Source organism: Sphingobium jiangsuense (genome assembly GCF_014196495.1).
GTDB lineage: Bacteria > Pseudomonadota > Alphaproteobacteria > Sphingomonadales > Sphingomonadaceae > Sphingobium > Sphingobium jiangsuense.
Map to the genome: position 1 here is coordinate 55,117 of NZ_JACIDT010000013.1, position 56,175 is coordinate 111,291.

Genomic DNA, 56,175 nt, shown 5'->3' on the forward strand with positions numbered 1-56,175 from the left:
GCTGATGCCCGGCATGTTCGTGCGCGTGGTGGCGCCGCAGTCGGTGGTGCCCAACGCGATCCTCGCCCCGCAACGCGGCGTCAGCCGCGACGCGAAAGGCGCCGCCACGGTGCTGGTCGTGACGAAGGACAACAAGGTCGAGCGCCGCACCATCACCGTGGAAAACGCCATCGGCGACAAATGGCTGGTCACCGAGGGGCTGAAGACGGGCGAGCGCATCATCGTGGAGGGCATCAACAAGGTCTCGGTCGGCGATACGGTGAAGCCGGTGCCGGTCGGCGCGGACAAATAGGCCGGATCGACCATGCTCAGCCGCTTTTTCATCGAACGCCCGATCTTCGCCTGGGTCATCGCGATCGGCATCATGATGGCCGGGGCCGCCTCGATCTTCAGCCTGCCCATCGCCCAATATCCGAACATCGCGCCACCATCGGTGCGCGTCACCGCCAATTATCCCGGCGCATCGTCCGAAGCGGTGGAAACCAGCGTGACGCAGGTGCTGGAACAGCAGCTGACCGGCATCGACGGCCTGCTTTATTTCTCCTCTTCCTCCAGCTCAAGCGGCCGGGCCAGCATCACCGTGACCTTCGAGAAGGGCACGGACCCCGACACCGCGCAGATGCAGACGCAGAACAAGGTGCAGCAGGCCCTGCGGCGCCTGCCCGCCGCCGTCCAGCAGCAGGGGCTGGTGGTGGAAAAGACCCAGGAAGACTTCCTGATGGTCGTCGCCCTCTACGACAAGACGGGCCGGTCCGCCCGCAACGATCTGGCCGACTATCTCATCAGCAATTTCCAGGACCCGATCTCCCGTCTGGAGGGGGTCGGATCGGTCAATGTGTTCGGCGCGCAATATGCGATGCGCGTCTGGCTCGACCCCTATAAGCTGGCGGCGGTCAAGCTGATGCCCTCGGACATCGAAAGCGCGATCCAGGCCCAGAATGTCGAGGTTTCCGCCGGGCAGATCGGCGATGCTCCGTCCGAAACCGGGCAGGAGATAAACGCCACCGTCACCGCGCGCTCGCGCCTCGAAACGCCGGAGCAGTTCCGCGCCATCATCGTCAAGACGGAGACGGACGGATCGATCGTCCGCCTGTCCGACGTCGCCCGCGTCGAGATGGGCGCGCAGGGCTACAGCGTATCGTCCTATTTCAACGGGCAGGCGTCCTCCGGCATCGCCGTCATGATGGCGCCGGGCGCCGACGCGCTCAAGACGGCGGACCTCGTCAAGGCGAAGACGCAGGAACTCTCCCGCGATCTGCCGGAAGGCTACACCATCCACTATATGCGCGACACCACGCCGTTCATCAAATTGTCGGTGCAGGAAGTGGCCGAGACGCTGGTGGAGGCGGTGATCCTCGTCATCATCGTGATGTTCGTGTTCCTGCAAAGCTGGCGCGCGACGCTCATTCCCGCCATCGCGGTGCCGGTGGTGCTGCTCGGCACGCTGGGCGTGCTGGAGGTGCTGGGCTATTCGATCAACACGCTGACCCTGTTCGGCATGGTGCTGTCCATCGGCCTGCTGGTCGACGACGCGATCGTCGTGGTCGAGAATGTCGAGCGCATCATGGAGGAGGAAGGGCTGTCGCCGCACGACGCCACCGTCAAGTCGATGGGGGAGATCAACAGCGCGCTGATCGGCATCGCCCTCGTGCTGTCGGCGGTGATGCTGCCCATGGCCTTTTTCGGCGGATCGACGGGCGTCATCTACCGACAGTTCTCGATCACCATCATCTCTTCCATGCTGCTGTCGGTGCTGGTCGCGCTGATCCTCTCGCCCGCGCTGTGCGCGACGCTGCTGCGGCCCAAGAACGCCGAAACGCATGAGAAGCGGGGCCTGCTCGCCCGCTTCAACCGCTGGTTCGCGCGCCTCAACGAGCGCTATGCGGAGCGCGTCGGCTTCGTGATGACGCGGCGCAAGCTGTTCTGGGGCAGCTTCTTCGTGCTGCTGCTGATCGTCTGGGGCCTGTTCGCGCGCCTGCCGACCAGCTTCCTGCCGACCGAGGACCAGGGGCAGATCATGGTGCAATATACGCTGCCCGCCGGCACCACCATGTCCCATACCGAAGCGGTGGCCGACAAGATGAAGGATTATTTCCTGAACGATGAGCGGGACAATGTCGATTATGTGATGTCGATCATCGGCTTCAGCTTTTCCGGGTCCGGCCAGAATGCCGGGCAGGCATTCATCAGCCTGAAGCCATGGTCCGAACGGAAAGGCAGCGTCAACGGCGCGGCCGCCATTTCCGACCGCGCCAGCAAGAAGCTCGCCGCGATCCGCGACGCCCGCATCTTCGCGACGACGCCGCCCGCCATTCAGGGCCTGGGGCAGACCACCGGCTTTTCCTTCAAGCTGCTGAACACCGGCGGCCTCAGCCGGGAACGCTTTCTGGAGCTGTACAACCAGCTGCTGCAAACCGCCGAAAAGGATCCGATGCTGGCCGCCGTGCGATCCGGCAGCCTCGACGACACGCCGCAGCTGAAGGTCGACATCGATTCCGAGAAGCTCGCCGTGCTGGGCCTGACGCAGGCGGATGCGGACGACGTCATCAGTTCCGCCTGGGGATCTGTCTATGTCAACGACTTCATCGATCGCGGCCGCGTGAAGCGCGTCTACATGCAGGCCGACGCCCCGTTCCGGGGCCTGCCGGAGGATCTCGACAACTGGCAGGTGCGCAACCGCTCCACCGGGGAGATGGTGCCCTTCTCCGCCTTCGCCTCGACCCATTGGGAACTGGGGCCGAGCAACCTCTCCCGCTTCAACGGCATGCCCGCCTATGAGGTGCAGGGGCAGGCCGCGCCCGGCGTCAGCTCCGGCGAGGCGATGGCCCGCATGGTCGAGCTGCAACAGCAGCTTCCCGCCGGCACCAGCTATGCATGGAGCGGCATGTCGTTCGAGGAGCAGCGCAGCAGCGGCCAGGCGCCCCTGCTCTACGGCCTGTCGATCCTCGTCGTGTTCCTGTGCCTCGCCGCGCTCTACGAAAGCTGGTCGATCCCGTTCGCGGTGCTGCTGGTCATTCCGGTCGGCATTTTCGGCGCGGTGCTGGCGGTGTCGCTGCGCGGGCTCGACAACAACATCTTCTTCCAGGTCGGCCTGCTCACCACCATGGGGCTGGCGGCGAAGAACGCGATCCTGATCGTGGAGTTCGCCGATCAGGCGCGGCGCAAGGGCAAGCCGACGTTCGACGCGGCGATCGAGGCGGCGCGGCTGCGCTTCCGCCCGATCCTGATGACGTCGCTGGCATTCGTCGCGGGCGCGATCCCGCTCGCCATCGCGACGGGCGCGGGCGCGCAGAGCCGCGTCGCGATCGGCACGGCGGTCGTCGGCGGGATGATCGCCGCGACGGTGCTGGCGATCTTCTACGTGCCACTGTTCTTCCTGACGATCCACCGCCTGTTCTCGCGCGAAAAGGGCCATCCCGCGCCCGGTAATGAAGAGGTAACCGCATGAAACGGCTTGTTGCCGCCCTGTCCGTCCTGCCACTTGCCGCCTGCAACATGGCCCCCCGCTATGAGCGGCCGGAGGCCCCGGTTCCCGCGCAATGGCCGCAAGGCGCCGCCTATCCCGCCACCGGCGAAGGCGCGCAGCAGCAGGCGGGCCTGCCGTGGAACCAGCTCGTCGCCGACGCGAAGCTGCGCACGCTCATCGAGCGCGCGCTGGGCGCCAATCGCGACCTGCGCGCGACGATGGCGAGCGTGATGGCCGCCCGCGCGCAATATCGCGTCCAGCGCTCCGCGTTGCTGCCGACGGTCAATGCCGAAGGCGCCGCCACGGCCGCGCGCGCCAATGGCCAGAACAGCGAGAATTACGCCGCCGAGCTGGGCATCAGCGCGTTCGAGATCGACCTGTTCGGCCGGGTGCGCAACGAAACCCGCGCGGCGCTGGAAAACTGGCTGGCGACGCAGGAAGGCGCGCGGGCGGCGCGCATCAGCCTCGTCGCGGAAACCGCCAATGCCTATGCGACCCTCGCCGCCGATCAGGAAAGGCTGGCGCTGGCGCGCAGCACGCTGGCCAGCGCAGAGCGTTCGCTGCAACTCACGGAATCGCTCAATGCGGCGGGCCTCGCCAGCGCACTCGACGTGCAACAGGCGCAGACGGTGGTGCAGCAGGCGCGTTCCGACGTCGCCTCCACCAGCACGCAGGCCGCGCAGGATCGCAACGCGCTCCAACTGCTGACCGCCGCCCCGGTCGAGGACGCGCTGCTGCCGCTGTCGCTGGAAGAGGTCGCGGCGGGCATCGCCGCCCCGCCCGCCGGGCTGTCGTCCGCCGTGCTGCTCGAACGGCCCGACATATTGCAGGCCGAGCATCTGCTGAAGGCCGCCAATGCCGATATCGGCGCGGCGCGCGCGGCGCTGTTTCCGACGATCAGCCTGACGGCGGCGATCGGCGTCGCCAGCTCGGCGCTATCCTCGCTGTTCGACAGCGGCCATTTCACCGCCTCCGCGACGCCCTCGGCGCGCTATTCGGTGTTCGGCGGCGGCAGGAGCGCCAATGTCGAGGTCAGCCGGGCGGAGCGGGACCGGGCGCTGGCGCAATATGAATATGCGATCCAGACCGCTTTCCGCGAGGTATCCGACGCCCTCGCCCGCGCGGGCACGATAGACGAGCAGCAGGCCGCCCAGCGCGCGCTGGTCGCCGCGAGCCGCAAATATCTCGACCTTGCCGACCAGCGCTATCGCGGCGGCATAGCGAGCTATCAGAACGCGCTCGACGCGCAGCGCACGCTCTATGCGGCGCAGCAGAGCGCGATCGCGACCGATCTGGCCGCGATCGGCAACCGCATCACGCTCTACCGGGTGATCGGCGCGGATTTCTGACGGCGGGCCGGACGCGCCCGGCCCACCTCTCTCCGATCAGCTCCCGATCAGCTCGACGCGCCAGAGCGGTGGCCGATTGGATTGAATCGGCCACCGCTCTGCCTTTATTTGCTTTCCGCATATTGCAAGCCATCGGCTGTTCCAGCCGACTTCACCAGACTCTGTCCTGTTCAGATTGAACCGGACAGAGTCTGGATATTCTTTGTTTCCCGCGTTTTCCGAGCCGTCAGATGTGCCATCTGACTTGAAAACGCTCTATGCTCTGTCCAGCTCCTGCCCGATATCGGCGATGATGTCGTCGATATGCTCCAGCCCGATGGACAGGCGCACATAGCCGGGCGACACGCCCGCCGCCGCCTGCTCCTCCGGCGAGAGCTGCGAATGGGTGGTGGACGCCGGATGGATCGCAAGGCTGCGCGCGTCGCCGATATTGGCGACATGATAGAGCAGCTTCAGCCCATCGATGAACCGGCGCCCGGCCTCCAGACCGCCTTTCAGTTCGAAGCCCAGCAGGCCGCCGAAACCGCCGGTCAGCACCTTCTCCGCGCGGGCGCGCTCCGCCCCGTCCTGCCGCGACGGATGGATGACGCGCACCACATCGGGACGCGACGCCAGATAGTCCACGACCTTGCCCGTATTCTCGCAATGGCGCGGCATGCGCAGCGGCAGCGTCTCCATGCCCTGCAATATCTGGAACGCGTTGAACGGCGAGAGCGCCGAGCCGAGATCGCGCAGCAATATCGTCCGCGCGCGCAATATATAGGCAATCGGGCCGAGCGGCTTCGCCGCCTCCGCCCACACCGCGCCATGATAACTGGGATCGGGCGTGTTGAGATTGGGCTGGCGATCCGGAAAGGCGGACCAGTCGAAATTGCCGCCATCGACGATCAGTCCGCCGATCGAGGTGCCGTGGCCGCCCAGATATTTGGTCGCGGAATAGACGACGATCGCCGCGCCCCGCTCCAGCGGCCGGGCGATCAGCGGCGCGGCGGTATTGTCCACGATCAGCGGAATGCCGAGCGGCCGCCCCGCCGCCGCGATCTCCGCCATGGGCGGGACGACGAGCTTCGGATTGGGCAGCGTCTCCACATACCAGGCGCGGGTGCGCTCGTCGCTGGCGCGCGCAAAGGCGCCCGCATCGGCGGGATCGACGAAGCGCACCTCTATCCCCATGTCGCGCAACGTGTTGGCGAAGAGATTATAGGTGCCGCCGTAGAGGTCCGTGCCGCTGACGATATTGTCGCCCGCCCGCGCCAGATTCTGCACCGCGAAGGCCGACGCCGCCTGCCCCGACGCCACGGCGAGCGCGGCCGCGCCGCCTTCCAGCGCGGCGATGCGGTCTTCGAGTATCGCGGTCGTCGGGTTGCCGAGCCGCGTGTAGATATTGCCCAGTTCCTCCAGCGCGAACAGGCGCGCGGCGTGGCCGCTGTCGTGGAACTGATAGGATGTCGTCTGGTAGATCGGCGGCGCCACCGATCCGGTGGCCGGGTCCGCGCGCCAGCCGGCATGCAGCGCCAGCGTTTCGGGGTGCAGCCTGCGTTCACTGCTCATCACTATCCTCCTTATCCTTACGGCAGGAGTTTCATCACCCTTTGCCGGCGATTGCAACGCTCAGTATGTTTAGGGAGCGGGCTTGGCCTGCGCCTGGGGCGGCGTACGGCGCGCCGTCACGATCTTGACCGGTGTGGCGAGCATCTGCCCCTGCATCCCGTTATCGGCGCCCAGCGTCGGGGAAATGGGCGCCTCCTTGATCTTCAGGATCACGTCCATGCCCTCCACCACATGGCCGAACGCCGCGAAGCCGCTATTGTCGCCGGGATTTTCGGGATGGGCGTCGAGGCTCGACATATCGCCCACGGTGATGAAGAAATCCGTGCGCGCGGAGCCTTCCTCCCTGCGCGCCATGGAAACGGTGCCGGTGCGGTGGGACAGGCCGGTTTTGGTGGTCGGCTCATGCGCGACCGGCGGGAACAGCTTCTGCCCCGGCTTCAACTGCGTGATGCCGCCCTGCACCAGGCCGAAATCCGGCGCGGTGTTGATCGCGCGATAGAAGGTCGCGCCGTCATAGAGCTTCGCGTCCACATAGCGCAGGAAATTCGCGGTGGTGACCGGCGCCCGCTCTTTCTCCAGCTCCAGCACGATCGGCCCTTCGGCGGTCTGGAGCGTCACCAGCACGGTGGCGGGCTTGGGCTGGTCCGGCGGCGACGATGCCTGCCCGGTGCTTTCGACGGGAGTGGCAGGCACATCCTGTGCCATCGCCGGACCATGGACGGCGCCGAGCATCAGCGCCGCGAAAATCAGAGCCTGCTTCCTCATTCGACCCCCATTTTTCCCGCGAGCGCGGGCTGGTCCGGCGCTGCGCCGGGGCGCCGCAGCGCGATGAAGATTTCCCATACCGCGAGGAACAGCGCGGCGATGACCGGACCGATGACGAACCCCGACAGGCCGAACAATTGAAGGCCGCCCAACGTGGAGATCAGCACCACATAGTCGGGCATGCGCGTGTCCCGGCCGACGAGGATCGGACGCAACACATTGTCCACCATGCCGATGACGAACAGCCCGCAAAAAACGAGGATGCCGGCCTTCACCATCGCCCCGGTCGCGAAAAGATAGATGGCGACCGGCACCCAGACGAGGCCGGTGCCCACCGCCGGCAGCAGCGAGAAAAAGGCCATCGACACGCCCCACAATACGGCGCCGCCGATGCCGAGGCCCCAGAAGATGAGGCCGCCCAGCCCGCCCTGCACGATGGCGACGATCATGTTGCCCTTGATCGTCGCCCGCACCACGGCGATGAATTTCTGCGCCAGCGCCCGCCGCTGCGCCGAATGGAGCGGGATCGCATCGACCACCAGCGCGGACAGATAGGGCCCGTCGCGCAGCAGGAAGAAGGTGAGGTACAGCATCACGCCCAGCGACACGAAGAAGGAAAAGGCCTGCTGCCCGATGTTGAGCGCCTGCGCGGCCAGCGTTTCGAAGCTGGCGGCAAGGCCGCTGCCGATGCGGTCGCGGATCGCCTCTATATTGGTCAGCCCCAGCCGGTCGAGCTGCTGCGTCGCCCAGTCGGGCAGCGCGCTCTGCACCTGATAGAAATAGGCCGCGAAATCGATCTGCCCCGACCGGATGCCGCCATAAAGCGCGGTGGCTTCCTGCAACAGCAGCCCGCCCAGGATGATCATCGGCACGATGACCACGGCAATCAGCGTCACCAGCGTGGCGGCGGCGGCAAGATTGGCGTGGCCCGGCCATTTCTTCAGCAGCGCCCGCTGCATCGGCGTGAACAGGATCGCGGCGACCACGGCCCACAATATCGCATTGTGGAAAGACAGGACCAGCCAGATGAAGGCCAGCGTCGCGGCCCCCACCAGCAGCAGGAACATCCTGTTTTCCAGCCGGCCTTGTTCCATTCCCTGCCCCTTACAGCTTCGGACCGATGCGGCGATAGGCGCCATCCAGATAGATCAGCGGATCGACCGTATCGGCGAGGCGCACCGACTGCACGTCGCCGATGAAGATGTCGTGCGATCCGTAGGAAATGCGCTGGCGCTGGTGACAGCTGATGACCGCCTGCGCGTCGGCCGCATAGGGCAGGCCGTGCTCGTCCGTTTCCCAATGGCCGGTGGCGAAGCGCTCCTCGCCCTTTGCCGCGCCGCCGCAGCAGCGGGCAATATCCTGCTGGTCGACGCCGAGGATATTGAGGCAGAAATTCGCGCCGCCTTCCAGTATCTTGTAGGAGGAAACGGTGCGATTGACGCAGATCAGCATCGAGGGCGGGTCCATACTGAGCGGTGTCACCGCCGTCGCGGCCATCGCATAGCGGACGCCCGCATCGTCTATGGTGGTGATGATGACGACCGACTGGGCAAAGCCGCGCATCGCCCCCTTCAGCTTCGCCGCCAGCTCTTCCGTTCCCGCCACCGCTTCAGTCTTCATCTTGTTCCCCCTTGGTATTCGGATGATTCAACTGATGGTGAAGGCAAAGGTTTCAGTCAATGAAGATCATCGCACGCGGAACGCGCCTTGCCCGAATTGTGGAAGAAATGGGCTGAAGATGAGCGATTTCCCTCGTCACGCCAGCACAGGCCGGCATCTCAGGAGGCGTTACGACTCCGGCCTCTCCCGCCGTCCAAACCCTGAACGAAAAAACCGGAGGCGCTTTCGCGCCCCCGGCTCTTTTCTTCACCTGGGTTGGCGAGGACTTAGAAGTCCATGCCGCCCATGCCACCCATGCCGCCCGGCATCGCGGGGGCCGCCTTGTCTTCCGGCAGCTCGGCGATGGTCGCTTCGGTGGTGATCAGCAGACCGGCGACCGAGGCCGCGTTCTGGAGCGCGGTGCGCACGACCTTGGTCGGGTCGATGACACCGGCGGAAACCAGATTTTCGTAGGTTTCGGTCGCGGCGTTGAAGCCGAAGGAGGTGTCGCCCTGATCGAGCAGCTTGCCCGAAACGACGGCGCCGTCATGGCCCGCATTGCTGGCGATCTGGCGCACCAGAGCGGTCAGCGACTTGCGGACGATATCGATGCCGCGGGTCTGGTCTTCGTTCGCGCCGTTCAGGCCCTCGATGGCCTTGGTCGCGTAGAGCAGCGCGGTGCCGCCACCGGGGACGATGCCTTCCTCGACCGCGGCGCGGGTCGCGTGCAGCGCGTCGTCGACGCGGTCCTTGCGCTCCTTCACCTCGACTTCGGTCGCACCGCCGACCTTGATCACCGCAACGCCGCCGGCGAGCTTCGCGAGACGCTCCTGGAGCTTCTCGCGGTCATAGTCGCTGGTGGTGATTTCGATCTGCTTGCGGATCGCCTCGACGCGGCCCTTGATCGCTTCGGCGTCACCGGCGCCATCGACGATGGTGGTGTTGTCCTTGTCGATCGTGACGCGCTTGGCGGTGCCAAGCATGCCGATGGTGACGTTTTCGAGCTTGATGCCGAGATCCTCGGAGATCAGCTCGCCCTTGGTCAGGATCGCGATGTCTTCCAGCATCGCCTTGCGGCGATCGCCGAAGCCCGGAGCCTTGACCGCCGCGACCTTCAGGCCGCCGCGCAGCTTGTTGACCACGAGGGTGGCGAGCGCTTCGCCTTCGATGTCTTCCGCGATGATGAGAAGCGGACGGCCCGACTGCACGACCGATTCCAGGATCGGCAGGATCGACTGAAGGTTCGACAGCTTCTTCTCATGGATCAGGATGTACGGATCCTGAAGCTCGACCTGCATCTTTTCCGGGTTGGTGATGAAGTAGGGCGAGAGATAGCCACGGTCGAACTGCATGCCTTCGACGACTTCGAGCTCGAATTCGAGGCCCTTGGCTTCCTCGACGGTGATCACGCCTTCCTTGCCGACCTTGTCCATGGCCTCGGCGATCTTCTCGCCGACTTCACGGTCGCCATTGGCGGAGATGATGCCGACCTGCGCGACTTCGTTCGAACCGGCGACCGGCTTGGAGCGCGACTTGATGTCCTCGACCACCTTGGCGACGGCGAGATCGATGCCGCGCTTCAGGTCCATCGGGTTCATGCCGGCGGCGACCGACTTCATGCCTTCGCGCACGATCGCCTGGGCGAGAACGGTCGCGGTGGTGGTGCCGTCACCGGCGATGTCGTTGGTCTTCGAAGCGACTTCGCGAACCATCTGGGCGCCCATATTCTCGAACTTGTCCTTCAGTTCGATTTCCTTGGCGACCGAAACGCCGTCCTTGGTGATGCGGGGGGCGCCGAAGCTCTTGTCGATGACGACGTTGCGGCCCTTGGGCCCCAGCGTCACCTTCACCGCGTCGGCGAGGATGTCAACGCCGCGCAGGATGCGCTCACGAGCGTCGCGGGAAAATTTTACCTCTTTTGCAGCCATGGTATCTACCTCTGCTTTCTGGATTGCTTGAAAATCGTGGAACTGGATCGGATCGATATGGTCGGCCTTAGCCGACGATGCCCAAGCCCGTTGGCTTTAGCCAACAATACCAAGGATGTCCGATTCCTTCATGATGAGCAGGTCTTCACCATCGACCTTGACTTCGGTGCCGGACCATTTGCCGAACAGCACACGATCGCCGGCCTTCACGTCCAGCGGGGTGACCTTGCCGTCTTCGCTCTTCGCACCGCTGCCGACGGCGACGATCTCGCCTTCCTGCGGCTTTTCCTTGGCGGTGTCGGGGATGATGATGCCACCGGCGGTCTTTTCCTCGGCCTCTACGCGGCGAACGAGGACGCGGTCATGCAAAGGACGAAATCCCATAAATGTGCCTTTCCTTATTAATGACGGAGAAACCCCGGCTTCCGGTCGTTTCGGCTGTCGCCGCCCCTTGTCCGGCCGCAAGGATCACCCCTGACAATCCATCCTTAGCACTCTCGCCCGGAGAGTGCCAGCGACGTGCATATGGGACGCCCTTTCGACCGATCAAGAGGAGGGCGAAAGAAATTTTTGCATTTTCCCATTCCCCTTGCGATGCGCCGCGCCGCGCATTAGCCCTGTCGCTTCCCGATCTTCCCGAAGAGGGCATCCATGGCATTTGCGAAGGCAATCTGGCGTTTCATCATGGCGGTGAAGGACGTGCTGGTCCTGTGCTTTCTGCTGCTGTTCTTCGCCACCCTCTACGCGATGCTGACCTTTTCGGCGGGGGAGCGCCCGGCGCACACCAGCGAGGGCGCGCTGCTGCTCGATCTCGACGGCTATATCGTCGAGCAGCCCAGAGCGGCCGATCCTGCATCCCTGCTGATCGGCGGCGCCGCCCCGGTGCGCGAATACAGGCTGCGCGACATAGTGATGGCGCTGGAGGCCGCGCGCACCGATCCGCGCGTCAAGGCGGTGGTGCTCGACCTCGACGGCTTCATGGGCGGCGGACAGGTCGCGATCGCCCGCGTGGGCAAGGCGCTGGACGGGCTGCGCGCCGCGAAGAAGCCGGTGCTCGCCTATGCCACCGCCTATGAGGATGACGGCTATCAGCTGGCCGCCCATGCCGGCGAGGTGTGGCTCAACCCGCTGGGCGGCGTCGCGCTGCTGGGGCCGGGCGGGTCGCAGCTTTATTACAAGGGGCTGATCGACAAGCTCGGCATCACCACCCACATCTTCCGCGTCGGCACCTACAAGAGCGCGGTCGAGCCGTTCCTGCGGACCGACCAGTCGCCCGAAGCGCGGCAGGCGAACCAGGCGCTGGCCGATCATCTCTGGCAGAACTGGAAGGCCGATGTCGCCGCCGCCCGTCCCGCCGCGCGGATCATCCCCTACAGCGCCGATCCGGTCGCCGCCGTGGAGGCCGCGCAGGGCAATCTCGCACGCGCGGCGATCGACGCCAAGCTGGTGGACAAGCTGGGCGACGACGGGGAGTTCGAGCGGCGCGTCGCCGGTATCGCGGGCGAGAACGGCAAGGAGGACGGCCCCGCCTTCGCCGCGATCGACCTCGACGATTATATCCGCGCCAAGCGCCCCGCCAACAAGGGGCAGATCGGCGTGCTGACCGTGGCGGGCGAGATCGTCGACGGCGAGGCCGTGCCCGGCACGGCGGGCGGCGACAGCATCGCCGACCAGCTTTACGGCGCGCTGGCGGACAAGGATCTGAAGGCGCTGGTGCTGCGCGTCGATTCCCCCGGCGGGTCGGTGCTGGCGTCGGAACGGATCCGCCGGGCCATCGTCGAGGCGCGTGCGCAGGGGCTGCCGGTGGTGGTGTCGATGGGCAATGTCGCGGCCAGCGGCGGCTACTGGATCGCCACCGCATCCGACCGCATATTGGCCGAGCCGTCCACCGTCACCGGCTCCATCGGCGTGTTCGGCATCGTGCCGAGCTTCGAAGGCATGCTGGCGAAGATCGGCGTGACCTCGGACGGCATCCGCACCACGCCGCTGTCGGGCGAGCCGAATGTGCTGGGCGGGCTCAGCCCCGAATTCCGGCGCGTCACCCAGCTGGGGGTGGAGGATGCCTATCGCCGCTTCCTCGCGCTGGTCGCCGCCGCGCGCAAGACCACGCCGGACAAGGTGGACGCGATCGCGCAGGGCCGCGTATGGGATGGCGGCACCGCCCGCCAGCTCGGCCTGGTCGACGGCTTCGGCGGGCTGGAGGAAGCGATCGCCGAAGCGGCCCGGCTTGCGAAGCTCGATCCGGCGAAGGCGCGGCCCTATCATATCGAGCCGAAGGTCGATCCCTTCACCCGCTTCATCGAGGACTGGATCGAGAAGCGCTCCGTCCGCGCCGCCGCCTCGCCGGTCGCGGGCAGGGATCTGGTCGGACGGCAGGGCGAGCGGCAGCAGCAGATGCTCGCCCGCGCGCTGCGCGACGCCGCGCTGATCGGACGCGGCGCATCGGTGCAGGCGAGTTGCCTTTCCTGCGCGCCCTATGCTCCCGCCGCGGCGGCGGGAAAGGACGACAGGGGGCTGGCGGCGATGCTGCTGGACCTTCTCCGCCGCTAATCGCTGTCCCCACCCCTATAGGCGGGAAGGCCCCACCCCTTCGTCATCGCCACCGCCCGCAGCGCGAAACCGACCACCGCCGCGACCAGCCCAGCCACGGCCTCCGACGCTCCCCCCGCGAGCAGGATCGGATACAGCCCGGCCGCCAGCGCGGCGGCGGTCACGTAGATTTCGGGACGGATCAGGATGGACGGCTGCCCCGCCAGCAAATCGCGGATCACACCGCCGACGCAGGTCGTCAATATGCCCATCACCGCCGCGATGAACGGATCGATGCCATAGCTCATCGCCTTGGCGGTGCCGAACACCGAATAGGCCGCCAGCCCCACCGCATCCAGCCAGTCGACCGCGCGCGGACTGAGCCAGCGATAGGGCGTGAACCAGACGGCCAGCCCGGCCACGCAGCAGACGATGGCGAGGCGGGGATCATGCACCCAGAACACCGGCGCACCGATCAGCAGATCGCGCACGGTGCCGCCCCCCACCCCGGTCGCGAGCGCGAAGAACAGGAAGGTCACCAGCGTCAGCCGCAAGCGGGCGGCGACCAGCGCCCCCGACGCCGCGAACACCGCCGTGCCGACGATGTGCAGCGCGGCGAGCAGGGAATCTATCGGGATGGGAATGACCGCGGGCGCCATGATTGCCCAGTAGGCCGGTTGTGGGGCGAAGTCGAGCGCGGTGCTCGTGCTGGCTGCCGGGCAAGTGTAAGGGAGGCTTGCACATCGCATGGAGAACAGCGCTGCATGGGATCAGAAGGGAACCTCAGCCTTATCGGCACCCTGAACTTGGTTAGCTGCGCTGGCCTCCGGCTCAGGGTCCATTTCGCCGGATCGAGCGTAGGCTTATCAGGCTTGATGGATGCTGAAACAAGTTCACCATGACAGTTTGGCCAGGTCACTCAGCACCTCAAAACCGAACGCCCTATCCTAACAGCGCCCGCCCAACAAAAAGGCGGCCTCCCGCCGGAAGCCGCCTCCTTTTCCTGTGTCCGGAAAGCCCCGAAAAGCCCTCACATATGGATCGGTTTGCCCAGCACCGCCATCGCGGCTTCCTTCACCGCCTCGCTGTGGGTGGGATGCGCGTGGCAGGTATAGGCGATGTCTTCCGACGTCGCGCCGAATTCCATGGCCTGCGCGGCCTGCGCGATCATCGTGCCGGCGACCGACGCGATGATGTGGACGCCCAGCACCCGGTCGGTGTCGGCATCGGCGATGATCTTCACGAAGCCGTCGGTATCGTCATTCGCCTTGGCGCGGCTGTTGGCCAGCATCATGAACTTGCCGACCTTCACCTTGCCCTTTTCCTTCGCCTGCTCCTCGGTCAGGCCGACGCTGGCGATTTCCGGATGGGTGTAGACCACCGCCGGGATCACGTCATGGTTCACGATGCCGGTCAGGCCCGCGATATTCTCCGCCACCGCGACGCCTTCGTCCTCGGCCTTGTGCGCGAGCATCGGGCCGGGGATCACGTCGCCGATCGCCCAGACGCCGGAAACCGCGGTCGCGAATTCATGGTCGGTCTCGATCTGCCCGCGCTGGTTGACGGCCAGCCCGATCTTGTCGAGGCCCAGTCCGTCGGTGTTCGGCTTGCGGCCGATCGCGACCAGCACGACATCGGCCTCGATCGTCTCGCCCTCGCCGCCCGCGGCCGGTTCGACGCTGACCTTCGCCTTCTTGCCCTTCACCTCGACGCCGGTCACCTTGGTGCCGGTCTTGATGGCGAAGCCCTGCTTGGCGAACAGCTTGGCGGCTTCCTTGCGCACGTCGCCGTCCATGCCGGGCAGGATCTGGTCGAGATACTCGACCACCGTGACTTTCGCGCCGAGGCGCCGCCACACCGAGCCCAGTTCCAGGCCGATCACGCCGCCGCCGATGACGACCATGTGACCCGGCACCTTCTCAAGGTCGAGCGCGCCGGTGGAATCGACCACGATGCCCTTGGCGTTGTCGATCTCCACGCCCGGCAGCGGCGTGACCGACGAACCGGTGGCGATAACGACATTCTTCGCGGTGACGGTCTTGCCCGCCACTTCGACGCTGTGCGCGTCCTTGAAGGTCGCGAGGCCCTTCAGCCACTCGACCTTGTTCTTCTTGAACAGGAATTCGATGCCGCCGGTCAGGCTGCTGACGACCTTCTTCTTCTCGTCCATCATGTCGTCGAGGTCGAGTTCGGCGCCCTTCACCTTCACGCCATATTTGGCGAGCAGGCCGCTCGACACTTCCTCATATTTCTCGGACGCGTGCAGCAGCGCCTTGGACGGGATGCAGCCGACATTGAGGCAGGTGCCCCCCAGCGTTTCCCGGCTTTCCGCGCAGGCGGTCCTGAGGCCCAGTTGCGCCGCGCGGATCGCCGCCACATAGCCGCCGGGACCGGCGCCGATCACCAGAACGTCATAATCGAACTCTGCCATAGTCGCACTCCGTTCCCCCCGGCCTTGTCAGCCTGACCGTTCAAAGGGGCCGTTCTATATTCGGGAAAAGTCCGGGCCGTGACAAGGTCGGGCCCGGACGGGTTCAAATCTTACAGGTCGATCAGCAGGCGGGTCGGATCCTCGATCGCGTTCTTGATCGCGACTAGGAAGGTCACCGCCTCGCGGCCGTCGATCAGGCGATGGTCGTAGCTGAGCGCCAGATACATCATCGGCCGCACGACCACCTGACCGTTGCGGACGACCGGGCGGTCCTCGATACGGTGCAGGCCCAGCACCGCCGACTGCGGCGGGTTGATGATCGGGGTGGACATCAGCGAGCCGAAGACGCCGCCGTTGGAGATGGTGAAGGTGCCGCCCTTCATGTCTTCCATCGTCAGCGCGCCTTCCTTGGCGCGCTTGCCGAAATCGCCGATGGTCTTCTCGATTTCCGCGACGCTCATTTCCTCGGCGTTGCGGATCACCGGCACGACCAGGCCGTTGGGCGCGCTGACCGCGACCGAGATGTCGGCATAGTTGTGATAGACGATCTCGTCGCCCTCGATCTGCGCGTTGACGGCGGGCACATCCCGCAGGGCCATGCACACGGCCTTGGTGAAAAAGCCCATGAAGCCCAGACGGACGCCATGCTTCTTCTCGAACAGATCCTTGTACCTGGCGCGCGCCTCGATCACCGCGCTCATGTCCACATCGTTGAAGGTGGTGAGGAGAGCGGCGGTTTCCTGCGCGCTCTTCAGGCGCTTGGCGACGGTCTGGCGCAGGCGGGTCATCTTCACCCGCTCTTCCGCGCGCTGCGGCCCGGAAGCGACGGCGGCGGCGGCCGGAGCGGCGGCGGCGGCATCCGCCTTCGCGGTGCCGGCGGCGACGGCGGCCATCACGTCATCCTTGGTCAGGCGGCCGTCCTTGCCGGTGCCCTTGATTCGGCTGGGATCGAGGCCATGCTCCAGCACCAGACGGCGCACCGCCGGGGACAGGGTGACCGCGCCGCCTTCCTCGACAGCGGCGGCAGGTGCAGCGGCCGCGGCAGGCGCCGGGGCGGATGCAGCGGCGGCCGGAGCGGCAGCGGCTGCGGGCTTGGCGGCGGCGGTGGCGCCTTCCTCGACGATCGCGATCACCGCGCCGACATTCACGGTATCGCCTTCGGACACCATATGCTGGCCCATCACGCCCGCGACCGGCGAGGGAACGTCGACCGCGACCTTGTCGGTTTCGAGGCTGGCGATGGGCTCATCGACGGCGACCGCGTCGCCCGGCTTCTTCAGCCATGCGCCGACGGTTGCTTCGGTAACGGATTCTCCCAGAACGGGAACCTGGACTTCAGTTGCCATGATGGGATCAACCCTTCTGCTGACGTTTGATTTCGGTACGGACGCTGTGACCCAGCGCATCGGCGATAAGGGCGCCCTGCTCGGCGACATGGCGCTTGGCAAGACCCGTCGCGGGCGAGGCCGACGCCTTGCGGCCCGCATAGCGCGCGCGCATCGGGGCCTTGCCCGCCTGCTTCAGGGCTTCCTCGATATAGGGCTCGACGAAGAACCAGCCGCCATTGTTCTTCGGCTCTTCCTGGCACCAGACGACCTCTTGCAGATTGGTCATCCGCTGGAGACGGATGGCCAGCGCCTCGGTCGGGAACGGATAGAGCTGCTCGATCCGGACGATCTGCACATCCGTGTCGCCCGCCGCGTCCCGCGCGTCGATCAGGTCGTAGGCGACCTTGCCGCTGCACAGCACGAGGCGGCGCGTATCCTTGTCGGCGGCCGGATTGGTATCCGACAGGATGCGCATGAAGTGGTTGTCGCCCATGAAGTCCTCGGCCCGGCTGACCGCCGCCTTGTGGCGCAGCAGTGACTTGGGGGCCATGATGATGAGCGGCTTGCGGAACGGCCGCAGCATCTGGCGGCGCAGGATGTGGAAATAGTTCGCCGGCGTCGTGCAGTTGGCGACCTGGATATTGCCCTCCGCGCAGAGCTGGAGATAGCGTTCCAGACGCGCGGAGCTGTGCTCCGGCCCCTGCCCTTCATAGCCGTGCGGCAACAGCATCACGATGCCGTTGGCGCGCAGCCACTTGGCTTCGGACGCCGCCACATACTGGTCGATCATGATCTGCGCGCCGTTGGCGAAATCGCCGAACTGCGCTTCCCAGATCACCAGGCTCTTCGGGTCGGCCATCGCATAGCCATATTCGAAGCCCAGCACGCCATATTCGGAAAGCGGGCTGTCATAGACCTCGAACCGGCCATAGCGGACGGTGGACAGCGGAACATATTTCTCTTCCGTGTCCTGATCGACCCAGACGCTGTGACGATGGCTGAACGTGCCGCGCCCGCTGTCCTGCCCGGACAGGCGCACGCCATAGCCTTCGGACAGCAGGCTGCCGAACGCCAGCGCCTCGCCGGTCGCCCAGTCGAAGCCCTCGCCGCTGCGGAACATCTCTGCCTTGGCGTCAAGAATGCGACGCAAAGTCTTGTGAATGTTGATATTTTCCGGAACCGTGGTCAGCGTCTTGCCGAGGCTGTCGAACAGCTTCTTCTCGATCGCGGTTTCCACATTCTTGCGACTGGTTTCGATATCGGCGGGCTGATGCAGGCCCGACCAGCGGCCGGCGAACCAGTCGGCATGATTGGCCTTGTAGGTCTTGGCGGCCTCGAATTCCTGTTCGAGATGGTCGACGAACTGCTGCGTCGCGTCGCTGACGAACGCGTCGTCGATCACGCCCTGCGCCTTCAGCCGCGCGCCGTAGACCTCGCTGACCGGCGGATGCTGCCGGATCTGCTTGTACATCAGCGGCTGGGTGAAGCCCGGCTCGTCGCCTTCATTGTGGCCGAAGCGGCGATAGCACCACATGTCGATCACGATGTCGCGATGGAAGGTCTGGCGATAGTCGATCGCCAGCTTGCAGGCGAAGGTGACCGCTTCGGGATCGTCGCCGTTCACATGCAGGATCGGCGCCTGCACGCCCTTCGCCACGTCCGACGGATAGGGCGAGCCGCGCGAGAATTGCGGGCTGGTGGTGAAGCCGATCTGGTTGTTGACGACGAAATGGATGCAGCCGCCGGTGTTGTAGCCCGGAACGCCGGAAAAGCCGAAGCATTCCCAGACGATGCCCTGCCCGGCGAACGCCGCGTCGCCATGGATGAGGACCGGCAGCGCCTGGGTGTGGCGGCCCGGACCGATATCGTCATGGAACACCTGCTGCGCGCGGACCTTGCCGAGCACGACCGGGTCCACGGTTTCGAGGTGCGACGGGTTGGGCACCAGGCTCATATGCACCTTGATGCCGTCGAATTCGCGGTCGGTGCTGGTGCCGAGGTGATATTTCACGTCGCCGGAGCCGCCGACATCCTCCGGATTGGCGGTGCCGCCCGAAAATTCGTGGAAGATGACGCGGAAGCCCTTGGCCATCACATTGGCGAGCACGTTGAGGCGGCCGCGATGGGCCATGCCGTAGACGATCTCGCGCACACCGAGCTGGCCGCCATATTTGATCACCGCTTCGAGCGCGGGGATCATGGACTCGCCGCCATCGAGGCCGAAGCGCTTGGTGCCCACATATTTCTTGCCGAGAAACTTCTCGTACTGCTCGGCGTGGATCACCTTGGAGAGGATCGCCCGCTTGCCTTCGGGCGTGAAGATGATCTCCTTGTCGGCGCCTTCCATGCGCTCCTGAAGGAAGCGGCGCTCCTCGACATCGGCGATGTGCATATATTCGAGGCCGACATTGCCGCAATAATTGGCGCGGAGGATTTCGACCAGTTCGCGCACCGTCGTCCATTCGAGGCCGAGCACGCCGCCGACATAGACGCGGCGGTCGAGCGCGGCGCCGGAGAAGCCGTGATATTCCGGCGTCAGGTCGGCGGGCAGCTCGCGGTGGGACAGGCCCAGCGGATCGAGATTGGCGGCGAGATGGCCGCGCACGCGATAGGTGCGGATCAGCATCATCGCGCGGATGCTGTCGGCGGCGGCCTCCACCACCTCGTTTTCCGACAGCGTCTTGCCGGACGATTTCGCGGCCGCCTTGACGGCAACCTGCATCTGCGTGGGATCAAGCGCCGCCGTCAGGTCGTCCGTGGCGGTCAGCGGCCAGTTGGGACGTTCCCAGCTCGGCCCTTGCTCCACTTCCAGCGCGCCTTCGAAATCCTGGCCTTCATAGCCCATGTTCATATCCTTCGCCCTGTGGTCCCGCGTGCAGTCGGGGGACGGAAGACCTTCCGGCGCCGCCGGACGCCGGAAGGTGATGACAATTTCAGCCCTTGAGGACTTCCAGCAGCGTGGTGCCGAGTTCCGACGGGCTGGCCGCGACCTTGATCCCGGCTTCTTCCATCGCCGCGATCTTGTCCTCCGCGCCGCCCTGGCCACCGGAGACGATGGCGCCCGCATGGCCCATGCGGCGTCCCGGAGGCGCCGTGCGGCCCGCGATGAAGCCGGCCATCGGCTTCTTGCGCCCGCGCTTGGCTTCATCCTTCAGGAACTGCGCGGCCTGCTCCTCGGCGTTGCCGCCGATCTCGCCGATCATGATGATGCTTTCGGTCGCATCGTCGGCGAGGAACAGTTCGAGCACGTCGATGAAGTTGGTGCCGTTGACCGGGTCGCCGCCGATACCGACGGCCGTGGTCTGGCCGAGGCCCGCGTTCGAGGTCTGGAACACCGCCTCATAGGTCAGCGTGCCGGAGCGCGAGACGACGCCGACGCTGCCCTTCTTGAAGATGTTGCCGGGCATGATGCCGATCTTGCACTCGCCGGGCGTCAGCACGCCGGGGCAGTTCGGGCCGATGAGGCGCGACTTGGAACCCGAAAGCGCACGCTTCACCTTCACCATGTCGAGCACCGGAATGCCCTCGGTGATGCAGACGATCAGCGGAATTTCCGCGTCGATCGCTTCGAGGATCGAGTCCGCGGCGAATGGCGGCGGAACGTAGATCACGGTCGCATCGGCGCCGGTCGCATGCTTCGCTTCGGCGACGGTGTCGAAATTGGGCAGGCCGAGATGGGTGGTCCCGCCCTTGCCCGGCGTCACGCCCGCGACCATCTGCGTGCCGTAGGCGAGCGCCTGCTCGGTATGGAAGGTGCCGGTCGCGCCGGTCATCCCCTGCGTGATAACCTTGGTATTCTTGTCGATGAGAATGGACATGCTTACCCCATTTTCAGGTGGTGCGGCATTTTAGATATCCCTCCTCAGGCTGCACACATTCCTGGGGAGGGAGTGCAGCTTGTTCAGGCGAGGCTGGGTTCGATGCCCTTGCAGGCGACCAACAGTTCCTTCACCGCATCGACGGAAAGCTGGAAATTGGCCTTCGCTTCGTCGTTGAGCTTGATTTCGACGATCTTCTCGACGCCGCCTGCGCCCAGGATCACCGGCACGCCGACATAGAGGTTGTCGACGCCATATTCGCCATTAAGGTTGACCGCGCAGGGCAGCAGGCGCTTCTGGTTGCCCAGATAGGCCTGCGCCATCTCGATGGCCGAGGTCGCGGGCGCGTAGAAGGCCGAGCCGGTCTTGAGCAGGCCGACGATCTCGCCGCCGCCCGAACGGGTGCGCTGCACGATCGCGTCGATGCGCTCCTTGGTCGACCAGCCCATTTCGATGAGGTCGGGGATCGGGATGCCCGCGACGGTCGAATATTCGACCACCGGCACCATGGTGTCGCCATGGCCGCCCAGCACGAACGCGGTCACGTCGCGAACCGAAACGTTGAATTCCTGCGCGAGGAAGGTGCGGAAACGGGCGGAGTCCAGCACGCCCGCCATGCCGACGACCATGTTGTGCGGCAGGCCGGAAAATTCGCGCAGCGCCCACACCATCGCGTCGAGCGGATTGGTGATGCAGATGACGAACGCATTGGGGGCGTACTGCTTGATGCCCTCGCCGACGGCCTTCATCACCTTGAGGTTGATGCCGAGGAGATCGTCGCGGCTCATGCCCGGCTTGCGGGCGACGCCTGCGGTGACGATGATGACGTCCGCGCCTTCGATGGCCGCATAATCGTTGCTGCCGGTGACGGCCGAATCAAAGCCTTCGACCGGACCGCACTGGGACAGGTCGAGCGCCTTGCCCTGCGGGATGCCTTCGGCCACGTCGAGCAGGACGACATCGCCCAGTTCCTTGGCAGCGGCCAGATGGGCCAGCGTGCCACCGATATTGCCGGCACCGATCAGCGCGATTTTCTTGCGAGCCATTGCAGTCAGTCTCCTTCAAGGCCGGGCGTTGCCGGCGCGATGAACTGTGCCCGCTTAAGCCCATTTCCTTAAGGTTTCAACACCGCAATGCGCAATTGGAGCATTTATTATTGCAAATGCATCGCAAGTGCAATAATAAATGTGAACCGCTATTCGACCTCCGCGCCTTCCCCATGTCCGAGCGCGAGATAATCGTCGGATTGCATCTCCATCAGGCGCGATACCGTCCGTTCGAATTCGAACGCGCCGTCCCCTTCCGGGTAGAGCGCCACCGGCTCCGCATCCGCGCTGGCGAGCAGCTTCACCTTATATTCGTAGAGCGCGTCGATCAGCGTGACGAAGCGCGCCGCCTCGTTCCGCTTTTCGGGGCCCAGCACCGGTATGCCGACGATGATGACCGTATGATAGTGGCGTGCGATGGCCAGATAGTCGCTTGCGCCGCGCGGTTCGACGCACAGCCGCTTGAACGAGAACACCGCGACGCCCTTCAGCGCCTTGGGCACGTGCAGCGTGCGGCCGCCCAGCACCTTTATGTCCTCACTCGGCACCTTCGCCCGGTCCTCGACCGAATAGTCGGTCAGGCGGAAAAAGGCCGCCGACAGCGCCGCCGTCGCCTCCGGCCCGTTGGGCACATGCCACAGCTTCGCATTGCCCAGCCGGTCGCGGCGGTAATCCACCGGGCCGTTGAGGCTCATCACGTCGAGCTTCGCCTTGATGAGGTCGATGAAGGGCAGGAACAGCTGGCGGTTGAGGCCGTCCTTGTAGAGATCGTCCGGCACCCGGTTCGACGTGGTGACGATCGTCACCCGCTGTTCCAGCAGGCCGGTGAACAGGCGCGACATGATCGCCGCGTCGGCCATGTTGTTGACGACCATCTCGTCGAAGCAGAGCAGCCGCGCCTCCTCGGCCAGCGCCGCGACCACCGGCGGGATGGGATCGCCGCTTTCGGACTTGCGCGCCTCGCGCAGCCGGGCATGCACGTCGAGCATGAATTCGTGGAAATGCACGCGCCGCTTGCGCTGCACCTGCACGCAGTCGAAGAACAGGTCCATCAGCATCGACTTGCCGCGCCCGACCCCGCCCCAGAGATAGAGGCCGCGCGGCGGCTGCGGCGCCTTGCCCAGCACCTTCCACAGCAGCGAGCCGCGTGCGGGCGTCGCCTCCAGTTCTTCCTGAAGCCGCGTCAATCGCCCGGCGGCGGCGGCCTGGTCCGCATCTTCCCGCAATTCGCCTGCCGCGACGAGCCGCTGATAGCGCGCCAGCACCGAGGTCATGCCGCCGCTGCCTTCAGCTTCTTGAGGATGCCACTCGCCTGAAGGACCGGCTCGCCCTGCTGCATCAGCATGATCCGAACGAACTGCATGCGGAAGGTGTCGCGCACCAGTTCCAGCTCGCCTTCCAGCACCTCTCCCGGCCTGCCGGGCGCGCAATAGTCGAGCGAGAGGGAAACGGCGACCGCCTGTGGCGGGCCGCCATCCTCCCCGGCCAGGAACAGACCCATATTGTTTTCGGCGATGCCGGCGAGGAAGCCGCCGTGCAGCGTGCCCAGTTGATTGACCGCGCGATCGGGCGGCATCAGGCGAAAGCGGATCAACCGATCCGTCTCGCGCCGGTAATGGACCGGGGGCCAATGGTCCGGCCAGCTGCCGCTTCCCCGAAAATCGAACAACAGCCAGCCGGGCATGCGCATTATCTGTACTCGCGATTTTTTAGGGTGTGTGAGGATTCAGCTCAGGGCGGAGCGAAAATGGTGGATTTTGAGAACCGGCGCGCAGCGACCTAAAAGGGTCGTGAGCACCGGAAGCGCAGAAAGCCGCCATTTGCAGCCCGCCATGGGCTGAATAACCATACATCCTAGAGCGCGCGCTCCACCATCATCTTCTTGGTCTCGGCGATCGCCTTGGCCGGGGACAGCCCCTTGGGGCAGACATTGGCGCAGTTCATGATGGTGTGGCAGCGATAGAGGCGGAACGGATCCTCCAGCGCGTCGAGACGCTCGCCGGTCATCTCGTCGCGGCTGTCGGCCAGCCAGCGATAGGCCTGAAGCAGGATCGCCGGGCCGAGGAACTTGTCGCTGTTCCACCAGTAGCTGGGGCAGCTGGTCGAGCAGCAGGCGCACAGGATGCACTCGTAAAGCCCGTCGAGCTTCTCGCGATCCTCCGGCGACTGGAGCCGCTCCTTGCCCGAAGGCGTGGTGGAGACGGTCTTGAGCCAGGGCTGGATCGACGCATATTGCGCATAGAAATGGGTGAAATCGGGAACCAGGTCCTTGATGACATCCATATGCGGCAGCGGCGTGATGCGCACCTCGCCCTTGCAATCCTCGATCGCGGTGGTGCAGGCGAGGCCGTTCTTGCCGTTGATGTTCATCGCGCAGGACCCGCAAATGCCCTCGCGGCAGGAGCGGCGGAAGGTCAGCGTCGAATCCTGCTCGTTCTTCATCTTGATGAGCGCGTCGAGCACCATCGGCCCGCAAGTGTCGAGATCGATCTCGAACATGTCGTAGCGCGGATTCTCGCCCGATTCAGGATCGTAGCGATAGACCTTGAACTTCTTGACGTTGGCGGCTCCCTCCGCCTTGTGCACCCTGCCCTTGCCGGTGATCTTGCTGTTCTTGGGAAGCGTGAATGAAGCCATGACTCATCTGCCTCTAGGAATTTCGATGGGTCCAGATAGGAGCCGACGGCCGATCCCTCAATGTTTTTTTTGCATTTGCGCAAAAGTGGAGAGAGCTGCCCTGCAACCTCACAGCCGAAACGGCAGTTTATGGGCGTATAAGGCAAGCTCCCGAGCCGCGCGGTCACAAGCAGCGAAATGCTGCCCTTTCCCTGCTTCTTCGCCTTCCTCCAGCGGAGGGACCGACATAGTTTCTTCGAACAGTGCGATCTGCCCGGCCCGATGGCGCACGCCGCTCTCCTGCCGACGACGCAGCGCGACAACAAGTTCGGGCACAGTCCGCACCACCTCGCCAGCCAGCCAAAAGCGAACATCGGCAGGCGGATTGCTCAGGTCTGCTCCTTTACTAATCCCGCGTACATCGAAGAAGAAGCAGGGCCTTGGCCGAAGCAGAAACTCGTAGACTTGGCTGGACGCATCGCCAATATAGGCGTCGGCCGAAAGGGTATAGCTCATGTCGAACAGCGCGGGGCCGGCAAGATCGACATAGATATTGGCCGCAATCAGGCTGCTCGTCTTCCCGTGAGACAAGCCCTCGACATTCGGGCGTCTGCGCAGGCGATGATATTCCGGCGAATAATGCAGCTTTTTACGGAACAGCATGACATGGGGGGCGACGATCAGATTGCCCAGCGACGGGTCGTCGCGAAAGGCCGCGATCAACGCATTGCCATGCCTATACCAGGACGACAGCAGCGGATCGAAATGCGGATTATAGAGGAAGGTCGGCATCCCATTGCCAAAGGGATCGACCCGGCGCGACAGATCGATGGTATCGAACTTGGGATAGCCCACGATCCGCACCTGATTGCTGCTCGTCACGCCTTGCCTTATCATCTCATCGGCCACTTTGCGGCCACTTACCAGCATCAGATCGAAACCGCCCAGCGCCGGATGATAGGAAACATCGCGATCGCCTGCGCCATGGGGAATAAAGACGAAAGACGGGGATCTGTTCCCCAATTGCCGCTTCACCCAGAGGCAGGTCCGCTCGGGTGAAACCACAAGATCGCACCCGGCGAACAGATCGAGATGACGGCGCAACCGGGCAAGGCGATAGACCGGCGCCAGCTTGTTGACAGGCGCCAGCAATGCCTTTTCCAAGTCGGGCAGCGACAATTCATGCCAGTGCAGACACAGCGCGACATCCTCGCCCACCAGCGCCGCGACAGTGGCGGCAATGGTGGGTGTGCCGACGATTGCCAGCACCTCGTCCTGCGGTTGGGCGAGCGCATAGGCGCGCATCACGCCAGCAGTGTGCGCGATCTGATGCGCGGCGTCATGGTTGAACAGAAAGGCAATGCGCCTTGCCGCCTTCGCTTCGGTCATGGGTCGACCCTGCCCTTTTCAAGATATTCGAGCAAGCTGTCGGCGGTATAGCGAATGGCGCCGCCTGGGGGCTGAAGCAGGCTGCTGCCGATAAAGGCTTTCTGCGCTTTCATATAGTGAGGATGCAATTCCTGCGCACGGCGAAGGGCGGGCATGAGATCATCAATATCTTCGACCACCTCACCGAGCGTCCAGAACCGGAAATGCGGATCGCCGCGCCATTCCACTTTATTGGGATTGAGAAATACACATGGGCGCGGATAGCGCAAAAACTCAGTAACCTGGCTCGACACATCGCCCAAATAGATGTCGGCTATTTGCGTATAACTGTTATCGAGGCAACGATCCGAGCCGGGATCGATCAGGATCGACGGCGTACTACGCGCACGCCAGCGATCCTTCACGCTTTCACTGCGACGATGAAACATCTTAATATGAGGAGCGACAATAAGGTTGAACATATCCTGCCGGGCAAATTGTGCGAGCAATGGCTCGATCCAAGGCCGCCAGGAACTGAGGTTCCTTATTTTGTGCGAATTATAGAGTACAATAGGCCGCTGTTCAGAGAAAAGCGGGGGCATGGAGCGTCCCAGCATTTCGACCGTCTCCAGCTTGGAATAGCCAGTGACGCGATACCCCCCCTCATGCAGGCACCCCAAGGCGCCATATCGTTCAAGATCCCCTTGCCCCGGCAACAACAGCAGATCAAATAGCCCCGCCTTCGCCTCGGAAGCAACCTGCCTGCCAACCGGTCCATGAGGAATATAGACCAGCTTTGCCCACCGGAGGCGATCTCCCGCCAGTTGTGCTAAATTGCCCCCGACACGCTCCGACGAGACGACCATGTCATAGCCCATCAACTCTTCCAGATTGGCTGCCAGCACCTGCTTTTTCGCAAGGCCGAGCAGGCGCGGCATCTGGATAAGCCTTGCCTTCCAATCGCGTTTCAGTCTTATGGCGTTAAGCGGCGGCTCCCCAAAAGCCGCGCAAATCCGTTCAACATGTCTGGGCATCGCCGGGTCATTATAATAAATATCGACCTCGACTCCTGGTTTCCGGCGCAGTTCCAAAGCAACCCCGGCGAGGTGATAGGCTTGATATGCTTCCGCAATGAATAGAAACGCAATTCGCATGATGGCTTCGCCTTATAAAAGCAGCGGAGGAAATTGACAGGATGATAATTTCCCGCCTCTTCCGGGGCGTCCCCGGACAAGACAAGACAGGCAAGACCCCCGGCCCGCTTTCGAAAGTCGGCCAGAATCTGGCTTGGCTCCTTGCGGGCAAGGGGCTGGGCGCTATCCTCTCGATCCTCTATCTGGGGCTGGCGACCCGCATATTGGGGCCAGCCGGTTTCGGCCAGTTCGCGCTCATTTTCGGCCTTGCCCAGACCATCAGCGGAATCGCCTCCTTCCAGTCATGGCGCCTCATCGTCCTCTACGGCCATGACACGGGGACGATCGATACTGGATTGAAGGAGACCGCATGCAAAGACGGGGTCGGTATTGGCCCGGCTTCCCACTCCATCGATGCCATCGCCAATTTCGGCTTCAAACTCGACCTCACCGCCGCGACGATCGGCTGCGTGCTGGCAGCCATCGGCGTGCATTTTCTTGCCGAACCGATCGGCTGGGACCAACAACTGACACGGACTGCGATGATCTTCGCGGTTATCACGCTACTGGCTATCCGATCGAGTGCGGTCGGAATATTGCGCCTTTACGACCGGTTCCGCGATGGCGCAGCCGCCGATGCGGTCATGCCGCTTACCCGCATGGTCGGCGCGATGATTGCCGCCCTCTTCTTCCCTACCGTCACAGGCTTTCTCGTGGCGTGGGCGGCCTCGGAGGTGACGACCGCCATTGCCTATTGGTGGATGGTCAATCGCAACACGCCGGTGCGCATCCATCCGTGGAGTTCACCTTCGATGCGATCCGTTATCAAGCAACATCCCGGCATCATCCACTTTGCGTTGGTCACCAATGCAGGGTCGACACTGACCGCCCTCATTCAAAATCTGCCGCTACTGGCTATCGGCGCGTTCACCACCCCAATGCTTGCCGGACTCTACCGGCTCGCCAACCAACTGGCACAGGCAATGATGCGGATCGCCGATATGCTGAGCCGCGCCGTTTATCCGGAACTGGCTAAGATACGTGCCCATCAGGGGCAGGATGCCGCGCACGATCTCACGCGCCGGACGACATTGCTGGCGCTGATCGGCGGGATCGTGGTGCTGCTGCTTACGATTTTCGCAGGCAAGTTAGCCATCAGAATAGTTGCCGGGCCGCAATTCGTCGCTGCCTATCCGATCCTGATCCTGCTCGGCGTGGGAGTTGCGATCGAACTGGCTGGGGTGGCTCTGGAACCGATGCTCACCGCTAGCAACCGGGCGGGACGGGTGCTCGCTATCCGCATGATTGCTACGCTGGCGCTGGCGGGAGCGCTGGCCATATTGCTGCCGCACTATGGCGTGATCGGTGCAGGATGGGCGACCTTGATCGCTTCGGCAATCTCACTGGCTCTGTTCACCATTTCAGTGCGACGCTTGCGCACGAGGTGATCTGGGAACGATTTCGAAGAAAGCGAAATCACCTGTCATCCAGAATATCAACTGAATTCACGGACTGTTCGGCTATACCGTCAGTCACCTTCAGCAGGCGCAGCCCGTCTGGCTGTCCGCGCGGATGTTCAGCATATGCGCGATCGCGACCAGCGACACGCCCAATACCGTCAGCACGGATTCGCTCACGCCATGGGGCACCAGCAGCGCCGAGCCCATCACCGCCAGCCCGATGCCCCCGGTCACCAGCGGGAAAAGCGCGCGATGGCGGCGCAATCCCGCGCCCAGCGCGACGGCGCCGATCAGGATCGCCAGCGCCAGCCCCACCTCGTGGATGATCGGCGCGGCGAAGAAATGCCCCAATGAAGAGAGCGCGCCCAGCAGCAGCACGGTCGCCACGCAATGCACCGCGCACAGGGCGGACAGGCCAATCGCAAGGCGATCGAGGCGCACGCGGTTTTTGGCGGTATTCAGCATGGAGACTCCATCATCGGCCCTGTCCCTATAGGCCCGTCGCCGCAAAGATACAATATATCATCATCTCCCCCATGGTACAATCTGTCCGGGCAGGCAGTCTTGCAAAGCGCCGAAGGGAAGCGCATGGGATCGTCATGGCTACGTCATCCCCGCTTTCATCCGCGCAGATCCCGCGTGCCACCGCCCGCCCGCGCCAGTTGGCGAACTGGCTGCTCGCGGTCGCCGCGCTGGTCGTCATCATGGTGGTGGTGGGCGGCATCACCCGCCTCACCGAATCCGGCCTGTCCATCACCGAATGGAAGCCGGTGACCGGCGCCCTGCCCCCGCTGTCGCAGGAGCAATGGCTGGAGGAATTCCGCAAATATCAGCAGATTCCCGAATATCAGCAGATCAACCGGGGCATGAGCCTGGAGGATTTCAAGTTCATCTTCTTCTGGGAATGGTCGCACCGATTGCTCGGCCGGCTGATCGGACTCGCCTTCGCGCTGCCGTTGATCTGGTTCGCGGCCCGGCGCGCCATTCCGCGCGGCTATGGCCCGCGCCTCGTCGTGCTGCTGGCGCTGGGCGGGCTGCAAGGCGCGATCGGCTGGTGGATGGTGGCTTCAGGGCTGGTCGACCGCACGGACGTCAGCCATTACCGCCTCGCCGTCCACCTGCTGACCGCGCTGCTCATCGTCGCCGGGCTGGTCTGGACCGCACTGGATCTCCTTGACCTGAACCGGGACGCATCCGCCCGCCCGGCGCGGCTTACCCCCTTCGCGCTGCTCGCCGCGCTCGTCCTCTTCGTGCAGTTGATGTGGGGAGCCTATGTCGCGGGCCTCAATGCGGGCTATGTGGCGAGCGACTGGCCGCTGATGAACGATCATCTCGTGCCGGAGGGGATAAGCTGGCACGGCTCGCTCTGGGCCACGATCAGTTCCGATCCCTATCTCATCCATTTCTTCCATCGCTGGTGGGCGTGGGTCGCGGCGCTGGCGCTGATCCTGCTCGCGCGCCGGGCCAGGAAGGCCGGGGATCGCGGCGCGTCGATCGCCCTCAATGCGCTGGTCGGGCTGCAGATCCTGCTCGGCATCGCGACGGTGTTGAGCGGCATCGACCTGCCGCTGGCGGTCGCGCATCAGGGCGTGGGCGCGCTGGTCGTGGCGGCGACGAGCTGGGCCGCGCACAGCATCGGGCGGCGCCGCTCGTCCGGAAGGCTTGCGGCATGAGCGGCCTCGCCCTCGTCTACACCGTCTTTCCCGACGAGGAGTCGGCGCGGGCCGCCGCCCGCTCCGCCCTGCATGACGGGCTGGCCGCCTGCGCCAATATCCTCGCGCCCTGCACCTCGCTTTACGAATGGGAGGGCGAGGTGCGGGAAAGCGTAGAGATACCGGTGCTTCTCAAGACCACGGCCGCGCGCGCCGATGCGCTGATCGAGCGGGTCGAGGCGATGCATCCCTATGAGGTGCCGGCCATCCTCTCCTGGCCCGTCGTGCGCGCGCCCCATGCCTTCGCCAAGTGGGTGAACGACCAGACCCATTGGTGAGTGGTATTATTTTACCCGTCCAAACAGGCGCGCTTTTGCTTGACTTTGCCCCTGTCAAAGGTCATTAGCGCCCATCTTCTCCGGCCATGACGGCACGGGGGCTTTGTTCAATCAGGAGTTTTCGGGCCATGAAGGCGCTGATGAAAACGACCAAGCCGGCCACCCCGGCAACGGTAGAAAAGAAGTGGGTGCTTATCGACGCAGACGGCCTCGTCGTCGGCCGCGTCGCATCCATCGTCGCCAATATCCTGCGCGGCAAGCACAAGCCGAGCTTCACCCCGCACGTCGATTGCGGTGACAATGTCATCATTATCAACGCCGCCAAGGTGAAGTTCACCGGGCGCAAGCTGACCGACAAGGTCTATTACAAGCACACCGGCTATGCCGGCGGCATCAAGGCGATCACGCCGCAGAAGGTTCTGGAAGGCCGCTTCCCGGAGCGCGTTCTGGAAAAGGCGATCGAACGCATGATCCCGCGCGGTCCGCTCGGTCGCCAGCAGATGCGCAACCTGCGCGTCTTCGCCGGGGCGGAGCATGCCCATGAAGCCCAGAACCCGGAAGTGCTCGACATCGCTTCCCGCAACCGCAAGAACAAGGTGGGTGCATAATGACCGATAATCGTCAGTCCCTTTCCGACCTGGGCAACCTGACCGCCGGCGCGCCTGCCGCCGAAGCGGCGACGGCCGACGTTGCCGCCGCGCCCGCGGCCCCCGTCGTCTCGGAAACCCCGCTGCGCCAGCAGGAACTCGACAAGTTCGGCCGCGCCTACGCGACCGGCCGCCGCAAGGATGCCGTCGCCCGCGTGTGGGTGAAGCCCGGCACCGGCAAGGTCACGGTCAACGGCCGCGACCAGGAAGTCTATTTCGCGCGTCCGACGCTGCGCCTCATCATCAACCAGCCTTTCTCGGTCACCGACCGCGAGGGCCAGTATGATGTGATCTGCACCGTCAAGGGCGGCGGCCTTTCCGGCCAGGCCGGTGCGGTCAAGCACGGCATCGCCCAGGCGCTGACCAAATATGAGCCCGCGCTGCGTCCCGCCGTGAAGCGCGAAGGCTTCCTGACCCGCGACAGCCGCACGGTCGAGCGCAAGAAGTACGGCCGCGCCAAGGCCCGCCGCAGCTTCCAGTTCTCGAAGCGCTGATCGGGCTTCGCCTCTATCCTTCAAGCGAAGGGGTCGGGTTCCGGCCCCTTTTCTTTTTGGCGGATTATGGGGCGTGCGGGGCAACTGCGACGGCTATGTGCATCCTCCGCCTTCCCATCGATGATTGAAATTCACGCGGAGACGCGAAGGCATTAAGGCGAGGCAACTCCATTGTTCTCATCCGACACCCCTGCAAGGCAGGGCGCGCCCACCGCTCAATCTCCACTCCGCGCCTCCGCGTCTCCGTGCGAAACCCAGTCCACGCGGCAACGGGTTGTTGCGCCACCAATGGTCGCAACCCGCTATTCAGCAGGCGATGGACTACATGCGACGATCACCTTTTGAGGGTCCGTTATATCCGCAAGCAGACTGCGACCATGCAGATGCTTGCGGATATAAGCTGACATAGGAAACCCGTGCGGGCTGAACTTGTCGAAGCCCTGCCCTTTTGGAGGAACAGCCGCCCTTCGGGTCGACAAGCCTGTCCTGAGCGTGTCGAAGGGCTCAGGGCGAACGAGGGTGAGACGTAGCGATTCAGCCCGAATGGAGGTAGAATTCGCCTTCCATCGTCCAGTAACCGCTCGCTCTCCCGGCTCAGCGCTTACCCCAGAATAAAATCAATCCCCGCCTCGGCATGGATCGACATGGAATCGTAGATCGGCAGCAGGTTGGCGCGCACGTCGACGATCATCTCAAGCTCGGTGCAGGCCAGCACCACCGCCTGCACCTGCTGCTTGGCGATGTCGGCCAACTCCGATTTCATGAACCGCTCCGACTCCCGGCTCACCTTGCCGTGGACCAGTTCCTCATAGACGATGCGGTCCACCTTTTCCGCCAGTTCCATGTCCGGCGGCAGCAACGACACGCCGTAGGAGACGAGGCTCTGGCGGTAGAATTTCTCCGCCATCACGTTGCGCGTGCCGATGATCGCGGCGGTCTTGATGCCGTCCGCCTTCATCCGCGCGCCCACCGCCTCGGCGATGTGGATCAGCGGGATGCCGACCGCGTCGCTGATGCGCCGGTCGATCGCGTGCATGCTGTTCGCGCACACCATCAGCCCCTGCGCCCCGGCGGCCTCGAGGCGCCGCGCCGCGGCAACCAGTTCGCTGCCCGCGCAATCCCAATCCTCCATCGAGGTGCAGGCCGCGATGGTGGCGAAATCGAGGCTCTCGATGACCAGCGGCGCGCTGTGCAGGCCGCCCTTGCGCTTCGCGACCCCTTCATTGATGATCTGGTAATAGCGCGCAGTCGATCCCCAACTCAAACCGCCGATCAGCCCCAATTTCTTCATTCACCGTTCCGTTTGCATGATCGCCCGGCCAGCGCGCGATTCTTCCCTGATATGGGCTATCCTTGTCACACGTCGCCTGCCCATTGCAAGGACGCCGCTCGCAAGAAAAGGCCCGTCCATCCGCTCGGGATGCACGGGCCCTGATCCTGTCATCCGCCGGGCGGGCCTTCCGGCCCGCGGCGGCCTTGCTTCATGCGCCCTGCGGGGCCGGTCCGCCCAGATTGCCGCCGGAACGACGCCCCGCGCGCGGGATCGATGTGCCCGCGACCGGGATGACGCTCGGCTTGATCTTGGTGCCGTCGTCGCGGGTGATCTCGCCCTTGTCGAGCAGGGTCTTGATCTCGTCGCCTGACAGCGTCTCATATTCCAGCAGCGCATTGGCGAGCAGGTGCAGCTGGTCCTGGAACTTGGTCAGCACCTCCTTCGCCCGGTCATAGCCGGTTTCGACGATGCGGCGGATTTCCTGATCGATCGCCTTGGCCGTCTCGTCGGACATATGGACGCGCTGCGACTGGGAATAGCCGAGGAAGGTCTCGCCCTGCTGCTCTTCATATTGCAGCGGCCCCAGCTTGTCGGACATGCCCCACTGCGTGACCATGTCGCGCGCCAGGCGGGTCGCATACTGGATGTCGCCGCTCGCGCCGGAGGACACCTTGTCGTAACCGAAGATGATCTCCTCGGCGACGCGGCCGCCCATCGACACGGCGAGGTTCGCATACATCTTGTCGCGGTGATAGCTGTAGCTGTCCCGCTCCGGCAGGCGCATCACCATGCCCAGCGCGCGGCCGCGCGGGATGATCGTCGCCTTGTGGATCGGGTCGGACGCCGGTTCGTGCACCGCGACGATCGCATGGCCCGCCTCATGATAGGCGGTCATCTTCTTCTCGTCCTCGGTCATGACCATGGACTTGCGCTCGCTGCCCATCATCACCTTGTCCTTGGCGGCCTCGAACTCGCTCATCGCGACGAGGCGCTTGCCGCGCCGCGCAGCCATCAGCGCCGCCTCGTTGACGAGGTTCGCAAGGTCCGCGCCGGAAAAGCCGGGCGTGCCGCGCGCGATGACGCGGGGGTCGACATCCGGCGCCAGCGGTACCTTCTTCATATGCACTTCGAGGATCTTGACGCGCCCCTCGATATCGGGGCGCGGCACCACCACCTGCCGGTCGAAGCGGCCGGGGCGCAGCAGCGCCGGATCGAGCACGTCGGGCCGGTTGGTCGCCGCGATGATGATGATGCCCTCGTTGGATTCGAAGCCGTCCATCTCCACCAGCAGCTGGTTGAGCGTCTGTTCGCGCTCGTCATTGCCGTTGCCGAGGCCCGCGCCGCGATGGCGGCCAACCGCGTCGATTTCGTCGATGAACACGATGCAGGGCGCATTCTTCTTCGCCTGCTCGAACATGTCGCGCACGCGGCTCGCGCCGACGCCGACGAACATCTCCACAAAGTCGGAGCCGGAGATGGTGAAGAACGGGACGCCCGCCTCCCCCGCGATCGCGCGGGCGAGCAGCGTCTTGCCGGTGCCGGGCGAGCCGACCAGCAGCGCGCCCTTGGGGATCTTGCCGCCTAGCCGGGCGAACTTGCCGGGGTCCTTCAGGAACTCGACGATCTCCTGCAATTCCTCGCGCGCCTCGTCGATGCCCGCGACATCGTCGAAGGTCACGCGCCCCTGCTTCTCGGTGAGCAGCTTCGCCTTGGACTTGCCGAAGCCCATCGCGCCACCCGCGCCGCCGCCCTTCTGCATCTGGCGCAGCACGAAGAAGGCGACGCCGAGGATCAGCAGGAACGGCAGCGACTGGTAGAGCAGGATCATCCAGAAGCTGGGCTGCTCCTCCGCCTTGCCGCTATATTTGACGTTGTAATCGTCCAGCAGCGTGGTCAGGCCGGGATCGTTGACCGGAATGGTGGTGAATTTCTGGTTGTTGTTGAGCGTGCCGATAATGCGGTCCGGCCCGACGGAAACCTCCTTCACCTGCCCTTCCTGCACCTTGGTGCGGAAGTCGGAATAGGCGATGCCGGTCCCGGCCGTGGTCATGTTGCGGCTGTCCACCATCGACACGACCAGCAGCAACGCCGCGATCACGCCGACCCAGATCATCGTACTCTTCATCCAGGGATTGCCCTGAGGTTCCTTGTCGTCGTTCATCTCAACCTCTTCATCACCTCCCTAGATAGGTCATGGGCGGCAAATGACAATGCTTTCCTCGCGCCGGGAGGTGCCGGGCTCACGCTTTTCCCGATGCCTGCCGTATGCGGCGCGGCGGCGCCGGGCGCAGCGACCATGACGCGCCACCTGACAACAACCAGTTACCGATGCTCGCTTTTTCTCCGGCCCGCAGCCGGACAAGCGCCCGGTCCAGCGTCTCGCCGCGCGGGGCGGCTCCGTCCGCTTCTGCCATGGCAAGCATGCGGGCGACAAGGCGGCGCTGCATTTCCGTCGGAAAATCCCAACGGTCGAGCGTGAAACCGCCCTTGCCGTCGGCGCGTATATGCGCGTCGGCAAGCTGGCCCGCCATCCATTCCAGCGCCTCGTCCGCATCGGCGCAGGCGGACGCGCTGCGCGACACCGCGACCGGATCGATCCAGTCGACCGCCTCCAGCCGCTTGCGCAGCGCCGCCCGGTCGAAGCGCTCGTCGCTGTTGCTGGGATCCTGCGCATGCGGCAGGCGCTGCGCCTCCACGATCGCGGCAAGCTCCGCGCGGCGCCAGCCGAGCAGCGGACGTACCACCACGCCGTTGCGCGCGCGGATCGCCGCCAGTCCGCCGACCCCCGATGACCGGTTGAGGCGCATCAGCACCGTCTCCCGCTGATCATCGGCATGATGGGCGGTGAGCAGCCACGCCAGCCCCTCGCTTCCCCGCCAGCTGTGCAGCAACGCATAGCGCGCGGCGCGGGCGGCGGCCTGCACGCTGCCGCCGATGGGGCGGCCGGGCGTCAGGATCGCATGGGCAATGCCTTGACCCCGGCACCATGCCGCCACCATCTCCGCCTCGGCCCGCGCGCCGGGCCGCAGGCCGTGATCGACGGTCGCGGCCTTCACCTGCCCCGGAAAGGCACGCGTGGCCAGCCAGAGCAGGGCCATGCTGTCCGGCCCGCCGGACACGGCCACCGCAAGCCCCGCGCCTTTCGTCGCCTGCCCTTCCGTCAGCGCGTCAAGATCGTCCCGAAACCGCTCAAGCTGCGGTTCAGGCCGCGCATTTGGCACGCACGCGCCCCTTCTCCATCATCGAGCGGAGATCCGAGGTCAGCGTGGAGCCGTAGGAATCCTCAAGCTCCTTATAGACCTTGCACGCGTCGGCGGGCTTCTTGAGCTGGATCAGCGCCTCGCCCAGATAGGCGAGGCTCTGCGCGGCGCGGTCCCCATTGGGGCGCTTCTGATAGTTTTCGTAGAAGGCGACGGAGGCCAGCGCGGGCTTGCCGTCGTCCAGATAGGCGCGGCCCAGCAGGTTCTGCGCGCGGCTGCCGACCGAGGTGCTGCCATATTTCTCGACCGTGGTCTTGAGCTGCGCCTGCGCCTCGGGATAGAATTTCGCCTCCCACAGGCGATAGCCGTAGGTATAGGCGTCGTTCGCCGCGTTGCCGGTGCTGGGCTGCTCGATCGCCGCCACGGCGGTCTTGCGCGTGTCGCCGGCCACCGCCGCTGCCGCCGCCGGCTTGGCCGTTGCGGCCGGTGCCGGTGCGGGCTTGGCGGTCGCGGAGGCGGCAAGCGGCTGCGTCGCCGAAAGGGCGGGCGCGGGCGCGGCCGTCATCTCGGTCTTCATCTTGTCGATCCGCTCCTCAAGCTGGCGCAGCTTGTAGCTGTTCTGCTCGACCTGCCCGGTGATGCTGGCCAATTGCCCTTCCAGCGAGGTCACGCGCGCCATCAGGTCGCTGACCGGCGTGGAGGACGGCACCGCCTCGCTGACCGTGGGCTGCGTCACGATATCCGGCTGCACCGGCACGCCCGCCGGGAACACCTTGCGCTGGACCGCCCGCATTTCCTTTTCGAGTCGATCCACCCGCGTTTCGACCGGCGTGCTGTCGGCCGCCCAGGCGGTGTTCAGCGCCGGCAGCGCGATCAGCGCGACAGAGGCGAGAGCGGTGATATTTTTGAGCGTATGACGCATTCCAGTCCCCGAGATGATTGCCTGCCAACCATAACCGGCACCGCATAAAAATAAAGGGCGACGATGCCTCCCGCCCCTGTTCCCGCCCTCATCGGCGGAAGACGGCGCGGCCCTATTCCGCGCCTTCGGCGTCGGCGGGCGCGACCGGTTGCACGGAGGCGCCGCCGGCGGCCGATGCGGGCGCCGCCGGGCGCGGCGAAGCCGCGGCGCCGGTGCGCGCCGGGGCCGACCGCGCGCCCTGCGGGGAAGCCGCCCCCGTCTGATCGGGCGCGGGCCGCGACAGCAGCGCCGCCGCGCTGATCGGCACGTCGGCGATGGTCTTTTCCGGCGCGCCCAGCGGCGGTACCGGCTTGCCGCCCACCGTCACGGCGATGGCGTCGGGCCGTCCGGTCAGGATCATCGGATTATTGGCCTCCGGGGGGACGGTATAGCTTTCGCCCTTGCCCATCTGCTTTTCGAACAGCCTTTCGCCCGACTGGTCGTAGATGCGCAGCCATACGTCGCTGGTCGCGGTCAGCACCACCGGACCGGCCGGGGCGGCGGGCGTTTCCACCGTCGGGCTGACCACCGGCGGCTGGGCCGCCGTCGCGCGATTGTTGAGGTCGGAAATCTCCTCGTCGGTGGAGGCGGTGAAGAACTGCGTGCGCCACACCCCGTAAGCGACCGCGAGCAGGATCGCGACGGCGGCGGCGACCCAGGCGAGCCAGCGCGGCGGGATGCGGGCGGGATCTATCGGCTCGAACGCCTCATAACGATCCACCTCGCCCAGCGCGCCCAGTTCCTCGCGCACGCCGCGCGCGATCTCAACCTCGTCCGCGCCCACCGCGCGCGCATAGGCCCGCGCGAAGCCGACGGCATAGGGCGTGCCCGGCAGGGCGCCGAAGTCGCTGCGTTCGATCGCGTCGAGCTGGCGCTGGGCGATGCGCGTCACCTCGGCGACGTCGGCAAGAGACATGCCACGGGCTTCCCGCGCGCGGCGCAATAGGGTGCCGGGGCGATCGGCCGCCGCTTTTTCCTGCTGAACTTCGCCGTCCGGTATCTTTTCGTTCATTCTGTCGCCCCTGCTCAGGAGCCGCCCATGCGACCTGATGATGAGATGATGGCCCGATGGCCGAAACATTTTCTATCGATGATGAGGTGCGGTTCTTCCATGTCCTTGGCGGCAGTGTCAACGACAGCTTGCCTATGCCACATGTCATTTCGCCTTACTCTTCCGATTTTTTACACCCGGCGGAAGATAGAGGCCAGCAAACCCGCGCCTTCGCGATCAGTTCAGCTCGATACCGGAGGCTTCGGCGAAGGCGAGCAGGGATGCGCGCGGGTCCGCCGTCATGTCCCGCACCATCGCCGTCACATGATCGCGCAGGCCGGGCAGGTCGACGGAGCGGATCATCGCCTTGACCGGCCCGACCGAAGCCGGGGTGATCGACAGCCGCTTCACCCCCAACCCCACCAGCGCCATCGCCTCCAGCGTGCGCCCGCCCATCTCGCCGCACACGCCGACGGGCACCGACGCGCCCTCGCACGCCCGCACGATGCGCTGGATGAAGCGCAATATCGCAAGGCTCAGCCAGTCGTACCGCTCCGCCAGCTTGGGATGGGCGCGGTCGGCGGCGAACAGGAACTGGGTCAGGTCGTTGGTGCCGATCGACAGGAAATCGAGCTTCGGCAGCAATATGTCGAGCACCTCGGCCAGCGCGGGAACCTCCAGCATTGCGCCATAGCGGATCGCGGTGGGCAGCATCTTGCGCCGCTCGACCAGAAGCTGACGCTGCTGCTCGAAAATGGCGTGCGCCGCGTCGAATTCCCACGGCTCGGAAATCATCGGGAACATCACGTGCAGCGTGCGTCCGGCGGCGGCCTCCAGCAGAGCGCGCGCCTGCGCCTTCAGCAGGCCGTCCCGCTCCAGCGCGAGGCGCATCGCGCGCCAGCCCATGGCGGGGTTCTCTTCCTCTATCTCGTCGTCATTGCGCAGATAGGGCAGCGCCTTGTCGCCGCCGATGTCGACGGTGCGGAAGATGACCGGCCGGTCGCCCGCCGCCTCCATCACGTCGCGATAGAGGCGCTGCTGCTTCTCCCGCTGCGGCAGCGTCGCCGACACCAGGAACTGGAATTCGGTGCGGAACAGGCCGATGCCGTCCGCATTGGTGGCTTCGAGCGCCGCCACATCGTCGCGCAGGCCCGCATTGACCATCAGCTCGATCCGCGTGCCGTCCTTCGTCACCGGCGGCAGGTCGCGCATCGCGACGAAGGCGGCGCGGCGCTTCTGCGTCAGCGCCAGCCTGCTGTCGAACGCCTCCTCCATATCCGGCGAGGGACGAACGAACAGGCGGTTTTTCGCGACATCCATCAGGATAGTGTCGCCCTCGTTGATGAGGTGGCGCACATCCTTGACCCGGCCCAGCATCGGCACGCCCATCGCCCGCGCGACGATGGTGACATGGGCGGTGAGCGAGCCTTCCTCCAGGATCACCCCCTTCAGGCGGCGGCGGTCATATTCCAGCAGTTCGGCGGGCCCCAGATTGCGCGCGATCAGGATCGCATCCTGCCGCAGCCCCAGCTGCGCCGCCGTGCCGAGCTGGCCAGAGACGATGCGCAACAGGCGGTTGGCGAGGTCCTCCAGATCATGCATGCGGTCGGCGAGCAGCGGGTCGTCTATCTGCCGCATGCGCATGCGGGTGCGCTGCTGCACCCTTTCTATCGCCGCCTCGGCGGTGAGGCCGCTGTCGATCGCTTCGTTGATCCGGCGCGACCAGCCTTCGTCATAGGCGAACATCTTGTAGGTTTCGATCACCTCCTGATGTTCGCCATCGACCCCGAACTCGGATGCGCCCGCCAGCTTGTCGATCTGCTCGCGCATCTTGGCGAAGGCCGAATAGACGCGCTGCCGCTCCGCCTCCGTATCCTCGGCGACGGTATGCTCGATGGTGATGCGCGGCTGGTGGAACACCGCCTGCCCGCGCGCCATGCCCATCACCAGTTGCAGGCCGGAGACGATCTGCGTCTGCGTGCCCGCCACCCGCACGTCGCCGGGGTGCTCGTCGACCAGCCCGGCATTGGTGATCAGCTCCGACAGCACCATGGCGACGGTCTGGAGCGCCTCGATCTCCACCTCCTCATAGCGGTGCGGTTCGAGATGCTGCACGGAAAGCACGCCCACCGCATCCTCGCGCCGGACGATCGGCACGCCCGCGAAGCTGTGGAAACGCTCCTCCCCCGTTTCGGGCTTGTAGGCGAAGTCGGGATGGGCGGCGGCCTCGTCCAGGTTGAGCGTCTCGACATTGCGGGCGATGGTGCCGACCAGCCCCTCGCCCGGCGCCATGCGGGTGACGTGCACAGCCTCCTGCTTCAGCCCGCGCGTGGCGTAGAGTTCCAGCATGCCTTCGCGCAACAGGTAGATGGAGCAGACCTCGCTCGACAATTCCTCGCCGATGATTTCGACCACCTTGTTGAGCTTCGCCTGCGCGCCGTTACGGGACGCCATCACCTCATGAAGGCGGGTGAGTATCCGGCGGGCGGAAGCAACGGCGGTAGCGGGAGAATTGGCCATGCCCCACCGCTAACAGAAAGCCCCGCCCGCTGCCAAGCACTTGCGAAAAGGAAAACTGTACCCGATGTGGATCAGCTGACTTCGCCCTTCCACTTGGTCAGCGCGCGCACCAGCTTTTCGGAGCGGGGGATGAACTCGCCATTGTAGAGCGCATCCGCTTCCGCCGCGCGCGAGGACAGCGCCAGCGACAGCACCTTGCCCGCGCTTTCGTGGAATTCGCGGTGCAGGCGCCGCACCACCTGATAGGGCATGCCCGCGCGGGTCGCGGTGTCGATGGTCGGCCCGTGGATCCACTTGCCGAACGGGCATTGATCGTCGCGGCAGGCGGTGCGGGGATCGACATCGCTGCTGCCCATCGAAATGGCGGTGCGCAGCCGCAGCTTCCACATGCCATGCGCGCCGATCGCGTTGTTGATCTCTTGCGCCAGAGCCGGTTGTTTCATCGCTATTCTCCCACAGACGTTCCATCCCACTGGAACAGCGCGGCAGATAGGGAAACTCTTCTAAAAAGCGGTAAAGATCGGCGAACGCGGCAGGCGGTCAGCGCCCGCCGAGCGCCGCGTCCGCCTGCTCCAGCAGCTCGGCGATGATCTCCGCGACCGGCTGCTCCTTCGTCACCATGCCGACCGACTGCCCGGCCATGACTGAGCCGTTCTCGATATCGCCGTCGATCACCGCGCGGCGCAGCGCACCCGCCCAGAAATGCTCGATCTCCAGCTGGGCGGCGGCCATGTCGACCTTGCCGTCGTCCAGCATCTGCGCGACCTCGCGCTGCTTGGCGGTGAACGCCTCGGTCCCGGCATTCTTGAGCGCGCGCACCGGGATCACCGGCAGGCGCGGGTCGATCTGCACGCTGGCGATCGCGTCGCGGGCATTGCCGCGCAGGAACGCCTTCTTGAAATTGGGATGCGCGATGCTCTCGGTCGCGCAGACGAAGCGGGTGCCGAGCTGCACGCCCGCCGCGCCCATTTCGAGAAAGCTCGCGATCGCCTCGCCCCGGCCGATGCCGCCCGCGACGAAGATCGGCAGCTCATCGGCCAGCTCGGGCAGGATTTCCTGCGCCAGCACGCCGGTCGCGACCGGGCCGATATGGCCGCCCGCCTCCATGCCCTCGATGATCAGCGCATCGACGCCGGAGCGCATCAGCTTCTTCGCCAATGCCAGCGCGGGCGCGAAGCAGATGACCTTCGCGCCGCTTTCCTTGATCGCCTCGATGCTGCCCTTGGGCGGCAGGCCGCCGGCCAGCACGACATGGCCGACGCCATGCTTCGCGCACACCGCGATCAGGTCCATCAGTTGCGGATGCATGGTGATGAGGTTGACGCCGAAGGGCCTACCCGTCAGCGCCTTCGTGCCCGCGATCTCGGCATCCAGCAATTCCGGGGTCATCGCCCCGCAGGCGATCAGGCCGAAGCCCCCCGCATTGCTGACCGCCGATACCAGATGCCGTTCCGACACCCAGCTCATCGCGCCGCAGAGGATCGCGACCTCGGATCCCAGCAGCGCGGTGCCGCGCGCCATCAGCTCCCGCAACCGAGCGCTCGCCATGCGTCAGGCGGCCTCTTCGGCGTCGAGGCCATAGGCGCTGTGCAGCACGCGCACGGCGAGTTCGGTCTCGTCCTCGTCGATCAGCACGCTCACCTTGATCTCGCTCGTCGCGACGGCGAGGATGTTGATGCCGCGCTCGGCCAGCGCCTTGAACATCGTCGCGGCGACGCCCGCATGGCTCTTCATGCCGACGCCGACGACGGACACCTTGGAAACCTTGGTGTCCGGGATGATGCGGTTGAAGCCGATGGTTTCCTTGTTCTTTTCAAGGATGTCGATGGAGCGGGCCAGATCCGCGCCGGGGACGGTGAAGGTCACGTCCGTCTCGCCCTTGTCGCGGCCGACATTCTGGATGATCATGTCGACATTGATGCTCGCCTCGGCCAGCGGGCCGAAGATGTGGGCGACGGCGCCGGGACGGTCCGGCACGCGGGTGACGGTGACCTTGGCCTCGTTCTTGTCGGCGGCGATGCCGGTGATGAGCTGACGTTCCATGTCGGAATCCTTCGCTATTTGAGCTTCCATTTCCTCTTCGCTGACGATCAGCGTGCCGGGCAGTTCCTCCTGCGTCGGGTCGTCGAAGGAGCTGAGCACCTGCACCCGCACCCCTTCCTTCATCGCCAGCTCGACCGAGCGGGTCTGCAACACCTTGGAGCCGACCGAGGCCAGCTCCAGCATTTCCTCATAGGTCACCATGTCGAGCTTGCGCGCGCGGCTGACGATGCGCGGGTCGGTGGTGTAGACGCCGTTGACGTCGGTATAGATGTCGCAGCGGTCGGCCTTGACGGCGGCGGCGACGGCGACGGCGGAGGTATCCGACCCGCCCCGGCCCAGCGTCGAGACGCGGCCATTTTCCATCCGCCCCTGAAAGCCGGGGATGACGGCGACCTGTCCGGTGGACATCGCCTTCAGCAGTTCCTCTGTGTCGATGCTCTGGATGCGCGCCTTGGCGTGGGATTCGACCGTGTGGATCGGCATCTGCCAGCCCAGCCAGCTGCGCGCGTCGACGCCCATCGCCTTGAGCGTCATCGCCAGAAGGCCGCTCGTCACCTGCTCGCCGCTGGCGACGACCACGTCATATTCGGCCGGGTCGTAAAGCGGGCTCGCTTCCTTGCAGAAGCCGACGAGGCGGTCCGTCTCGCCCGCCATCGCGGAAACGACGACGGCGACCTCATTGCCCTGCTCGGCCACATGTTTGACGCGCGCGGCGACATTGCGAATCCGCTCCATCCCCGCCATCGAGGTTCCGCCGAATTTCATTACGATGCGCGCCATATTTGCTGCCCGACCTGTGTTTCGATAAAGGGAAGCGGCAGGCCGGTGACGACCTGACCGCGAAAACCGCGTCGCTATAGTGAGCAAGGACCGATATGGCAAGCAACGCCGCAACCACGATCAATCCCGAAGAAGCCCGGCATTTCGGGGCGATGGCCGCCGACTGGTGGAACCCGAAGGGATCGAGCGCGATGCTGCACAAGCTGAACCCGGCGCGGCTTTCCTACATCCGCGCGGCGATCGACCGGCACTGGGGGGGCGATCCCCATGCGATGAAGCCGCTGGCGGGCCGCCGCGCGATCGATGTCGGCTGCGGCGCGGGGCTGCTGTGCGAGCCGCTCGCCCGGCTCGGCGCGGCGGTGACGGGTATCGACGCGGCGGCGGAAAATATCGCGGCGGCGCAGGGGCATGCGGAGCGGCAGGGCCTGGCGATAGACTATCGCGCGACCGGCATCGAATCACTCGGGGAGCCGGGCGCGTTCGATCTCGTCACCTCGATGGAGGTGATCGAGCATGTAACCGACCCGGCGCTGTTCCTGCGCGGGTTGGCCGGGGCGCTCAAGCCGGGCGGGCTGATGATCCTCTCCACCCCGAATCGCACCGCCCTCTCCCGCCTGACGATGATCACGCTGGGCGAAGGGCTGGGGATGATCCCCAGGGGCACGCACGACTGGAGCCGGTTCCTGAAGCCGGAAGAGCTGACCGCACTGCTCGACGAGGCGGGGCTGGAGGTCACCGACAGGCGAGGGATCGAATTCTCGCCCGGCCATGGCTTCCGCATCGGCGACAATGTCGGGCTGAACTATATCCTCAGCGCCCGGCACAAGGCCACGGACGCCGATCAGAGGCGATAGCCCGCCAGTTGCCGGCTCGCGATCACGCCGGTCATGCGGGTGCCGTTCACCTCCAGCCAGTCGGGCGTCAGGTCGATCAGCACCTCGCCGATCCATGTCCGCAAGCGGACGACGGTGAGACGGCCGGGCGCGGTGAAATCCAGCTCCGCCCGCGCGTCCGACCGGTCGGACTCCACCACATAGCGGCTTTCGCGATGGGCGAAATGCCAGCCTTCCTCTTCCGGCGCCCAGTGATTGGCGTCGACCACCCGCCGCAGCACATGGTCGGGGCCGGACAGGAACAGGCTGATGCGCAACGCGCCGACCCCGCTCGCGGGCAGCGAGAGGATGAGCGGCGCCTGGTCACCCGCCAGCACCGGCACGGACACATCATGCACCGGCACCGGCCCGCCCGCGCGCATCTGCGGCAGGACGGAACCGAAGGGCAGGTGCTGGCGATAGAAATCGGGATCGCGCAGCACCGGCCGTCTCAGCAGCAGGCCATATTGCTCCGCCGACAGCGGATGGCGGCGCAACAGCGCATAGCATTCGGGGCAGAGCAGCACCGTGGCGGGCGCTTCCCAGTCCGGCTCATCGGGGATCGGCAGCACCGCATAATGATAGACGGTGACGCCGCATCTGATGCATCCATAGCCGCACCGGTGCCGCACTTCGGCCTCGGCGTCTTCCGACAGCCCCGAAGCCTCGACAATATCCCGACCCGCCATGCCAGCCCCCCGATGCCATGCTTCACCGCCCAGCGAAGCGCCGGAACGTGCCTGTCTCCTCCCCCTCTGGGGGAGAGTTTCAGCTAACATAATCAGGGTCAAGCAAAGATTAACCGGTTATCGTCTTTACAAATAGATAGACCATTTTCGGATAACGGCAGACATAAGAGAACCGTTCGGGCTGAGCTTGTCGAAGCCCTGCACTTCTTTGGCTCCGCGGGAAGAAGAAAGTACAGCCCTTCGACAAGCTCAGGGCGAACGGATGTCGGCATGTACCGTTTCCACCTCCTCATCGCCGCGAACCGCTCAGGACGCAGGGCCCGACGTGTTCTCCATCGCCAGCGCCATTTGCGACAGCCGGTGCGTCATCGCCTCGGCGAGCTTTTCATCGAGCCCCGGCTGATCGGCGATGGCCCGCCCCATCGCATCGGCCCATTGCCGCGCGGCCTGCGGTGTGATCGCCAGCGGGCGATGCAGCGACATCACGCAGGCACCCCGCTCGAACCAGGTGCGCGGGCCGCCGAGCCATGCATTGAGGAACTCGGCGAGCCCCGCCTTCACCTTGCCGAGGTCGGGGGCATGCAGCGCCCGCAACTCCGCATAGCGCTCTTCCTCGTCCATCAGGCGGTAGAAGCGGTCGACGATCGCCGCGACCACCGCCTCGCCGCCGAGCATTTCATAAGGGGTGACGGTTGCAGTTGCCGGTTCGTCCATACACCTTCGCCTCTCGCCTATATGGAAAAGGCCGATGTCAGCACGCCCACCCGCCACCGTCCTTGACCGGGATCAAGAAACGCCGTGTCCGGCAGCACCGTAGGGCGGACCGGCATTCAGATGATGATGAGCCGAAAATGGTAGTTTTCCGCGACCCGGAGCGCAGCGGACTTAAGGTCCGTGAGCACCGGAAGCGCGGAAGACTGCCATTTGCAGGCCATCAGGGCTGAATGCCGGTCCGCCCTAATGGGCGGCGCCCCAGCTCTTGCCGGACCCCACCTCCACCACCAGCGGCACGGAGATGTCCACCAGCGGCGCGGCGGCGTTCTCCATCACCTCGCGGATGACGGCGCTGGCGGCATCGACCTGATCTTCCGGCAGTTCGAACACCAGTTCGTCATGCACCTGAAGCAGCATCTTCACCTGCGGCAACCCGGCCCTCGCCAGCGCGGGGACCATGCGCGCCATCGCCCGCTTGATGATGTCGGCGCTCGTCCCCTGGATCGGCGCATTGATCGCCGCGCGCTCCGCCCCCTGCCGTTCATGCTGCAATTTCGCATTGATGCGCGGGAACCAGGTCCGGCGGCCGAACAGCGTTTCGGTGAAGCCCTGCGCCCGCGCCTTTTCCAGCGTTTCGTTGATGTAGACGCCGATGCCGGGGAAGCGGTCGAAATAGCGGGCGATCATGTCCTGCGCCTCGTCCGGCGCGATTTCCAGCCGCGCCGCCAGCCCCCAGCGCGAAATGCCGTAGAGGATCGAGAAGTTGATCGTCTTGGCCCGCGCGCGGGTGTCGCGGTTGACCTCTCCGAACAGTTCCTGCGCGGTGGCGGCGTGAATATCCTCGCCGCGCGCGAACGCATCCTTGAGCGCGGGCACATTGGCCATGTGCGCGGCCAGCCGCAGCTCGATCTGGCTATAGTCGGCCGACAGCAGCACATGGCCCGGCTCGGCGATGAAGGCGTCGCGGATCTGCCGCCCCGCCTCGGTGCGGATCGGGATGTTCTGGAGATTGGGATCGGTCGAGGACAGCCGCCCCGTCTGCGCGCCGGAGAGCGAATAGCTGGTGTGCACGCGGCCCGTCACCGGGCTGATCTGCGCCTGCAACGCGTCGGTATAGGTGGACTTGAGCTTCGACAGCTGCCGCCAGTCGAGCACCTTGCCCGCAATCGGCGCCCCTTCCGCCTTCAGCCGTTCCAGCACCGTCACGTCGGTCGAATAGGCGCCGGTCTTGCCCTTCTTGCCGCCCTTGAGGCCCAGCTTGTCGAACAATATCTCGCCCAGCTGCTTGGGGCTGGCGATGACGAAGCTCTGCCCGGCGAGGCCGTGGATTTCCTTCTCCAGCGCCTCCAGCCCCTGCGCGAACTCGCCCGACAGGCGGGAGAGATAGTCGCGGTCGACCTTCACCCCTTCCCGCTCCATGCCCGTGATCGCCTTCACCAGCGGGCGGTCGACCAGTTCGTAGACGCGCGTCACCCGGTCGCGGAACAGGCGGGGCTTGAGCACATGCCAGAGGCGTAGCGTCACCTCCGCATCCTCGGCGGCATAGGCGGTCGCCTTGTCGAGCGGCACCTCGGCGAAGCTGATCTGCTTCTTGCCGGTGCCTGCCACCTCCTTGAAGGCGATGCACTGGTGGGAGAGGTGCAGTTTCGCCGCCTCGTCCATGCCGTGGCCGCCCAGCCCCTTGCCTGCCTCCAGCGCGAAGCTGAGCAGAATCGTGTCGTCGAAGGGGCGGATGTCGATGCCGTCCAGCCCCGCCTGCCGCGCGGCACGGTCCAGTACATTCATGTCATATTTGAGGTTGTGGCCGACCTTCAGCACACCCTCGTCCTCCAGCAGCGGCTTCAGCCTGCCCAGCACCAGCGCGGCGTCGAGCTGGTGCGGTCGCTCGGAGAACATGTCGCTGCCGATATGGCCCAATGGGATATAGCAGGCCTTGCAAGGGCCGGTGGACAGGCTGACGCCGACCAGCCGCCCGCCCACGGAATCGAGCGCGTCGGTTTCGGTGTCGATGCCGACCAGCCCCTCGGCGCGCGCCTCCGCGATCCAGCGGTCGAGCGCGGCCTCATCCGCCACCGTCTCATACTGCGCATGATCGATCGACGGCAGCGCGGGCAGGCCCGCTTCCGGCACCATTACGGGCAGCCCCGGCTCGGGAACCGGAACCAGCGCCGTCCCCGCCGATGACGAGGCGGCGGCAGGATTGCCCGATCCAGCCGGTCCGGCATCCGAGGAAACCGAATTGAGGCGCGCCAGCAGCGCATTGAACCCCTGATCGGTCAGGAAGGCGCGCAGCGGCTCGGGCGGGATCTGTCCCAGCACCAGATCGTCGAGCGGGTCGGGCAGCGGCACCTGCGCATGCAGCTCGACCAGTTGCCGCGACAGGCGGGCCATGCCCTCATGCTCGACCAGCTTGTCGCGCATCTTTGACGGCTTCATCGTCGGCACGGCGGCGAACACGCCGTCCAGATCACCATATTCGGTGATGAGCTTCGCCGCCGTCTTGGGACCGATGCCGGGCACGCCGGGCACATTGTCCACGCTGTCGCCCATCAGCGCCAGCACGTCGCCCAGCTTGTCCGGGGTGACGCCGAATTTCTGCATCACATAATCGTCGGCCCGGCGTTCGTTCTTCATCGTGTCGAGCATGTCGACGCCCGGCTGGATCAGTTGCGCCAGATCCTTGTCGGACGATACGATGGTGACCTGCCACCCCTGCGCCAGCGCGGCGCGGGTATAGCTGGAGATGATGTCGTCCGCTTCATAGCCTTCCTCCTCGATGCAGGGCAGCGAGAAGGCGCGCGTCGCCTCGCGGATCAGCGGGAATTGCGGGATCAGATCCTCCGGCGCGGGCGGGCGGTTCGCCTTGTACTGATCGTAGAGATCGTTGCGGAAGGTCTTGCTCGACTTGTCGAAGATGACCGCCAGATGCGTCGGCCCGTCCGCCTTGTGCAGATCGTTCGCCAGCTTCCACAGCATCGCCGTATAGCCATAGACCGCGCCCGCCGGCTGGCCGTGCCGGTTGGTGAGCGGCGGCAACTGGTGATAGGCGCGGAAGATATAGCCGCTGCCGTCGACGAGATAGAGATGATTCTGGCTCATGCCGGCCGGGATAGCAGCGCGCGCGCGCGGAAGGAACCGCTATCGCCGAGGGTGGGGAATGGCCGCAGGGCGGGAGGACAGCGGATCCGAGTGAGGAGCTGAGGTCCACCTTTGCCGTCACCCCGGCGCAGGCCGGGGTCTCAGGCCATGTCGCGCGCCATTTCCTGCGATGCCAGCCTTCGCTGGCATGACGCGGTTTAGATGGCCGGAGTTACCTCCGACTGCCACCCAACCGCAAACACCCCGCAAAAGACGACGCCGAAGCTCTATGTCAGCCCGCCCTAACGATGGCTCGCCGCGACCGCCCTCGACACGCCCTGCATCAGCGCCCAGCGTTCCGGGATGGAGACGGTGGTGCTGGCGATCATCACCGCCACCGCATAGCTGGTGCCGTCGGGCGCGGTCATGATGCCGACGTCATTATAGCCGGTGGAACGCGGCGCCAGATCCTGCCCGGTGCCAGTCTTGTGGGCATAGGCCCAACCCGCAGGCACGCCGCCCTTGATGCGCTGCGGCCCGGTCTTCGCGCCCTCCATGGTCGAGAGCAGATAGCGGGTCGAGGCGGGCGAGAGCATCTCCCCGCGCTTCAGCTTCGCGAGCGCCAGCGTGATCGCGCTGGCGGCGGCGCCGTCCGGCGGGTTGGCCAGATAGTCGTCGAGCGCCTTTTCCCGCACCGAACGCGGCAGATTGGCCCGCGCGGTGTAGAAATTGCGGCCGATCGACATCTTCTGGTCCCACACCAGCCCGGCAGCCCTGCTCTGCAACAGGCGCTCGCCCGGCCCGAAGCGGATATTGGGGATGAAACGCCGCGCGAGGAAGCCGCGCACCGCCTCCGGCCCGCCGACGCGCCGCAGCACCGCGTCATTGGCGGTGTTGTCGCTCTGCTGCATCGCGCGGGTGTAGAGGTCGGCGAGGTTGGTCGTGTAGCTGCCGTTCTTCAGCATCGCGGCCAGCGGCTGGTGGAACAGCGTCAGGTCGTTCTGGCCGATGGTGACCGCGTCCTGCATCGTCAGCTTGCCGCGGTCCACCGCATCGAGCAGCGTCATCGCCACCCACAGCTTGGAAACGCTCTGCTGCGGCATCAGCCGCGACCCGTTATAGGCGACCTCCCAATCGGCATCGACGCGGCGCACCGAGATGCCCGCCACGCCGTTGAAGCTGCGGCCGAGCGCGTTGATGCTGGAGACGAGTTCGGCCGGAGCGGTCGCATGCCGCAACGGCCGGGGAGCAACGGGAGCGGCGGCGGGCACGGCGGCCGGCGCCTGCCGTGGCGCGGGCGCATAGACCTGCCGATGGTTGACCGAAGCGTCGGCCACGCATCCGGTCAGCAGGATGGAGACGACAAGACCCCTGGCCCATCCGCCCATCATTCCGCGCTTGCCCGGAACAGGCCCGCGCCTGATGACCACCCCGCCCGACCGACGATATTCCATAAACCCCGTCACCCTAATCGTTCAGCGCCCGCTCATTCGGTTTTCCGCATGACTATCTTGCAGAACCGTTAACTATCAAGGGATTCTGCCGGATTTTTTCTCCGGGAGAAAGCATGGATGCGACGAATGATTCCATTCTTGCGTTAATTCGCGGAACCGGCGCATTGGCACCGCGCCTGAAATCGCCATGTGCTTCCTGACCCTCACAAGGATGATATAGTGACTGAAATTTCCCATTCCAGACCGCATGACCGAAGAACCATGCTGCGGATGGGCCTTGGCGCGGTCGTCGCGGCGGCGGCTGGCGGCATGTTCCCGGCCGCCGAAGGCCGCGCGGCTCCCTTCGCGCTCAAGCGGATGACGATCAGCCGGAAGGGCGCGCTCGGCCCCGGCGGGCGCGACGTGATCCTCATTCCCGGCCTCGCCAGCGGCCCGGCGATCTGGAACGGGCTGGCAGAAAAGCTTCCGGGGCATCGGCTGCATTTCGTGCATATAGCGGGCTTCGCGCACCTGCCCGCCGGGGCCAACGCCACCGGCCCGCTGCTTGCCCCGCTGACGGAGGAACTGGCCGGCTATGTCGACGGCGGCGCCCTGCGCGCGCCGTGCCTCGTCGGACACAGCATGGGCGGCATGCTGGCGATGATGCTGGCCTTGCGCAAGGATGTCGCGGTCGACCGGCTGATGGTGGTCGACATGCTGCCCGAAGGGGCGGCGATGCTCGGCGGCACGGCGCAGGGGCTGGGTTATCTGGCCGGGCAGCTCAACGGCTATCTGACCGGCACCCGCGCCGGACGGCAGCTGCTCGCGCAGATGGTGATGGAAACGCCGGGCGCGGAAGGCAGCGATCCGCAGGTCATCGCCCGCGCGCTGACCGAGCTGGCGCAAACCAACCTCACGCCCCGCCTGCCCGCGCTCGGCAAGCCGCTTCATGTCGTCTACGCGCTGCCCGCCGACAGGGAGATGGCGGCGAACCAGCGCCGTCGCTACGAGGCCGCCTATGCCACCGCCCGCACCGCGACGCTGACCGGCATCGGCCCCAGTGGCCATGCGGTAATGCTGGACCAGCCCGCCCGCTTCGCGGCCGCTATCAGCCAATTTCTGAAATAAATCGCCGGTTTGCGAAATAAATCGCTTTCGTTGACCCAGATCAACGCCCCGCCCGGCGCCCCGGTCTATTTCAGTTCTCACAGGGACGAGACTTCCTTCTCCTCCCTGCCGGGGGTGTCTTCCCGCACCCCCTCCTCCTCGGCACTTCAAGGGGGCGCGACCAGATGGTTGTGCCCCCATTTTTTTCTTTTGCGGAGTGACCGCGGAATAACGGCTTTGGGTGGTTAGCGGACATATCGTGCTGGAATAGAAAGTTCACGCGGAGACGCGGAGGCGCGGAGGCGCGGAGAAGGACGTTCCGGGCCGCAGGCCCCATTTCATTCTCCTTGCGTCGGTTGCCGGGGTGAATGACGAGGGAAAGCGCTTCACGCTACTATCTCTCCGCGTCTCCGCGCCTCCGCGTGAAACCAATCTTCTACGTCCGCTTCTGACCGAAAGCAGCCGCCCGCCCGAAACCTACGGCCGCCTTTCCACAGGCGAACCATCCCGGCCGACGCGTGCGCCGGCCGGGATCATCGCATCAATGCGACAGCGCCTTGACGATTTCCTCGACCATCTTCTTCGCGTCGGCCAGCAGCATCATGGTGTTGTCCATGTAGAAGACGTCGTTGTCGACGCCGGCATAGCCGACGCCGCCCATGGAGCGCTTCACGAACAGCACCGACTTGGCGTTCGCCACGTCGAGGATCGGCATGCCGTAGATCGGCGAGGTCTTGTCCGTCTTGGCCGCCGGGTTGGTCACGTCGTTGGCGCCGATGACGAAGGCGACGTCGGCCTGGCCGAATTCGCTGTTGATGTCCTCCAGCTCGAACACCTCGTCATAAGGCACGTTCGCCTCGGCCAGCAGCACGTTCATATGGCCGGGCATGCGGCCCGCGACCGGGTGGATCGCGAACTTCACATTGACGCCCTTTTCCTTGAGCAGGTCGGTCATCTCGCGCAGCACGTGCTGCGCCTGGCTGACCGCCATGCCGTAGCCCGGAACGATGATCACATTGTCCGCCTGCTCCATCAGGAACGCCGCATCCTCGGCCGAGCCGCGCTTCCACGGGCGCTGCTCCTTCGCCTCGCCGCCGTCCGCGGCGCCCGTTTCCGCGCCGAAGCCGCCCGCGATCACGCTGATGAAGCTGCGGTTCATCGCCCGGCACATGATGTAGGAGAGGATCGCACCCGACGAGCCGACCAGCGCGCCGGTGATGATCATCGCCGTATTGTGCAGCGTGAAGCCCATCGCCGCGGCGGCCCAGCCCGAATAGCTGTTCAGCATCGAGACGACCACCGGCATGTCCGCGCCGCCGATCGGGATGATCAGCAGGAAGCCGATGACGAAGCTGAGCGCCGTCACCGTCCAGAACACCCAGCCGCTCTGGTCGGTCACGAAATAGGCGACCAGACCGAGGATGCCCGCGAGCACCGCGAGGTTGATGACATGACGGCCGGGCAGCATGATCGGCTTGCCCGACATGTTGCCGTTCAGCTTCAGGAAGGCGATGACCGAGCCGGAGAAGGTGATCGCGCCGATGGCGACGCCCAGCCCCATCTCGATGCGGCTGGCGGCGAAGATTTCGCCCGTCGCCGGGTCGGCGATGCCGAACGCCAGCGGGCTGAGATAGGCCGCCGCGCCGACGACCACCGCCGCCATGCCGACCAGCGAGTGGAAGGCCGCGACCAGTTGCGGCATCGCCGTCATCGCGATGCGCCTGGCGATGATGAAGCCGATCACGCCGCCGATGACGATGGCGCCGATGATCTCCGCCATGTCGAGGAATTTATGCGTGGCGATGGTGGTGACGACCGCGATCGCCATGCCCGCCATGCCGAAGCGGTTGCCCCTGCGGCTCGTCGCCGGGCTGGAAAGCCCGCGCAGCGCCAGGATGAAGAGAATGCCGGAAACCAGATAGGCAAGCGCCACCGGCCAGGGAAGAGCAGCGACCTCGTGCATCACTTGCGCTCCTTCTTCTTGTACATGGCAAGCATGCGCTCGGTCACGGCAAAGCCGCCGAAGATGTTGATCGAGGCGAACACCACGCCTGCGAGGCCCAGCCACTTGGCCAGCCCCTCACCGGCCTCCGCCGAGGCGATCAGCGCGCCGACGATGATGACCGAGGAGATCGCGTTGGTCACCGCCATCAGCGGCGTGTGCAGCGCGGGCGTCACCGACCAGACGACATAATAGCCGACGAAACACGCCAGCACGAAAATCGAAAGAATGGAAATGAAGTCCATTTCATCCCCCTTTATGAAATGGCCCCTCGCAGGCGGGAGGCCGGGGTTGGAATCAGTTGGAAAGCAGCCGCTCGTTGACGACCTTGCCGTCCTTCGTCAGGCGGATGGCGTTGCCGATTTCCTCGTCCAGTTCAGGCGCGCCCTTTTCCTTGTCCCAGAAAGCGGACAGGAAATTGTAGAGGTTGCGGCTGAACAGGGCCGAAGCGTCGGCGGCCAGACGGCTGGGCACGTTGCGATGGCCGACGATCTTCACGCCATGGCGCTCGACCACCTCGCCCGCCACGGCGCCCTCGACATTGCCGCCCTGCTCGACCGCCAGATCGACGATCACGCTGCCGGGCCGCATCGTCGCGATCTGCGCGTCGGAAATCAGGCGCGGCGCCGAGCGCCCCGGAATGAGCGCCGTCGTGATGACGATATCCTGCTTGGCGATGTGGGAAGATACCAGTTCGGCCTGCGCCTTCTGATATTCTTCGGACATTTCGGTGGCATAGCCGCCGCTGCCCTCGCCCTCGATCCCCTTCACATTCTCGACGAAGATCGGCTTGGCGCCGAGCGATTCGATCTGCTCCTTCGTCGCCGAGCGCACGTCGGTCGCCGACACCTGCGCGCCCAGACGCCGCGCGGTCGCGATCGCCTGAAGCCCCGCGACGCCCACGCCCATGACGAAGACCTTGGCGGCCGAAATCGTGCCCGCCGCCGTCATCATCATCGGGAAAGCGCGGTCATATTCCGACGCGGCGTCCAGCACCGCCTTGTATCCCGAAAGGTTGGACTGCGACGACAATATGTCCATCGACTGCGCGCGCGTGATGCGCGGCATGAACTCCATCGCCAGCGCTTCCAGCCCGGCGGCCGCATAGGCATCGACCCGCGCCCGCTCACCGAAGGGGTTGAGCCCCGCGACCAGCCACGCGCCGGGCTTCTGCCCGCCGAGGCTGTCCACCGCCGGTCCCTGCACGGACAGCACTATGTCCGCATCCTTCAGCGCCGCCGCGCGGTCGCCCACGCTCGCGCCCGCGGCGGCATAATCCGCATCGGCGATCGACGCCGAAATCCCGGCGCCCGCTTCAACCGATACCGACGCGCCGAGCGCAATGAACTTCTTCACCGTCTCCGGCGTTGCCGCGACGCGGCGCTCGCCCGGAGCAAGTTCCCTGATTACAGCAATTTTCAAAATACTATCTCCCCCTTATTCCCCGGCTGCCGCCATGAGGGCGGCGATCAGGAAATCAGAAGGATCACGAGCGCGGTGACGAGCACCGCCGCCAACGTCCCCCATTTCGCGAAGGTGACGAACCCGCTGTAGGTTCTCTCGGCCATCTGCATGTCGTTTTGCGACATCCTTGTAATCCCCTAATCTGATTGCACTGCCTGATGCGCCGCGACGATGCGCACTTCTCTCTTTTTACCGGGACGACCCGTTTTCATGCAATTCCTTAGGTACAAGCTCGGCAAGACACAAGCTGTCAGTAATACCAATTTGCAAATTTGATGGCGGTTAATCAGCTTTTTACCCGTCATGACGCAAATCCTAGCATTTCTGAGAGGCGTTTTCCCACGTTTGAACATTCTCATTTTGTTCGACGGCCCCCCTGCCACTTGATGACAGCAGAATCAGCCAGCCTCTTCTGGTTGCGGCCCTTCGCATAATGCTCCACCACCTGTAGCGATTGGCCGCTGATCGCCGACGTTTCAGCGATGGAACAACCGCATTCCAGCAAGGCATTGACAGCGTTCTTCCGCAGGCCGTGAGGGATGAAGCGCTCGTTGGTTTGGGCCTTTACCCAAGCGGAGATTATGTCGCGCAGCCGGTCAGGTGAAAATGGTTTGCCGGTCGCCTGCATGAGAATGAAGAGACCAGCTCGCGGGACTCTGTCCATCTCATCTGCAAGCCTCTGGTGGATCGGAATGGACATATCCTTGCGCGTTTTTTGCTGGCGGATGGAAATGGTTCCCCGATCGACATCCGCCCATCGCATCTTCACCACATCACCGATTCGCTGGGCTGTATAATAGAGAAGATGGACCGCAAGCCGCACGGTGGCGTCATCAGCCTGAAGCGCGCGGTCGAGCAGCCATTCCGGCCATGGCTGATGCTCGCCAACGTCCATAAGGCCGATGTCCTTGCATGGATCATTGGTCACATGGCCCCGCTCTCGCCCCCATGCGTAAAGCGCCTTGATCGTCGCGAGCTGGAGGTTCGCCGCGCCCGGCCTGTCGGCCATCTTGTCGATGATCGTCACCACGTCCCGGCGCTCGACCTCACCGGCTGGGGCGGTCGGCAGCTGGCGCAGGAATGCGTTCAGGTAGATGTCATAGACTCGGCGCGTCCCATCGCTCTTTTTCTTATAATGCTGGCTCTTCTGGTACAGATCGACCAGCCCCGCCGTGCTCATCAGCGATGATACGCTTTGCCTGCGCGTCCGGTGCCCCAGCATGGCAGCATATTTCGCGCCGAATGCCGGATCGGAAATCGGCCCCAGGGGAGCATAGATGCGCCGCCCCCGGTCATCCTTCTGCCCGGTGTCGAAATAGCCATAGACCTTGCCGCGCGCCTTGACGCGCTTGAGGTAGGCCATCCCTTTGCTACGAATTGCCATAGAGAGGTTGATCTTTCCGCCAATCGTCCAACCGCTCGCCGGTCAGCGTCTCAACGCTTGCATCGACGGCGCTACGGCTCCAATGGTCGCGGCTGCCGACCTTCACAGGCATTGGCAGGCGACCTTGCATCACCTCCCGCTCAAGC

At 65.1% G+C, this 56,175-nt stretch carries 48 protein-coding genes (2 of these 48 cut by a window edge); 11 read left to right on the forward strand and 37 right to left on the reverse strand.

From position 1 onward, the window contains the following. The 3 genes in view from GGR43_RS16505 to GGR43_RS16515 are tightly spaced (at most 12 nt apart) and all read left to right on the forward strand, a layout consistent with a single transcriptional unit that may run on beyond the window. Positions 1-292: the final stretch of an efflux RND transporter periplasmic adaptor subunit gene (locus GGR43_RS16505; protein WP_188073066.1), read on the forward strand. The gene continues 848 nt to the left of window position 1, outside the view; 292 of the gene's 1,140 nt are visible here — the last part of the coding sequence; its start codon lies beyond the left edge, outside the window; the stop codon is at positions 290-292. Between the two features lie 12 nt (positions 293-304). Then, positions 305-3,448: an efflux RND transporter permease subunit gene (locus GGR43_RS16510; protein WP_188073067.1), complete on the forward strand. Its 3,144-nt coding sequence runs from the start codon at positions 305-307 to the stop codon at positions 3,446-3,448. After that, a complete protein-coding gene (locus tag GGR43_RS16515) occupies positions 3,445-4,815 on the forward strand; it encodes an efflux transporter outer membrane subunit (RefSeq protein ID WP_188073068.1) in 1,371 nt (456 codons plus the stop codon). The genes GGR43_RS16510 and GGR43_RS16515 overlap by 4 nt, the downstream gene beginning before the upstream one ends. A 255-nt stretch (positions 4,816-5,070) precedes the next feature. Here GGR43_RS16515 and GGR43_RS16520 read toward each other — a convergent pair whose 3' ends face one another. The 6 genes from GGR43_RS16520 to groES all read right to left on the reverse strand — a co-directional run bounded on the left by GGR43_RS16520 (position 5,071) and on the right by groES (position 11,042). Beyond that, positions 5,071-6,366 carry an O-acetylhomoserine aminocarboxypropyltransferase/cysteine synthase family protein gene (locus GGR43_RS16520; protein ID WP_188073069.1) on the reverse strand — a complete coding sequence of 432 codons (1,296 nt, stop codon included), beginning with the start codon at positions 6,364-6,366 and terminating at the stop codon, positions 5,071-5,073. A 69-nt stretch (positions 6,367-6,435) separates the two neighbouring features. Continuing rightward, complete coding sequence (locus GGR43_RS16525) at positions 6,436-7,131, reverse strand: peptidylprolyl isomerase (RefSeq protein ID WP_188073070.1); 696 nt, start codon at positions 7,129-7,131, stop codon at positions 6,436-6,438. Beyond that, positions 7,128-8,225: an AI-2E family transporter gene (locus tag GGR43_RS16530; RefSeq protein ID WP_188073071.1), complete on the reverse strand. Its 1,098-nt coding sequence runs from the start codon at positions 8,223-8,225 to the stop codon at positions 7,128-7,130. The genes GGR43_RS16525 and GGR43_RS16530 overlap by 4 nt, the downstream gene beginning before the upstream one ends. 10 nt (positions 8,226-8,235) lie before the next feature. Next, positions 8,236-8,751 carry a flavin reductase family protein gene (locus tag GGR43_RS16535; RefSeq protein WP_188073072.1) on the reverse strand — a complete coding sequence of 172 codons (516 nt, stop codon included), beginning with the start codon at positions 8,749-8,751 and terminating at the stop codon, positions 8,236-8,238. A gap of 266 nt (positions 8,752-9,017) precedes the next feature. Further along, the gene (gene groL, locus GGR43_RS16540) at positions 9,018-10,658 is read right to left on the reverse strand and encodes a chaperonin GroEL (protein ID WP_188073073.1); all 1,641 of its coding nucleotides are present in this window, start codon (positions 10,656-10,658) and stop codon (positions 9,018-9,020) included. Between the two features lie 96 nt (positions 10,659-10,754). Next, positions 10,755-11,042, reverse strand: a complete 288-nt coding sequence (gene groES, locus GGR43_RS16545) for a co-chaperone GroES (protein ID WP_188073074.1) — start codon at positions 11,040-11,042, stop codon at positions 10,755-10,757. 267 nt (positions 11,043-11,309) lie between these two features. On the opposite strand from groES, the gene sppA reads away from it, so the two are divergent. Continuing rightward, positions 11,310-13,208, forward strand: a complete 1,899-nt coding sequence (gene sppA, locus GGR43_RS16550; protein WP_188073075.1) for a signal peptide peptidase SppA — start codon at positions 11,310-11,312, stop codon at positions 13,206-13,208. On the opposite strand, the gene GGR43_RS16555 is transcribed toward sppA, so the two are convergent. From GGR43_RS16555 to GGR43_RS16605, 11 genes are all read right to left on the reverse strand, one after another. Then, entirely contained in the window at positions 13,205-13,846 is a 642-nt protein-coding gene (locus tag GGR43_RS16555; protein WP_188073076.1) for a trimeric intracellular cation channel family protein, read from the reverse strand. The genes sppA and GGR43_RS16555 overlap by 4 nt on opposite strands. Positions 13,847-14,217: 371 nt before the next feature. Continuing rightward, positions 14,218-15,618: a dihydrolipoyl dehydrogenase gene (gene lpdA, locus GGR43_RS16560; RefSeq protein ID WP_188073077.1), complete on the reverse strand. Its 1,401-nt coding sequence runs from the start codon at positions 15,616-15,618 to the stop codon at positions 14,218-14,220. Between the two features lie 110 nt (positions 15,619-15,728). Next, on the reverse strand, positions 15,729-16,964 hold the full coding sequence (odhB, locus tag GGR43_RS16565) for a 2-oxoglutarate dehydrogenase complex dihydrolipoyllysine-residue succinyltransferase (RefSeq protein WP_188073078.1): 1,236 nt from the start codon (positions 16,962-16,964) through the stop codon (positions 15,729-15,731). 7 nt (positions 16,965-16,971) lie between these two features. After that, complete coding sequence (locus GGR43_RS16570; RefSeq protein WP_188073079.1) at positions 16,972-19,791, reverse strand: 2-oxoglutarate dehydrogenase E1 component; 2,820 nt, start codon at positions 19,789-19,791, stop codon at positions 16,972-16,974. 88 nt (positions 19,792-19,879) lie between these two features. Further along, complete coding sequence (gene sucD / locus GGR43_RS16575; protein ID WP_188073080.1) at positions 19,880-20,764, reverse strand: succinate--CoA ligase subunit alpha; 885 nt, start codon at positions 20,762-20,764, stop codon at positions 19,880-19,882. Positions 20,765-20,847: 83 nt separating this feature from the next. Continuing rightward, complete coding sequence (mdh, locus tag GGR43_RS16580) at positions 20,848-21,810, reverse strand: malate dehydrogenase (protein ID WP_188073081.1); 963 nt, start codon at positions 21,808-21,810, stop codon at positions 20,848-20,850. Between the two features lie 149 nt (positions 21,811-21,959). Further along, on the reverse strand, positions 21,960-23,084 hold the full coding sequence (zapE, locus tag GGR43_RS16585) for a cell division protein ZapE (protein ID WP_188073082.1): 1,125 nt from the start codon (positions 23,082-23,084) through the stop codon (positions 21,960-21,962). Next, complete coding sequence (locus GGR43_RS16590; RefSeq protein ID WP_188073083.1) at positions 23,081-23,494, reverse strand: PaaI family thioesterase; 414 nt, start codon at positions 23,492-23,494, stop codon at positions 23,081-23,083. The genes zapE and GGR43_RS16590 overlap by 4 nt, the downstream gene beginning before the upstream one ends. Before the next feature lie 170 nt (positions 23,495-23,664). Then, positions 23,665-24,447 carry a succinate dehydrogenase iron-sulfur subunit gene (locus GGR43_RS16595; RefSeq protein WP_188073084.1) on the reverse strand — a complete coding sequence of 261 codons (783 nt, stop codon included), beginning with the start codon at positions 24,445-24,447 and terminating at the stop codon, positions 23,665-23,667. Positions 24,448-24,555: 108 nt separating this feature from the next. Then, entirely contained in the window at positions 24,556-25,815 is a 1,260-nt protein-coding gene (locus GGR43_RS16600; RefSeq protein ID WP_188073085.1) for a hypothetical protein, read from the reverse strand. Beyond that, positions 25,812-26,948, reverse strand: coding sequence for a hypothetical protein (locus tag GGR43_RS16605; RefSeq protein ID WP_188073086.1), 1,137 nt, complete (start codon positions 26,946-26,948; stop codon positions 25,812-25,814). Before GGR43_RS16605 ends, GGR43_RS16600 begins: the two co-directional genes overlap by 4 nt. A gap of 41 nt (positions 26,949-26,989) precedes the next feature. Between GGR43_RS16605 and GGR43_RS16610 the strand changes: the two genes are divergently transcribed. Next, positions 26,990-28,375: a lipopolysaccharide biosynthesis protein gene (locus GGR43_RS16610; RefSeq protein WP_188073087.1), complete on the forward strand. Its 1,386-nt coding sequence runs from the start codon at positions 26,990-26,992 to the stop codon at positions 28,373-28,375. A gap of 90 nt (positions 28,376-28,465) precedes the next feature. On the opposite strand, the gene GGR43_RS16615 is transcribed toward GGR43_RS16610, so the two are convergent. Then, a complete protein-coding gene (locus GGR43_RS16615; protein ID WP_188073088.1) occupies positions 28,466-28,852 on the reverse strand; it encodes a MerC domain-containing protein in 387 nt (128 codons plus the stop codon). A gap of 134 nt (positions 28,853-28,986) precedes the next feature. Between GGR43_RS16615 and GGR43_RS16620 the strand changes: the two genes are divergently transcribed. From GGR43_RS16620 to rpsI, 4 genes are all read left to right on the forward strand, one after another. After that, positions 28,987-30,060, forward strand: a complete 1,074-nt coding sequence (locus GGR43_RS16620; protein ID WP_188073089.1) for a COX15/CtaA family protein — start codon at positions 28,987-28,989, stop codon at positions 30,058-30,060. Further along, positions 30,057-30,377 (forward strand): divalent-cation tolerance protein CutA, encoded by a 321-nt coding sequence (cutA, locus tag GGR43_RS16625; protein WP_188073090.1) that lies wholly within the window; start codon positions 30,057-30,059, stop codon positions 30,375-30,377. Before GGR43_RS16620 ends, cutA begins: the two co-directional genes overlap by 4 nt. Positions 30,378-30,505: 128 nt before the next feature. After that, positions 30,506-30,985 carry a 50S ribosomal protein L13 gene (gene rplM, locus GGR43_RS16630; protein ID WP_188073091.1) on the forward strand — a complete coding sequence of 160 codons (480 nt, stop codon included), beginning with the start codon at positions 30,506-30,508 and terminating at the stop codon, positions 30,983-30,985. Then, on the forward strand, positions 30,985-31,518 hold the full coding sequence (rpsI, locus tag GGR43_RS16635; protein ID WP_188073092.1) for a 30S ribosomal protein S9: 534 nt from the start codon (positions 30,985-30,987) through the stop codon (positions 31,516-31,518). Before rplM ends, rpsI begins: the two co-directional genes overlap by 1 nt. Before the next feature lie 601 nt (positions 31,519-32,119). Here rpsI and GGR43_RS16640 read toward each other — a convergent pair. From GGR43_RS16640 to GGR43_RS16680, 9 genes are all read right to left on the reverse strand, one after another. Continuing rightward, positions 32,120-32,809 (reverse strand): aspartate/glutamate racemase family protein, encoded by a 690-nt coding sequence (locus tag GGR43_RS16640; protein ID WP_188073093.1) that lies wholly within the window; start codon positions 32,807-32,809, stop codon positions 32,120-32,122. Between the two features lie 190 nt (positions 32,810-32,999). Continuing rightward, positions 33,000-34,952 carry an ATP-dependent zinc metalloprotease FtsH gene (gene ftsH, locus GGR43_RS16645; RefSeq protein WP_188073094.1) on the reverse strand — a complete coding sequence of 651 codons (1,953 nt, stop codon included), beginning with the start codon at positions 34,950-34,952 and terminating at the stop codon, positions 33,000-33,002. 79 nt (positions 34,953-35,031) lie between these two features. Beyond that, positions 35,032-36,012: a tRNA lysidine(34) synthetase TilS gene (gene tilS / locus GGR43_RS16650; RefSeq protein ID WP_188073095.1), complete on the reverse strand. Its 981-nt coding sequence runs from the start codon at positions 36,010-36,012 to the stop codon at positions 35,032-35,034. After that, positions 35,993-36,913 carry a tetratricopeptide repeat protein gene (locus GGR43_RS16655; RefSeq protein WP_188073096.1) on the reverse strand — a complete coding sequence of 307 codons (921 nt, stop codon included), beginning with the start codon at positions 36,911-36,913 and terminating at the stop codon, positions 35,993-35,995. Before GGR43_RS16655 ends, tilS begins: the two co-directional genes overlap by 20 nt. A 112-nt stretch (positions 36,914-37,025) precedes the next feature. Beyond that, positions 37,026-37,964 carry a helix-turn-helix domain-containing protein gene (locus GGR43_RS16660; RefSeq protein WP_188073097.1) on the reverse strand — a complete coding sequence of 313 codons (939 nt, stop codon included), beginning with the start codon at positions 37,962-37,964 and terminating at the stop codon, positions 37,026-37,028. A gap of 216 nt (positions 37,965-38,180) precedes the next feature. Then, the gene (gene ptsP, locus GGR43_RS16665) at positions 38,181-40,463 is read right to left on the reverse strand and encodes a phosphoenolpyruvate--protein phosphotransferase (RefSeq protein ID WP_188073098.1); all 2,283 of its coding nucleotides are present in this window, start codon (positions 40,461-40,463) and stop codon (positions 38,181-38,183) included. A gap of 71 nt (positions 40,464-40,534) precedes the next feature. Next, on the reverse strand, positions 40,535-40,906 hold the full coding sequence (locus GGR43_RS16670; protein ID WP_188073099.1) for a CZB domain-containing protein: 372 nt from the start codon (positions 40,904-40,906) through the stop codon (positions 40,535-40,537). 97 nt (positions 40,907-41,003) lie between these two features. Beyond that, positions 41,004-42,011 (reverse strand): NAD(P)H-dependent flavin oxidoreductase, encoded by a 1,008-nt coding sequence (locus tag GGR43_RS16675; protein WP_188073100.1) that lies wholly within the window; start codon positions 42,009-42,011, stop codon positions 41,004-41,006. A 3-nt stretch (positions 42,012-42,014) separates the two neighbouring features. Beyond that, entirely contained in the window at positions 42,015-43,286 is a 1,272-nt protein-coding gene (locus tag GGR43_RS16680; RefSeq protein ID WP_188073101.1) for an aspartate kinase, read from the reverse strand. Between the two features lie 95 nt (positions 43,287-43,381). Here GGR43_RS16680 and ubiG point away from each other — a divergent pair, with 95 nt between their 5' ends. Continuing rightward, positions 43,382-44,140, forward strand: coding sequence for a bifunctional 2-polyprenyl-6-hydroxyphenol methylase/3-demethylubiquinol 3-O-methyltransferase UbiG (gene ubiG / locus GGR43_RS16685; protein ID WP_188073102.1), 759 nt, complete (start codon positions 43,382-43,384; stop codon positions 44,138-44,140). Here ubiG and GGR43_RS16690 read toward each other — a convergent pair. The 4 genes from GGR43_RS16690 to GGR43_RS16705 all read right to left on the reverse strand — a co-directional run bounded on the left by GGR43_RS16690 (position 44,128) and on the right by GGR43_RS16705 (position 50,030). Next, positions 44,128-44,847 carry a hypothetical protein gene (locus GGR43_RS16690; protein ID WP_188073103.1) on the reverse strand — a complete coding sequence of 240 codons (720 nt, stop codon included), beginning with the start codon at positions 44,845-44,847 and terminating at the stop codon, positions 44,128-44,130. The two genes, ubiG and GGR43_RS16690, sit on opposite strands and share 13 nt — an antisense overlap. Before the next feature lie 306 nt (positions 44,848-45,153). Continuing rightward, positions 45,154-45,561: a group II truncated hemoglobin gene (locus GGR43_RS16695; RefSeq protein WP_188073104.1), complete on the reverse strand. Its 408-nt coding sequence runs from the start codon at positions 45,559-45,561 to the stop codon at positions 45,154-45,156. A 243-nt stretch (positions 45,562-45,804) separates the two neighbouring features. Further along, positions 45,805-48,660: a DNA polymerase I gene (gene polA / locus GGR43_RS16700; protein ID WP_188073105.1), complete on the reverse strand. Its 2,856-nt coding sequence runs from the start codon at positions 48,658-48,660 to the stop codon at positions 45,805-45,807. 281 nt (positions 48,661-48,941) lie between these two features. Beyond that, positions 48,942-50,030: a serine hydrolase gene (locus tag GGR43_RS16705; protein ID WP_188073120.1), complete on the reverse strand. Its 1,089-nt coding sequence runs from the start codon at positions 50,028-50,030 to the stop codon at positions 48,942-48,944. A gap of 324 nt (positions 50,031-50,354) precedes the next feature. Here GGR43_RS16705 and GGR43_RS16710 point away from each other — a divergent pair, with 324 nt between their 5' ends. After that, on the forward strand, positions 50,355-51,200 hold the full coding sequence (locus GGR43_RS16710; RefSeq protein WP_188073106.1) for an alpha/beta fold hydrolase: 846 nt from the start codon (positions 50,355-50,357) through the stop codon (positions 51,198-51,200). Between the two features lie 520 nt (positions 51,201-51,720). Here the strand turns inward: GGR43_RS16710 and GGR43_RS16715 are convergent. From GGR43_RS16715 to GGR43_RS16740, 6 genes are all read right to left on the reverse strand, one after another. Further along, the gene (locus GGR43_RS16715) at positions 51,721-53,142 is read right to left on the reverse strand and encodes an NAD(P)(+) transhydrogenase (Re/Si-specific) subunit beta (RefSeq protein WP_188073107.1); all 1,422 of its coding nucleotides are present in this window, start codon (positions 53,140-53,142) and stop codon (positions 51,721-51,723) included. Next, a complete protein-coding gene (locus GGR43_RS16720) occupies positions 53,142-53,426 on the reverse strand; it encodes an NAD(P) transhydrogenase subunit alpha part 2 (protein ID WP_188073108.1) in 285 nt (94 codons plus the stop codon). The genes GGR43_RS16715 and GGR43_RS16720 overlap by 1 nt, the downstream gene beginning before the upstream one ends. A 52-nt stretch (positions 53,427-53,478) precedes the next feature. Next, a complete protein-coding gene (locus GGR43_RS16725) occupies positions 53,479-54,603 on the reverse strand; it encodes an NAD(P) transhydrogenase subunit alpha (RefSeq protein WP_188073109.1) in 1,125 nt (374 codons plus the stop codon). A gap of 47 nt (positions 54,604-54,650) precedes the next feature. Beyond that, a complete protein-coding gene (locus tag GGR43_RS16730; RefSeq protein WP_223177491.1) occupies positions 54,651-54,770 on the reverse strand; it encodes an aa3-type cytochrome c oxidase subunit IV in 120 nt (39 codons plus the stop codon). A gap of 230 nt (positions 54,771-55,000) precedes the next feature. Then, on the reverse strand, positions 55,001-56,029 hold the full coding sequence (locus tag GGR43_RS16735; protein WP_223177492.1) for a tyrosine-type recombinase/integrase: 1,029 nt from the start codon (positions 56,027-56,029) through the stop codon (positions 55,001-55,003). Further along, on the reverse strand, positions 56,016-56,175 hold the 3' portion of the coding sequence (locus tag GGR43_RS16740; protein ID WP_188073112.1) for a helix-turn-helix transcriptional regulator. 77 nt of this gene lie beyond the right edge of the window; only the last 160 of its 237 coding nucleotides appear in the window; its start codon lies off the right edge, out of view; the stop codon is at positions 56,016-56,018. The genes GGR43_RS16735 and GGR43_RS16740 overlap by 14 nt, the downstream gene beginning before the upstream one ends.

What these genes read in the sequence shown, in the direction of transcription:
- GGR43_RS16510 (WP_188073067.1), top strand. Translation starts at nt 305, where the DNA reads ATGCTCAGCCGCTTTTTCATCGAACGCCCGATCTTCGCCTGGGTCATC.
- GGR43_RS16515 (WP_188073068.1), top strand. Translation starts at nt 3,445, where the DNA reads ATGAAACGGCTTGTTGCCGCCCTGTCCGTCCTGCCACTTGCCGCCTGC.
- GGR43_RS16520 (WP_188073069.1), bottom strand. Translation starts at nt 6,366, where the DNA reads ATGAGCAGTGAACGCAGGCTGCACCCCGAAACGCTGGCGCTGCATGCC.
- GGR43_RS16525 (WP_188073070.1), bottom strand. Translation starts at nt 7,131, where the DNA reads ATGAGGAAGCAGGCTCTGATTTTCGCGGCGCTGATGCTCGGCGCCGTC.
- GGR43_RS16530 (WP_188073071.1), bottom strand. Translation starts at nt 8,225, where the DNA reads ATGGAACAAGGCCGGCTGGAAAACAGGATGTTCCTGCTGCTGGTGGGG.
- GGR43_RS16535 (WP_188073072.1), bottom strand. Translation starts at nt 8,751, where the DNA reads ATGAAGACTGAAGCGGTGGCGGGAACGGAAGAGCTGGCGGCGAAGCTG.
- groL (WP_188073073.1), bottom strand. Translation starts at nt 10,658, where the DNA reads ATGGCTGCAAAAGAGGTAAAATTTTCCCGCGACGCTCGTGAGCGCATC.
- groES (WP_188073074.1), bottom strand. Translation starts at nt 11,042, where the DNA reads ATGGGATTTCGTCCTTTGCATGACCGCGTCCTCGTTCGCCGCGTAGAG.
- sppA (WP_188073075.1), top strand. Translation starts at nt 11,310, where the DNA reads ATGGCATTTGCGAAGGCAATCTGGCGTTTCATCATGGCGGTGAAGGAC.
- GGR43_RS16555 (WP_188073076.1), bottom strand. Translation starts at nt 13,846, where the DNA reads ATGGCGCCCGCGGTCATTCCCATCCCGATAGATTCCCTGCTCGCCGCG.
- lpdA (WP_188073077.1), bottom strand. Translation starts at nt 15,618, where the DNA reads ATGGCAGAGTTCGATTATGACGTTCTGGTGATCGGCGCCGGTCCCGGC.
- odhB (WP_188073078.1), bottom strand. Translation starts at nt 16,964, where the DNA reads ATGGCAACTGAAGTCCAGGTTCCCGTTCTGGGAGAATCCGTTACCGAA.
- GGR43_RS16570 (WP_188073079.1), bottom strand. Translation starts at nt 19,791, where the DNA reads ATGGGCTATGAAGGCCAGGATTTCGAAGGCGCGCTGGAAGTGGAGCAA.
- sucD (WP_188073080.1), bottom strand. Translation starts at nt 20,764, where the DNA reads ATGTCCATTCTCATCGACAAGAATACCAAGGTTATCACGCAGGGGATG.
- mdh (WP_188073081.1), bottom strand. Translation starts at nt 21,810, where the DNA reads ATGGCTCGCAAGAAAATCGCGCTGATCGGTGCCGGCAATATCGGTGGC.
- zapE (WP_188073082.1), bottom strand. Translation starts at nt 23,084, where the DNA reads ATGACCTCGGTGCTGGCGCGCTATCAGCGGCTCGTCGCGGCAGGCGAA.
- GGR43_RS16590 (WP_188073083.1), bottom strand. Translation starts at nt 23,494, where the DNA reads ATGCCCGGCTGGCTGTTGTTCGATTTTCGGGGAAGCGGCAGCTGGCCG.
- GGR43_RS16595 (WP_188073084.1), bottom strand. Translation starts at nt 24,447, where the DNA reads ATGGCTTCATTCACGCTTCCCAAGAACAGCAAGATCACCGGCAAGGGC.
- GGR43_RS16600 (WP_188073085.1), bottom strand. Translation starts at nt 25,815, where the DNA reads ATGACCGAAGCGAAGGCGGCAAGGCGCATTGCCTTTCTGTTCAACCAT.
- GGR43_RS16605 (WP_188073086.1), bottom strand. Translation starts at nt 26,948, where the DNA reads ATGCGAATTGCGTTTCTATTCATTGCGGAAGCATATCAAGCCTATCAC.
- GGR43_RS16610 (WP_188073087.1), top strand. Translation starts at nt 26,990, where the DNA reads ATGATAATTTCCCGCCTCTTCCGGGGCGTCCCCGGACAAGACAAGACA.
- GGR43_RS16615 (WP_188073088.1), bottom strand. Translation starts at nt 28,852, where the DNA reads ATGCTGAATACCGCCAAAAACCGCGTGCGCCTCGATCGCCTTGCGATT.
- GGR43_RS16620 (WP_188073089.1), top strand. Translation starts at nt 28,987, where the DNA reads ATGGCTACGTCATCCCCGCTTTCATCCGCGCAGATCCCGCGTGCCACC.
- cutA (WP_188073090.1), top strand. Translation starts at nt 30,057, where the DNA reads ATGAGCGGCCTCGCCCTCGTCTACACCGTCTTTCCCGACGAGGAGTCG.
- rplM (WP_188073091.1), top strand. Translation starts at nt 30,506, where the DNA reads ATGAAGGCGCTGATGAAAACGACCAAGCCGGCCACCCCGGCAACGGTA.
- rpsI (WP_188073092.1), top strand. Translation starts at nt 30,985, where the DNA reads ATGACCGATAATCGTCAGTCCCTTTCCGACCTGGGCAACCTGACCGCC.
- GGR43_RS16640 (WP_188073093.1), bottom strand. Translation starts at nt 32,809, where the DNA reads ATGAAGAAATTGGGGCTGATCGGCGGTTTGAGTTGGGGATCGACTGCG.
- ftsH (WP_188073094.1), bottom strand. Translation starts at nt 34,952, where the DNA reads ATGAACGACGACAAGGAACCTCAGGGCAATCCCTGGATGAAGAGTACG.
- GGR43_RS16655 (WP_188073096.1), bottom strand. Translation starts at nt 36,913, where the DNA reads ATGCGTCATACGCTCAAAAATATCACCGCTCTCGCCTCTGTCGCGCTG.
- GGR43_RS16660 (WP_188073097.1), bottom strand. Translation starts at nt 37,964, where the DNA reads ATGAACGAAAAGATACCGGACGGCGAAGTTCAGCAGGAAAAAGCGGCG.
- ptsP (WP_188073098.1), bottom strand. Translation starts at nt 40,463, where the DNA reads ATGGCCAATTCTCCCGCTACCGCCGTTGCTTCCGCCCGCCGGATACTC.
- GGR43_RS16670 (WP_188073099.1), bottom strand. Translation starts at nt 40,906, where the DNA reads ATGAAACAACCGGCTCTGGCGCAAGAGATCAACAACGCGATCGGCGCG.
- GGR43_RS16675 (WP_188073100.1), bottom strand. Translation starts at nt 42,011, where the DNA reads ATGGCGAGCGCTCGGTTGCGGGAGCTGATGGCGCGCGGCACCGCGCTG.
- GGR43_RS16680 (WP_188073101.1), bottom strand. Translation starts at nt 43,286, where the DNA reads ATGGCGCGCATCGTAATGAAATTCGGCGGAACCTCGATGGCGGGGATG.
- ubiG (WP_188073102.1), top strand. Translation starts at nt 43,382, where the DNA reads ATGGCAAGCAACGCCGCAACCACGATCAATCCCGAAGAAGCCCGGCAT.
- GGR43_RS16690 (WP_188073103.1), bottom strand. Translation starts at nt 44,847, where the DNA reads ATGGCGGGTCGGGATATTGTCGAGGCTTCGGGGCTGTCGGAAGACGCC.
- GGR43_RS16695 (WP_188073104.1), bottom strand. Translation starts at nt 45,561, where the DNA reads ATGGACGAACCGGCAACTGCAACCGTCACCCCTTATGAAATGCTCGGC.
- polA (WP_188073105.1), bottom strand. Translation starts at nt 48,660, where the DNA reads ATGAGCCAGAATCATCTCTATCTCGTCGACGGCAGCGGCTATATCTTC.
- GGR43_RS16705 (WP_188073120.1), bottom strand. Translation starts at nt 50,030, where the DNA reads ATGATGGGCGGATGGGCCAGGGGTCTTGTCGTCTCCATCCTGCTGACC.
- GGR43_RS16710 (WP_188073106.1), top strand. Translation starts at nt 50,355, where the DNA reads ATGCTGCGGATGGGCCTTGGCGCGGTCGTCGCGGCGGCGGCTGGCGGC.
- GGR43_RS16715 (WP_188073107.1), bottom strand. Translation starts at nt 53,142, where the DNA reads ATGCACGAGGTCGCTGCTCTTCCCTGGCCGGTGGCGCTTGCCTATCTG.
- GGR43_RS16720 (WP_188073108.1), bottom strand. Translation starts at nt 53,426, where the DNA reads ATGGACTTCATTTCCATTCTTTCGATTTTCGTGCTGGCGTGTTTCGTC.
- GGR43_RS16730 (WP_223177491.1), bottom strand. Translation starts at nt 54,770, where the DNA reads ATGTCGCAAAACGACATGCAGATGGCCGAGAGAACCTACAGCGGGTTC.
- GGR43_RS16735 (WP_223177492.1), bottom strand. Translation starts at nt 56,029, where the DNA reads ATGGCAATTCGTAGCAAAGGGATGGCCTACCTCAAGCGCGTCAAGGCG.